The 57671-nt window shown below is 44.1% G+C and carries 51 protein-coding genes (1 of these 51 running past the window's edge); 34 read left to right on the forward strand and 17 right to left on the reverse strand.

Annotation, left to right across the window (positions count from 1 at the left end; all coding sequences use genetic code 11):
- Positions 1 to 99 precede the first annotated feature (99 nt).
- The gene (locus ACTXGJ_RS00005; RefSeq protein WP_443564711.1) at positions 100 to 1317 is read left to right on the forward strand and encodes an alanine racemase; all 1218 of its coding nucleotides are present in this window, start codon (positions 100 to 102) and stop codon (positions 1315 to 1317) included.
- On the forward strand, positions 1305 to 2648 hold the full coding sequence (locus ACTXGJ_RS00010; RefSeq protein WP_443564712.1) for a D-arabinono-1,4-lactone oxidase: 1344 nt from the start codon (positions 1305 to 1307) through the stop codon (positions 2646 to 2648). Before ACTXGJ_RS00005 ends, ACTXGJ_RS00010 begins: the two co-directional genes overlap by 13 nt.
- Positions 2649 to 2769: 121 nt before the next feature.
- Here ACTXGJ_RS00010 and ACTXGJ_RS00015 read toward each other — a convergent pair whose 3' ends face one another.
- The 5 genes from ACTXGJ_RS00015 to ACTXGJ_RS00035 form a co-directional block, all read right to left on the reverse strand.
- A complete protein-coding gene (locus tag ACTXGJ_RS00015) occupies positions 2770 to 3432 on the reverse strand; it encodes a glutathione S-transferase family protein (protein ID WP_439241355.1) in 663 nt (220 codons plus the stop codon).
- Positions 3433 to 3444: 12 nt separating this feature from the next.
- Positions 3445 to 4122: a type 1 glutamine amidotransferase domain-containing protein gene (locus tag ACTXGJ_RS00020; protein WP_443564713.1), complete on the reverse strand. Its 678-nt coding sequence runs from the start codon at positions 4120 to 4122 to the stop codon at positions 3445 to 3447.
- Between the two features lie 117 nt (positions 4123 to 4239).
- On the reverse strand, positions 4240 to 5289 hold the full coding sequence (locus ACTXGJ_RS00025; RefSeq protein WP_443564714.1) for an NADP-dependent oxidoreductase: 1050 nt from the start codon (positions 5287 to 5289) through the stop codon (positions 4240 to 4242).
- Positions 5290 to 5426: 137 nt separating this feature from the next.
- Positions 5427 to 6671 carry an iron-containing alcohol dehydrogenase gene (locus ACTXGJ_RS00030; RefSeq protein ID WP_443564715.1) on the reverse strand — a complete coding sequence of 415 codons (1245 nt, stop codon included), beginning with the start codon at positions 6669 to 6671 and terminating at the stop codon, positions 5427 to 5429.
- A gap of 265 nt (positions 6672 to 6936) precedes the next feature.
- Positions 6937 to 7578: a TetR/AcrR family transcriptional regulator gene (locus tag ACTXGJ_RS00035; protein ID WP_443564716.1), complete on the reverse strand. Its 642-nt coding sequence runs from the start codon at positions 7576 to 7578 to the stop codon at positions 6937 to 6939.
- 310 nt (positions 7579 to 7888) lie between these two features.
- Here ACTXGJ_RS00035 and ACTXGJ_RS00040 point away from each other — a divergent pair, with 310 nt between their 5' ends.
- A complete protein-coding gene (locus ACTXGJ_RS00040; protein WP_443564717.1) occupies positions 7889 to 9382 on the forward strand; it encodes an aldehyde dehydrogenase family protein in 1494 nt (497 codons plus the stop codon).
- Between the two features lie 147 nt (positions 9383 to 9529).
- On the opposite strand, the gene ACTXGJ_RS00045 is transcribed toward ACTXGJ_RS00040, so the two are convergent.
- Positions 9530 to 9760: a hypothetical protein gene (locus ACTXGJ_RS00045; RefSeq protein ID WP_439241267.1), complete on the reverse strand. Its 231-nt coding sequence runs from the start codon at positions 9758 to 9760 to the stop codon at positions 9530 to 9532.
- Between the two features lie 252 nt (positions 9761 to 10012).
- Between ACTXGJ_RS00045 and ACTXGJ_RS00050 the strand changes: the two genes are divergently transcribed.
- Positions 10013 to 11248: an NnrS family protein gene (locus ACTXGJ_RS00050; protein WP_443564718.1), complete on the forward strand. Its 1236-nt coding sequence runs from the start codon at positions 10013 to 10015 to the stop codon at positions 11246 to 11248.
- 32 nt (positions 11249 to 11280) lie between these two features.
- Positions 11281 to 11799, forward strand: a complete 519-nt coding sequence (locus ACTXGJ_RS00055; protein ID WP_443564719.1) for an Rrf2 family transcriptional regulator — start codon at positions 11281 to 11283, stop codon at positions 11797 to 11799.
- Positions 11800 to 11906: 107 nt separating this feature from the next.
- Here ACTXGJ_RS00055 and ACTXGJ_RS00060 read toward each other — a convergent pair whose 3' ends face one another.
- A complete protein-coding gene (locus tag ACTXGJ_RS00060) occupies positions 11907 to 12653 on the reverse strand; it encodes a hypothetical protein (RefSeq protein ID WP_439241260.1) in 747 nt (248 codons plus the stop codon).
- 308 nt (positions 12654 to 12961) lie between these two features.
- Here ACTXGJ_RS00060 and ACTXGJ_RS00065 point away from each other — a divergent pair, with 308 nt between their 5' ends.
- Entirely contained in the window at positions 12962 to 13405 is a 444-nt protein-coding gene (locus tag ACTXGJ_RS00065; protein WP_443564720.1) for an SRPBCC family protein, read from the forward strand.
- Between the two features lie 64 nt (positions 13406 to 13469).
- On the opposite strand, the gene ACTXGJ_RS00070 is transcribed toward ACTXGJ_RS00065, so the two are convergent.
- From ACTXGJ_RS00070 to ACTXGJ_RS00085, 4 genes are all read right to left on the reverse strand, one after another.
- Positions 13470 to 13781 carry a DUF1244 domain-containing protein gene (locus tag ACTXGJ_RS00070; protein ID WP_439241256.1) on the reverse strand — a complete coding sequence of 104 codons (312 nt, stop codon included), beginning with the start codon at positions 13779 to 13781 and terminating at the stop codon, positions 13470 to 13472.
- 55 nt (positions 13782 to 13836) lie between these two features.
- Positions 13837 to 14580 (reverse strand): hypothetical protein, encoded by a 744-nt coding sequence (locus ACTXGJ_RS00075; RefSeq protein ID WP_439241254.1) that lies wholly within the window; start codon positions 14578 to 14580, stop codon positions 13837 to 13839.
- A gap of 95 nt (positions 14581 to 14675) precedes the next feature.
- A complete protein-coding gene (locus ACTXGJ_RS00080) occupies positions 14676 to 15422 on the reverse strand; it encodes a hypothetical protein (protein WP_443564721.1) in 747 nt (248 codons plus the stop codon).
- A gap of 180 nt (positions 15423 to 15602) precedes the next feature.
- Complete coding sequence (locus ACTXGJ_RS00085) at positions 15603 to 16505, reverse strand: dienelactone hydrolase family protein (RefSeq protein ID WP_443564722.1); 903 nt, start codon at positions 16503 to 16505, stop codon at positions 15603 to 15605.
- A gap of 418 nt (positions 16506 to 16923) precedes the next feature.
- Between ACTXGJ_RS00085 and ACTXGJ_RS00090 the strand changes: the two genes are divergently transcribed.
- The 6 genes from ACTXGJ_RS00090 to mmsB all read left to right on the forward strand — a co-directional run bounded on the left by ACTXGJ_RS00090 (position 16924) and on the right by mmsB (position 25298).
- A complete protein-coding gene (locus tag ACTXGJ_RS00090) occupies positions 16924 to 18141 on the forward strand; it encodes an MFS transporter (RefSeq protein ID WP_443564723.1) in 1218 nt (405 codons plus the stop codon).
- 208 nt (positions 18142 to 18349) lie between these two features.
- The gene (locus tag ACTXGJ_RS00095) at positions 18350 to 20020 is read left to right on the forward strand and encodes a fatty acid--CoA ligase (RefSeq protein ID WP_443564724.1); all 1671 of its coding nucleotides are present in this window, start codon (positions 18350 to 18352) and stop codon (positions 20018 to 20020) included.
- A gap of 258 nt (positions 20021 to 20278) precedes the next feature.
- On the forward strand, positions 20279 to 21766 hold the full coding sequence (locus tag ACTXGJ_RS00100) for a CoA-acylating methylmalonate-semialdehyde dehydrogenase (RefSeq protein ID WP_443564725.1): 1488 nt from the start codon (positions 20279 to 20281) through the stop codon (positions 21764 to 21766).
- Positions 21767 to 21800: 34 nt separating this feature from the next.
- Entirely contained in the window at positions 21801 to 22961 is a 1161-nt protein-coding gene (locus ACTXGJ_RS00105; RefSeq protein WP_443564726.1) for an acyl-CoA dehydrogenase family protein, read from the forward strand.
- 53 nt (positions 22962 to 23014) lie between these two features.
- Entirely contained in the window at positions 23015 to 24256 is a 1242-nt protein-coding gene (locus tag ACTXGJ_RS00110) for an enoyl-CoA hydratase/isomerase family protein (protein ID WP_443564727.1), read from the forward strand.
- Between the two features lie 73 nt (positions 24257 to 24329).
- Positions 24330 to 25298, forward strand: a complete 969-nt coding sequence (gene mmsB / locus ACTXGJ_RS00115) for a 3-hydroxyisobutyrate dehydrogenase (protein ID WP_439241238.1) — start codon at positions 24330 to 24332, stop codon at positions 25296 to 25298.
- Between the two features lie 67 nt (positions 25299 to 25365).
- On the opposite strand, the gene ACTXGJ_RS00120 is transcribed toward mmsB, so the two are convergent.
- Entirely contained in the window at positions 25366 to 26127 is a 762-nt protein-coding gene (locus ACTXGJ_RS00120; RefSeq protein WP_439241236.1) for an IclR family transcriptional regulator, read from the reverse strand.
- A 668-nt stretch (positions 26128 to 26795) separates the two neighbouring features.
- On the opposite strand from ACTXGJ_RS00120, the gene ACTXGJ_RS00125 reads away from it, so the two are divergent.
- A complete protein-coding gene (locus ACTXGJ_RS00125; RefSeq protein WP_443564873.1) occupies positions 26796 to 27638 on the forward strand; it encodes a hypothetical protein in 843 nt (280 codons plus the stop codon).
- A gap of 127 nt (positions 27639 to 27765) precedes the next feature.
- Here ACTXGJ_RS00125 and ACTXGJ_RS00130 read toward each other — a convergent pair whose 3' ends face one another.
- From ACTXGJ_RS00130 to ACTXGJ_RS00140, 3 genes are all read right to left on the reverse strand, one after another.
- The gene (locus tag ACTXGJ_RS00130; protein ID WP_443564728.1) at positions 27766 to 28557 is read right to left on the reverse strand and encodes a 4'-phosphopantetheinyl transferase family protein; all 792 of its coding nucleotides are present in this window, start codon (positions 28555 to 28557) and stop codon (positions 27766 to 27768) included.
- Positions 28558 to 28731: 174 nt separating this feature from the next.
- Positions 28732 to 29268 (reverse strand): peptidoglycan-associated lipoprotein Pal, encoded by a 537-nt coding sequence (gene pal / locus ACTXGJ_RS00135; protein WP_439241230.1) that lies wholly within the window; start codon positions 29266 to 29268, stop codon positions 28732 to 28734.
- Between the two features lie 241 nt (positions 29269 to 29509).
- Entirely contained in the window at positions 29510 to 30214 is a 705-nt protein-coding gene (locus ACTXGJ_RS00140; RefSeq protein ID WP_439241228.1) for a DUF6231 family protein, read from the reverse strand.
- Positions 30215 to 30397: 183 nt separating this feature from the next.
- On the opposite strand from ACTXGJ_RS00140, the gene pepN reads away from it, so the two are divergent.
- Positions 30398 to 33049, forward strand: a complete 2652-nt coding sequence (gene pepN / locus ACTXGJ_RS00145) for an aminopeptidase N (RefSeq protein ID WP_443564729.1) — start codon at positions 30398 to 30400, stop codon at positions 33047 to 33049.
- A gap of 78 nt (positions 33050 to 33127) precedes the next feature.
- On the opposite strand, the gene ACTXGJ_RS00150 is transcribed toward pepN, so the two are convergent.
- Complete coding sequence (locus ACTXGJ_RS00150) at positions 33128 to 34210, reverse strand: 3-deoxy-7-phosphoheptulonate synthase (RefSeq protein ID WP_439241224.1); 1083 nt, start codon at positions 34208 to 34210, stop codon at positions 33128 to 33130.
- A 251-nt stretch (positions 34211 to 34461) separates the two neighbouring features.
- Here ACTXGJ_RS00150 and lpxB point away from each other — a divergent pair, with 251 nt between their 5' ends.
- From lpxB to ACTXGJ_RS00170, 4 genes are all read left to right on the forward strand, one after another.
- Positions 34462 to 35715 (forward strand): lipid-A-disaccharide synthase, encoded by a 1254-nt coding sequence (gene lpxB, locus ACTXGJ_RS00155; protein WP_443564874.1) that lies wholly within the window; start codon positions 34462 to 34464, stop codon positions 35713 to 35715.
- A 46-nt stretch (positions 35716 to 35761) separates the two neighbouring features.
- Complete coding sequence (locus ACTXGJ_RS00160) at positions 35762 to 36625, forward strand: ribonuclease HII (protein ID WP_443564730.1); 864 nt, start codon at positions 35762 to 35764, stop codon at positions 36623 to 36625.
- A gap of 142 nt (positions 36626 to 36767) precedes the next feature.
- Positions 36768 to 37961, forward strand: a complete 1194-nt coding sequence (locus ACTXGJ_RS00165; protein WP_443564731.1) for a CAP domain-containing protein — start codon at positions 36768 to 36770, stop codon at positions 37959 to 37961.
- Between the two features lie 99 nt (positions 37962 to 38060).
- Positions 38061 to 39353: a CAP domain-containing protein gene (locus ACTXGJ_RS00170; protein WP_443564732.1), complete on the forward strand. Its 1293-nt coding sequence runs from the start codon at positions 38061 to 38063 to the stop codon at positions 39351 to 39353.
- 48 nt (positions 39354 to 39401) lie between these two features.
- On the opposite strand, the gene ACTXGJ_RS00175 is transcribed toward ACTXGJ_RS00170, so the two are convergent.
- Entirely contained in the window at positions 39402 to 40067 is a 666-nt protein-coding gene (locus ACTXGJ_RS00175) for a DUF924 family protein (protein ID WP_443564733.1), read from the reverse strand.
- A gap of 199 nt (positions 40068 to 40266) precedes the next feature.
- On the opposite strand from ACTXGJ_RS00175, the gene ACTXGJ_RS00180 reads away from it, so the two are divergent.
- The 16 genes from ACTXGJ_RS00180 to radA all read left to right on the forward strand — a co-directional run.
- Positions 40267 to 41478, forward strand: coding sequence for a carboxynorspermidine decarboxylase (locus ACTXGJ_RS00180; protein WP_443564734.1), 1212 nt, complete (start codon positions 40267 to 40269; stop codon positions 41476 to 41478).
- Between the two features lie 288 nt (positions 41479 to 41766).
- Positions 41767 to 43032 carry a saccharopine dehydrogenase family protein gene (locus ACTXGJ_RS00185; protein WP_443564735.1) on the forward strand — a complete coding sequence of 422 codons (1266 nt, stop codon included), beginning with the start codon at positions 41767 to 41769 and terminating at the stop codon, positions 43030 to 43032.
- 280 nt (positions 43033 to 43312) lie between these two features.
- Positions 43313 to 45556 carry a choline BCCT transporter BetT gene (gene betT, locus ACTXGJ_RS00190; protein WP_443564736.1) on the forward strand — a complete coding sequence of 748 codons (2244 nt, stop codon included), beginning with the start codon at positions 43313 to 43315 and terminating at the stop codon, positions 45554 to 45556.
- A gap of 159 nt (positions 45557 to 45715) precedes the next feature.
- Positions 45716 to 45922, forward strand: coding sequence for a DUF2905 domain-containing protein (locus ACTXGJ_RS00195; RefSeq protein ID WP_443564737.1), 207 nt, complete (start codon positions 45716 to 45718; stop codon positions 45920 to 45922).
- Between the two features lie 131 nt (positions 45923 to 46053).
- Positions 46054 to 47730 (forward strand): GMC family oxidoreductase, encoded by a 1677-nt coding sequence (locus ACTXGJ_RS00200; protein ID WP_439241205.1) that lies wholly within the window; start codon positions 46054 to 46056, stop codon positions 47728 to 47730.
- Between the two features lie 214 nt (positions 47731 to 47944).
- Positions 47945 to 48466 carry a hypothetical protein gene (locus tag ACTXGJ_RS00205; RefSeq protein WP_439241203.1) on the forward strand — a complete coding sequence of 174 codons (522 nt, stop codon included), beginning with the start codon at positions 47945 to 47947 and terminating at the stop codon, positions 48464 to 48466.
- A gap of 166 nt (positions 48467 to 48632) precedes the next feature.
- Positions 48633 to 49145 carry a tRNA (adenosine(37)-N6)-threonylcarbamoyltransferase complex ATPase subunit type 1 TsaE gene (gene tsaE / locus ACTXGJ_RS00210; protein WP_439241201.1) on the forward strand — a complete coding sequence of 171 codons (513 nt, stop codon included), beginning with the start codon at positions 48633 to 48635 and terminating at the stop codon, positions 49143 to 49145.
- 7 nt (positions 49146 to 49152) lie between these two features.
- A complete protein-coding gene (gene mutL / locus ACTXGJ_RS00215; protein WP_443564738.1) occupies positions 49153 to 50967 on the forward strand; it encodes a DNA mismatch repair endonuclease MutL in 1815 nt (604 codons plus the stop codon).
- A gap of 42 nt (positions 50968 to 51009) precedes the next feature.
- Positions 51010 to 52185, forward strand: coding sequence for a tRNA (adenosine(37)-N6)-dimethylallyltransferase MiaA (gene miaA, locus ACTXGJ_RS00220; protein ID WP_439241197.1), 1176 nt, complete (start codon positions 51010 to 51012; stop codon positions 52183 to 52185).
- A gap of 223 nt (positions 52186 to 52408) precedes the next feature.
- Positions 52409 to 52957: an RNA chaperone Hfq gene (hfq, locus tag ACTXGJ_RS00225; protein WP_443564739.1), complete on the forward strand. Its 549-nt coding sequence runs from the start codon at positions 52409 to 52411 to the stop codon at positions 52955 to 52957.
- Between the two features lie 203 nt (positions 52958 to 53160).
- Positions 53161 to 54153, forward strand: coding sequence for a KpsF/GutQ family sugar-phosphate isomerase (locus ACTXGJ_RS00230; protein WP_443564740.1), 993 nt, complete (start codon positions 53161 to 53163; stop codon positions 54151 to 54153).
- 54 nt (positions 54154 to 54207) lie between these two features.
- Positions 54208 to 54783 carry a KdsC family phosphatase gene (locus ACTXGJ_RS00235; RefSeq protein ID WP_443564741.1) on the forward strand — a complete coding sequence of 192 codons (576 nt, stop codon included), beginning with the start codon at positions 54208 to 54210 and terminating at the stop codon, positions 54781 to 54783.
- A gap of 6 nt (positions 54784 to 54789) precedes the next feature.
- Entirely contained in the window at positions 54790 to 55386 is a 597-nt protein-coding gene (lptC, locus tag ACTXGJ_RS00240) for an LPS export ABC transporter periplasmic protein LptC (RefSeq protein WP_439241189.1), read from the forward strand.
- Between the two features lie 224 nt (positions 55387 to 55610).
- The gene (lptA, locus tag ACTXGJ_RS00245; protein ID WP_439241351.1) at positions 55611 to 56093 is read left to right on the forward strand and encodes a lipopolysaccharide transport periplasmic protein LptA; all 483 of its coding nucleotides are present in this window, start codon (positions 55611 to 55613) and stop codon (positions 56091 to 56093) included.
- A gap of 172 nt (positions 56094 to 56265) precedes the next feature.
- The gene (gene lptB / locus ACTXGJ_RS00250) at positions 56266 to 57012 is read left to right on the forward strand and encodes an LPS export ABC transporter ATP-binding protein (RefSeq protein ID WP_439241349.1); all 747 of its coding nucleotides are present in this window, start codon (positions 56266 to 56268) and stop codon (positions 57010 to 57012) included.
- A 228-nt stretch (positions 57013 to 57240) separates the two neighbouring features.
- A protein-coding gene (gene radA, locus ACTXGJ_RS00255) for a DNA repair protein RadA (RefSeq protein WP_443564742.1) crosses the window boundary here: on the forward strand, positions 57241 to 57671 show its 5' portion. It continues 1012 nt past the right edge of the window; only the first 431 of its 1443 coding nucleotides appear in the window; its start codon is at positions 57241 to 57243; its stop codon lies beyond the right edge, outside the window.

The raw sequence follows: 57671 nt of genomic DNA on the forward strand, positions 1-57671 counted from the left end.
CAAGGGTGGATGGAGAATAATTTACCTAAACTGTTTCATGATATGGGCTGTATCGATTTTATAAAGACTTAACTATAAAGCCAGTTTAAGGAAAGCAAAATGGATTTTGCCCACATTGTTCCCTCTAGTAACGCACCAAGCGCTTGGCTCGATATGGAAGCCCTCGATCATAATATCAATCTAGTCAATCAAAAAACCCAAGCCGTCAATTTACGCTTAGCGACCAAGTCTATCCGCTCTATTGATGTACTACACTATATCAAAGACAATTCTCCAAATTATGTTGGCCTCATGTCTTATGCTGCCGATGAGTCGGTTTTTTTATTAGAAAACGGCTTTGATAATATCTTATGCGCTTATCCTACTTTAGACAAAGATAGTGTCGCACAAACCTTTAGCTATACCGATAAGGGCGCGAAAATGGTTTGGATGGTTGATCGCCCTGAACATGTCGAGATACTCAATCAAGTGGCAAAAGACCATGCAGTAATCGTCGAGATTTGCCTCGATATAAATATGTCTATGCCGTTACCTAAGCTATATTTTGGCAGCAAACGCTCCGCACTTATGAGTAAAAAAGACGTTAAAGCTTTGCTCAAAATCATAAAAAAATGCCCGCAGGTTAAACTAACTAGCGTCATGGGTTACGAGGCGCAAATTGCAGGCTTGGCTGAGCACGTACCCGGTAAAACCCTGCTGACCCCTGCCATCCGTTTGCTTAAACACCGCTCCAAAAAGCAGGTCAGTCAACGCCGCAACTCGATAGTCGCTTGGCTAAAAAAACAAGACTATGCTCTAGAGTTAGTCAATGGCGGTGGTAGCGGTAGTATGGATTTTACTTCAAGCCAAGCTGAAGTTACTGAGATTACGGTCGGCTCCGCTTATTATAAGCCTGCTTATTTTGATTATATGGAGACTATGCAGGAGTTCAAACCTGCGGCAGGATTTGTGTTACCTGTCACTCGCCACCCTGAAAAAGGGGTAATCACTTGTCATGGTGGCGGCTTTATTGCCTCAGGCGCGGTTGGTGCGGATAAAATACCGGTCGTTCATTATCCAAAATACTTATCGATACTGGCTGATGAGGGTTTTGGTGAAGTGCAAACGCCTATGGCTATTGATAAAAGAGCTACTGCTATCAATATTGGCGATTTTGTATGGTGTCGACACGCCAAAGCAGGGGAGCTAAATGAACACTTTAATGAGCTCGTTTGCTATCGGCAATCTGGTTCAATCACGATAGCTCATGCCTCAAAGGATAAAAAAGGACTTAAAACTATGATGACTTACCGAGGAGCGGGACAATGTTTTCATTAACCGAGTGGCAGCGCAGTAATAAATGGCAAAATTGGGTAGGTTACGTCAGCGCTGAGCCTGAGCAAAAGCTAACGCCTTCCTCAGTTAAAGAGCTACAAGAGATCGTCAAAAAAGCTCGCGCTGATAACAAGCGCGTCAGAGTCACGGGAGCCGCGCACTCTTTTAGTGGCTGCGCTAAACCTGAAGAGATCGCTATTAGTTTGCATCATATGCGCGGGTTGATTTCAGTTGATAAAGACGCGAAACAAGCCACGCTACATGCAGGGACTTATTTATCGGAGATAGGCGAGGCGTTAAGAGAGCATGGCTTGGCACTTGAGAACATGGGCGATGTGCAAGAGCAGACTATCGCAGGTTCAGCCAGTACCGCAACCCACGGTACAGGTCTAAGCTTAGGCTCTATCGCTAATCAGGTCATCGCTTGGGAATGGGTGGATGGCAAAGGAGAGCTACACACTCATCAAAGAGGCGAGGCACGAACTGATGAGCTTGGTAATGCCTTGCATGCTAGCCTTGGCATGCTCGGAATCTTTACCAAGCTAACTATTCAAGCCGTTGACTTGTATGGTCTAGCTGAGCGTAATGAAGTGTTGGAGTTTGAAGAGGGCTTAGCGCGCTTTCATGATCTGGCGCAACAGCACCGCCATCTAGAGTGGTTCTTATTTCCCGGCACCAATAAACTGCAGCAAAAAACCTTATCAATCATTGCGCCAAAAGCGATGACAGGCTGGCAAAAATTTAAAGACCAATTCGATAGCAAAGTCACTTTAAATGGCGCTTTTTATTTATTGTCTGAGATGGCAAGAATGAATCCAAAGTGGACAAAAAAAGTCAGCCAAATCTCAGCCGACTCCATTCCTAATACTAAGCGAGAAGGCTATAGCTATGAGGTGTTTCCTACGCCGCGCGGCGTTAAATTCAACGAGTCAGAATACTTTATAAAACTCTCTGATTTTGACGCTTGTATCTCCGAGGTCAATAGTATTTTATTGCAAGGCAATAAAGGCTCGCACTTTCCTATTGAAGTACGTACTCATAAAGGAGAAACCGGTATGCTCAGTCCGACGCAAGGCGCGGACTGCGCGGTACTGTCTTTTCATGTCTATAAAGGTATGGATAGTGAGCCATTGTTTAACTGGCTATATGAGTACATGAAAAAGTGGCAAGGCCGTCCACACTGGGGCAAAGTTAATAAGTTAAGTGCTGATGAACTGCACGCTCTGTATCCTGATCTAAAACGCTTTTTAGAAATTAGAAAACAGTACGATCCTGATAATGTCTTTATGAATAGTTGGCTTGAGCAGAAGTTTTTAAATCAAACCGCTTGTTAAAGCCTGATACTCAAATCATCTGAACACTCCTAGAATGTCCATAAAAAAAGACAGCTCAAGAGGAGCTATCTTTTTTTATGGACATTCTATAGTTTATTACCAGCTATAAACACTCATCAGTCTACTTCATTATATTAGGCTGTACAGACTCATCGTAATTGTCTTCAAGCCTCATAGCACGCTGATAGCTGTCTAAGCTGGCAAGTTGTAATGCATACTGTTTAACATGCACATAGTCGTCCAGTACTTTGCTTTGCGCCATGATTATCAAATCAAAAGAGAGCATAAAATCAGCGCCACTAAGCTTATTGGCAACAATATAAGATTTGTTTTTTACTACTTTGTCTAAGTAACTTAGCAAATTATGCTTTTCCCTTTTTATATAAGGTCCTAAATATTTATCATCACTTCTAATCGCATTTTTGGTAAGGACTTCTAGTAGCGTAGGTACCATTAATGAGCTTTCAGCAAAGTGAATCCATTGTAGGTATTCGCCATACTCGTTACTATCGACCGCAGGGCGCAAACGCTCAGGAGCGAAACGCTCGATTAACAGCTCAGTAATCGCTCCCGACTCTGCTATGAGTCGCCCATCCAATTCTATTACTGGAGACTTACCTAAGGGGTGCACTGCTTTGAGACTATCTGGCGCCATAAAGGTTTTTGCATCACGTTGATGACTGAGAATCTCATAAGGAACGCCCAGCTCCTCTAATAACCAAAGAATACGCATGGAACGTGATTGGTTAAGGTGATGCAAACGAATCGTAGTATTAGGTTTAATACTTAATCTCCTTTAAGCTTGTAATTTATTAATCAAACGTTTGGCCGCTTCTTCTGAAGACGCTGGGTTTTGACCAGTGATGAGCAGCCCATCTTCAACCACATAAGCCTCCCAGTCGCCTGCTTTTTGATAGTTACCGCCATTAGCTTTGAGCGCATCTTCTACTAAGAAAGGCACGACATCGGTAAGGCCAACAGCGTCTTCTTCTGAGTTGGTGAATCCGGTGACAGTTTTACCTTTTACTAAATATTCACCATCGACTTTAACGTTCTTAAGCGCTGCAGGAGAATGACAAACAAAAGCAACCGGCTTGTCTTGCTGTACAAAAGTTTCAATCAAATTGATTGAGTCTTTATCGACTGCTAAATCCCATAGTGGACCATGACCACCGGGGTAGAATACGCTATCGAAATCTTCTGCTTTCATATCCGCCAGTTTTTTGGTATTGGCAAGGTGCTTTTGCGCATCGCTATCTTCTTTGAAGCGCGTTGTATCTTTGGTTTGAGCGTCCTCAGTATCGCTACTAGGATCAAGCGGTGGCTGACCACCAGCAGGAGAGGCGAGGGTGACATCAACCCCAGCATCAATAAAAGCATAATAAGGCGCGGCAAATTCTTCTAGCCAAAAGCCTGTTTGCTTACCGGTATCGCCTAATTGGTCGTGTGAGGTTAGTACCATTAAAATTTTCATAATTATCCTTATTGTAGTTTTATTAAAATTTTTAGATTAACTGGTCTATGACTTGATAGGTATCAAAACACTTTGTTAAGTTAATCAATCGAGTCACAGTACAGTATCAGCTGTTGATTAGACGACATCCGCGACTTTGACGACGGTTTTACCAAAGTTATCGCCATTGAGCATTCCTACAAAAGCGTCAGGAGCTTGGTCTAAGCCATCAGCGACATGCTCTTTGGTTTTGACTTTGCCCGAGGCTACCATCTCGCTCATGGTTTTTAGGAATTGAGGGAAGTGATCGCCGTACTCTTCAAAGATAATAAAGCCTTTGACCGTCATACGCTGTCTTAGTACTAGACCCATCAATACACTTAAACGGTCTTTACCATCTGGTAGTTCAGTAGCATTATATTGTGACACTAAGCCGCAAACTGGAATACGCGCATGGGCATTGAGTAGCGGCATGACCGCATCAAACACTTTACCGCCGACGTTTTCATAATAGATATCGATACCATTAGGGCAAGCGGCTTTTAGCTGCTCAGCGAAGTCATCTGCATAATGGTCAATACACGCATCAAACCCGAGCTCATTGACAGCAAAATCACACTTCTCCTTGCCGCCTGCCACACCGACAGTGCGCGTACCGTAGGTATTACCAACTTGTCCGACCGTAGCGCCAACTGGGCCTGTAGCCGCAGCAACCACTAAAGTCTCACCTTCTTGCGGTTTACCGATATCGGTCAGTCCCATATATCCAGTGAAGCCTGGCATACCTAAGACGCCTAAGCCATAAGAAGGATTTGCCATATTTTTATCAAGTTTTAGCACGCCTTCGCCATCACTGACGCTATAATCCTGCCAGCCTGAGTTTGATACCACTAAATCGCCCTCAGCAAATTTATCGATATTGGACTCGACTACTTGTGCCACAGTCGCGCCCATGATGACATCACCGATTTCTAGTGGATCAGCGTAGCTCTTAGCATCGCTCATACGTCCCCGCATATAAGGGTCTAATGAGAGATAGACAGTACGCAGCAGCATCTCATTGCTACCTGCTTTAGGTATATCGTTAGTCGCCATCTCAAAGGTATCGGCTTTTGGCTCACCTGTAGGACGACTGGCTAATTTTATTTGGCGGTTTTGTTGTTTATTTTGTTGTTTATCAAAACTCATAAATGATTTCCTATTCTATTTATTGTCTATTAGCTCTGTATCAACAACAATAGAGCTCATTGTTGTGTACAAAAACTGCTAAATGCTTTGCTTGTTAAGTAGCAAAAAATCTTTTCTTAACTACCCATACTAGCAACCTATAGAGTCTCACTACTATGGGCTATTAGGGTTAAAGCGTTACTAGTTGTTGCCCGCTCTAGAATACGGCGAGAAACTTCTAAATCATTTTTGCCATGCTCACCCAATTTGACCATTCTATGCGTCTCTAACTGCTTGATGATAGGTTCGATAGCGGAGTCATCAAGATTGGCATCAGCTAAACTTACTGGTAAACCAAGATCACGGAAAAACTCTTCAGTGCGAACGATAGCAGCTTCTATGACCTCGTCATCGCTTTGCTGATTATCAGCTTCAAGATTCCAGACATTACGAGCGTACTGTAGTAGCTTGTCTTTTTTACTGTCTTTTAACTCGCGCATTACTGACGGCAATATAATCGTCAACGTACGGGCATGATCGATAGCGTGTAGTGATGTCAGCTCATGACCTATCATGTGCGTGGTCCAATCTTGCGGCACGCCAGTACCAATCAAGCCGTTAAGGGCCATAGTCGCCGTCCACATGATGTTTTTGCGCGTTTCCATATTGTCGGGATCGGCTTTGACTGCATGACCTTCTTCGATAAGAATTTTGAGCAGACTCTCAGCGAAGGCGTCTTGTACTTTGGCATTGACAGGATAAGTCAGGTACTGCTCCATAACATGTACAAAAGCATCTGCGACACCATTCATGACTTGGCTATCGGGTAGGGTAAGGGTTTTAGCAGGATCTAAGATAGAGAACTTAGGAAAGGCAAGCGGATTACCAAAAGGCAGTTTGGCTTGACGTTCGCTATAGTTGACTACGCCGCCTGAATTCATCTCAGAACCCGTTGCTGGAATGGTCAATACCGCACCAAGGTCCACAGCTGAGTCTAATTTTTTGGTATAACCAATCAACGCATCCCAGGCTTTCTCACGTGAGACCGTACCATCTTCTTCTTTTAAGGAAGACACTAAGGCGACAAATTTACTGCCATCAATGACTGAACCGCCACCAACCGCTAAGATAAAATCGATGTCATGCTCATTCACTTGATCAGCCGCTTTTAGCAAAGTAACAAATTCTGGATTGGCCTCGATACCACCAAATTCAAAAACTTCGCGATTACCGTTCGCTGATAAGGCCGTTCTAACCTCATCCAAAGTACCAGTGCGCTCAGCTGAGCCGCCACCATAAGTGATAAGGACACGAGCATCAATCGGTACGAGTTCTGAGAGTTGTTTGATTTGACCTTCACCAAAGACGATACGTACTGGATTGTAGTATTGAAAATTATTCATAAAAATCCCAAATGATTATTGTGGTGTTTTTCAGTGTGAATTGAATAGTTATAAGAGGTACTTTTCTAAAAGCTTCGACTAACCGCTATTCAATGAGTAGCGATAAGTAGCTATAAACTATCTTTTGATGAATAGCATTGTACAGCAATTAGACCAGTCGTCTAGTAAATGAGGTGAGAAAATACTATACAGTTACAAAACCCTACAAGAAGCGATGGCTCCTATGATATTACACGGATATTAAACGCGTACTGATAAAGTTCTCTTAGCGACCTAGTTGAATAGTTGTCATCTGCCATACTTCGGCTAATGGTGTATTCGTTTTACTAATTTTGGCTATTAAGCTAGCGCCTAACCACGCGAAGTACCAACGCTTAGCTATGCTCTCAGCAGAGACGTTATCCAGCTTAGGGATTGACTGATCGTTCCAACCGGCTGTGATTTGTTCTGTTAACCAACGAATCGTTTGTTGATAGCCATTATGCAAAGCTTCTCGCATAGGTTCTGAGATATCAGCCACTTCAGCGCTTAATTTGACTACCAGACACTTTTCATGATCACAGCCGTTTTGCTGGGTGTCATACCAATTCTGAAAATAGTCATAGAGTTTTTGTTGAGCATTACCATCTTCATCAGCGATAAGGTCTAAGCGTCTTTTATAACGAGTGAAGTAGTGGGTAATGATTGCTTCACCAAAGGCTTCTTTGGAAGTGAAGTAATGATAAAAAGAGCCTTTAGGCACCCCTGCAGTGTCAAGGATCTGCTTGATACCTACCGCTGTAAAGCCTTTATAGGCGATAAGCTGGTAACCCGTATCTAGCAGATGGGTCTTAGTGTTGGATAAAGCGGTAGCAGAGACCTTATTATCCAAAGAGGGTAGTGAGTCAGGATTATCAGGGGTAGACATGAAAGCTATGTTCTCCTTATTTTTATAATTTTGCTTATATCAACGTTATATTTTTAGTCGGTTTGATTGTATTGAGTTTTCGCAAAATGCACTGATAGCAAAAAATCGGTTATAAGAATAGTTTGTAAAAGTTACGTTCAATCAACAAACTTTAATGTGAAGTTATCTTAGTTTTATAAAAGCTATGTTAACATTAGACCAGTCGTCTAGCAAGTTAGCTTTTGTATTGCCCAATTAATCGATATTACAAATCTCTTGTTAGCGTCACCAATCAAAAATAAAAATCTAAAATCAATAAAAAGGATACACCATGTCAAATGACACTAATGAAGGTGCTAATACAAGCGCGTATAGCAATTTTGACTTGCAGTATATTGCAGGTGAATGGCAAAAAGGTCAGGGTGAGAGCGTTAATACCAATATTAATCCCTTCAACGGCAAGACTTTAGTCAAGATTAAGCAAGCCACAGAAAAACAATTAGACGAAGCTTACAAGGCTGCAAAACAAGCGCAATTAGAGTGGGCTAAGACTATGCCCGCTGAACGTGCAGGCTTGCTTTATAAAGTCGTTGACATCTTAGATAAGCGTCAGGAAGAAATCGTTGATTGGTTAGTCAAAGAGTCGGGCAGTACCCGTATCAAAGCGATGGTCGAGTTTGGCAGTGCGCGCGCTATTACTGTTGAAGCGGCAACTTTTCCCAATCGTATGCATGGTGAGATTCGCCCCTCTAACATCGCAGGTAAAGAAAACTTCGTTTATCGCGAGCCTATTGGCGTAATTGCTGTGATTAGCCCATGGAACTTTCCGCTGCATTTGACTCAGCGCTCTATCGCTCCTGCTATAGCTTTAGGTAATGCGGTGGTACTGAAACCTGCTAGCGATACGCCTATCACTGGTGGTTTATTATTAGCGAAGATATTTGAAGAGGCTGGTCTACCTAAAGGTTTACTCAACGTAGTAGTGGGTGCTGGTAGCGAAATTGGTGATGCTATCGTCACCCATGATATTCCAAGCTTTGTCTCCTTTACCGGTTCAACCGCAGTTGGTAAACACATCGGCGAGCTTGCCAATGGCGGCGATACTATCAAACCGGTGGCGCTAGAGCTTGGTGGTAATAACCCGTTTGTGGTGCTAAAAGATGCGGATCTAGATAATGCGGTAAAAGCGGCAGTCTTCGGTAAGTTCCTGCATCAAGGTCAAATTTGTATCGCTATCAACCGTATCATCGTTGAAGATGCTATTTATGATGAATTCGTTAAGCGCTTCGTTGAACACGTAAAAACGATCAAGGTTGGCGATCCTAACGATGAGGACACCGCTGTTGGTCCTATTATCAATAAAGATCAGCTCGATTCTTTAAAAGATAAAATCGCTAAAGCTAATGATGAAGGAGCTAAGACATTACTGAGTGGCGAGATTAAAGGTCAAATAGTGCCACCGCATATCTTTACCGACGTTACTGCTGATATGGACTTATTCCGTAATGAAATCTTTGGACCATTAGTGGGTATCGTCCGCGCCAAAGATGAGGACGAAGCACTTAAACTGGCTAACGATACTGAATATGGCTTATCAAGTTCGGTATTTACGACGGATATGGAAAAAGGCTTACGTTTCGCGCGTGGCATCAGAGCAGGTATGACCCATGTTAACGATATCACCGTCAATGATGAAAGCAATGCGCCCTTTGGTGGTGAGAAGAACTCAGGTATTGGCCGCTTTAATGGTGAATGGGTCTTAGAAGAGATGACGCGTCTGCATTGGGTGTCTTATCAACATCAGCCGCGTAGCTACATGTTTTAAGATATTTTGAGCTTTTTGGTAATTATTTTAAGCTTTCTAATGAAGAGTTTAACTAACAAAAAGACTGCCCTAGAGCAGTCTTTTTTCTTACCAATATATATTTTATGAGTTCACAGCCTACAATTATTTATCTTAATGATGAACCTGCTACTTTAAGTTAAAGCCCAAAATGGACTGTATCTCTTCTACGCTGATATTCCTAACCAAAGCTTGCTCTTCTACGCTTAAGCGATTGGTGTGCTCTTTAATCAAAGTATAAATACTGCGGGAAATCTCAGCGGTAGAGGCATAATACATTTGCGGCTCTTCGCGGGTCAACTGAGTCAAAAATCTATTGATGATTTTACGTTTTTCAGTGGCGGCATTGTCTTCGCTCATAATGTTTTCCTAATTATAATTATTGCTCTTCGATCATTTAATCAGTCTGCTCATATAGAGTCAATGTCCATCAGTGGTATAACGCTGATGATTTGTTAAACATGCTTTGATAGCCTTAAGTTAAAAGAGCTAGCAGGAGTTACCATTTTGATGGTAACAGATAATTTGATATTGAATAAATTATAACATTCATTTAAAATGAATCTTTATTAATTATCCTTTAAGTCAAACACTAATAATAAGCTGAACGCTATGCAATCAATTAAGTTACCAACGCAGCCACCAAGCTCACCGCATCCTATCCTTAATCTCAGCTTTCGCATTTTCTTTAGCGGCGCGGCAGTTTTTGCAGTAGTAGTAATGACTTTATGGGCATTGGTTTTTACTGGACATACCGATATCGACGCACAGACTTTGAATCCGTTATATTGGCATGGTCATGAGATGATTTATGGTTATTCTTTGGCGGTGGTCGCAGGGTTTTTATTGACCGCCGTGCAGAATTGGACTGGGGTTAAGATGCCTTATGGCTACAAGCTGCTAGCTATTTTTAGCTGTTGGTTGATCGCACGCTTAAGCTGGCTTGCTTTTGGTTTAGGGTTTGATTTTGGTGTTGGCTCAAGCTTATTATACCTAGCGGCTATATTTGATATGCTATTTGTTGGGCTGATGGCCATTGTGGTTTTTCGAGCGGTCTTGCAAGTTAAGCAGTATAAGCAGATGGGGATTCTGGCAAAGCTTGCGCTACTAACGTTAGGTAATGGGCTATGCTATTGGGGCATCTTTACTAGTGATATGACTATCACTAAGATAGGCGTCTATCTAGGGCTTTATCTGGTTATAGGGCTCGTATTGACCATAGGCCGGCGAGTGGTGCCGTTTTTTATCGAGCGTGGACTGGCCCATGACGGTATTGATATCAAAGTACGCAATAGCAAATGGCAAGATATTCTAAGCTTAGCTTTTTTCTTAGCCTTTTTTATAGTCGATCTATTTTATCCGAATAAATATCTGCTCACTATCGCCGCTCTAGGGGTTGCCCTAATTAATATCTTACGCTTAGCCGGTTGGTATCACCCAAGGATTTGGCAAAAGCCGCTATTATGGTCGCTATATCTTGCGTTTTTGGGCATGTGTCTAAGCTTTCTATTGTATGCACTACAGCCTTGGCTTGGCTTTAGCCATAGCATTGCCGTACACGCCTTATCTATCGCTGGTGTTGGTATGATGACGCTGGCGATGATGGCACGAGTATCGCTTGGGCATACGGGGCGCAATATTCATCAGCCCCCAAAGAGTGTGAATGCGATGTTTGCGCTAATGGTGTTAGTATTTGTCAGCCGCATCTTTTTACCTATCATCGCTACCGAGCATTACTTATTATGGGTTATGATTGCGCAAGGCGCTTGGATCGGCTGCTTTATACTATTTTGCATCAGCTACTTACCGATGCTATCCAAGCCTAGACCAGATGGTTTGTTTGGCTAAATTTTGATTACTACCCAAAGGAGCGCTTGCCCATGAAATTGACCAATTATAGTGATTACGCGCTGCGCTCCTTAATTTATCTAGCAGTAAAGCCCGAACCGCAAGCTTTGGCCAATATCAGTGATATCGCTAATAGCTATCAGATATCCAAAAGTCATTTGACAAAGATTATTCATCAGTTGGGCCAGCTTGGCTATATAGAGACGATTCGCGGTAAAAATGGCGGTATCAGGTTAGCTAAATCGCCTGAGAGTATTAATTTAGGCATACTAATCAAGCAAATAGAGCCTGATTTTGCGTTGGTAGAATGCTTTGCGGCAACCGTACCTAAGGTTGATAACACCGAGCAACAAGGGTTACCGATAACCTTGATTGATGAGACGGCTAACAAGTCCTCATCACTTACAAAACAAGGCTGCGTCATCAGTCCTGCTTGCCGATTGAAAGGCGTTTTTTTTGAGGCACTGACTGCCTTTGTTAGCGTTTTAGAGGGCTATACTTTAGCCGATATTATTAATAACAAGGTGGAGTTAGCGGCTTTGTTATCTTAGGTTGTGACAGATTTTACGAGCTTATTAAGCCACACAAAAAAGGCTGCCAACAGGCAACCTAAAATGTAATTCTATTTTCAAGTGCTTTAAGGTTTTAGCGCTCTAAGCTACTGCGCTTTTTCAAGCTTAGGACGGGCACTATCAATCGTTTTTAATAATGTCTCTTTAAATTGACCTTGCTCAAATTTGACTAAATGCGTATGTGCGGCGCAGAAGTTTCGCACATCCCAATCTTGAGCCAATTGCGTGGCCCAATCACAATACTGTTTAGCCGCATCAGGCTCATCTTTAAGCGCTTTTTTGGTATCGGGTTGTAATAACACTTCGGGTAGTACCGCATCTAGGAGCTTGATTGGCGGGGTCATAAAAGTGTCATCAACGTGCAAGCTTTTGCTCGCTGGATGGTAGACCAATAGCGAACCGGCGTGTACTGAATCATCAGGCGCAATGTAATAGATGCCTTTTGGCATAGAAAATTCCAACTCAGGATAGCGCTTAGCGACCGCTTCGCTCTCAACCAAATCGTCTGACCAATCTACATTTGGCGCTTGCTCAGGATGACGGCGACTGCCATAGAAGGTTGCTTGCGGGAAGTCCTTTGCCATCTGTTCGCAGTGTACGGTATGAAAAGGATGCACGTTTAATACTGCTTCGACGTCTTGACCGTCATTCGTTAGCTTCATCACTGTATCTCGAACGTCATCTTTTAGCTCATAGCTGTCCAAAAAGATGAATTTGCCCGATGCTAGCTTGATTAACGAGCACTGCGCACCGACATCGAGAACGCCGCCAACTTTAAAAGAGCCGCGTATATTCCAAAATCCTGCGCCTAAATCTTTGATTTCATCTGCCATTGTCATCATCCTTATTTATTAATAATTGTGAATTATTTCAAATTTTATAGCACTGCAAGTAAGGGTAGGGGATGACAAGTTTAATTAATAGTTAGGCTTTGTTATCCCTTGTGGGCTTAATATTATTTAGTCTCTCTATCTAATATCAGAGATATCGAGCTTAAATGTTATACAAAAAACGATACTTTATACAAATAGCGATATAGTGTATGAGGGGACTGCTTTATCTTAAACATTATGGTATAAAAGTGAATGACTAACCTAAATAACTTAAATAGTCTTAAACTTAACTCCAACGAGATAGCCTCATGTTTAAAATAAAAGTAGAACGCATTGTAAAAAAACCGATTAATGAGGTTTTTGAAGCGATAAGTGATCATGCCAGTTATGGGTCGTTTAAGGCGGTAGGTACGGCGAAACTAGTAACTGAAGGCGATGACGAGCGTAATGGCATTGGTGCTTTACGAACCATTCAAACGGGACCAGTCAAATTTTGGGAGCGCATTACTGCGTTTGAGCGTCCCACTCATATGCAGTACAAAATTGAAAAAGCTAAGCCAGTTAAAATGAAACACGACAGAGGGAGCATTGATCTAAAAGATTTAGGAGATGGCACTACGCAGGTGACTTGGATATCTGAAGGTCGATTAGTGATACCACTGCCGTTGATTGGCCGCTTGCTTGATCGCAAAATGCAAAAACAAGGTACAGTAGGGTTTAACAGTATACTTAAAGCAATTGAAAGCCGCTAAACAATACTCGCTAAAATAACGGCCTTCAGATTAATCCTAAGTTAATACTGACTTCATTGTAAGCTTAATCCTCTTTATTTTTAGCCGCTTCAAGCTCATTAAAGCGCGCTAATTGCTCGGGGGTAGCCTTTTGCTGATACTTCTGTTTCCACTCAGCATAGGGCATCCCATACACAAGCTCACGAGCGTCTTCATAGTCGATATCGATACCACGCTCCTCGCCAGCCGCTTTATACCATTTGGACAAACAGTTGCGACAAAAGTCAGCTAGGTTCATCAGCTCAATATTTTGTACATCCTTACGCTCGTCTAAATGGGCTAATAACCGACGAAATGCCGCGGCTTCTAATTCGATGTTGGATTCTAATTTTGCCATAAAGTTTTTCCTAATCCTTGGTGCGTATTTATAAAGGGAGAAGCTTTAACTTAACCTAAGTATTCTCAAGCTTAGGACGAGCTTTATTCACTGCCTTGAGTAAAGCTTTTTCAAATTCACCTTCTCTGAATCGAATTAAGTAAGAGTGCGCTGCACAGAAGTTGCGAACGTCCCAGTCATGAGCGATCTTAGTTGCCCAATCACAATATTTTTTGCCTGCATTTGGCTCGTCTTTAAGGGCTTTTTTGGTAGTAGGGTGTAGCATTATCTCTGGCAACACTTTACCTAGTAGTTTAGTTGGCGGACTCATAAAAGTATCATCGACGTGCAGACTTTTACTAGCAGGATGATAAGCCAATAAGGAGCCGGCGTGAATCATCTCATTAGCATGAATATAATCGATGCCTTGTGACATAGAAAATTCAAGCTCAGCATAACGCTCAGCGACCGCTTGGCTTTCAACCAAATCCTCGCTCCACTCAACCTCAGGGACTTTTTTGGCGTGGCGAGCACTGCCATAAAAGGTCGCCTGTGGAAAGTCTCGAGCCATCTGCGCGCAGTGAATAGTATGAAACGGATGCACATTAAGTACCGCTTCTACATCTTGACCGTTATTAGTCAATGCCATCACTTTATCGCGCACTTCACCGGTAAGCTTATAGCTGTCTAAAAAGATAAACTTGCCTGATTCTAATTTGACTAGCGAGCACTGCGTACCAATATTGATGACACCGCCAAGACGAAATTCACCGCGTATATTCCAAAACCCTGAGCCTAAATCATGAATATTTTCTGACATTTATTTCTCCTAATTAGTAATTGTTTAAGTTAATAATACGGTGGTATATCGCTTAATACTGTTAAATTAATACTCTTAAATAAGCAGTTTGCAAATTAATCTGCTTCTAAAGTCGAGCGAGCTTTACTAATAGTTGCTGTTAGTTTTTCTGCAAACTCGCCAGTTTCAAACACTACCAATCCTGAATGTGCTCCGCAAAAATAGCGCACATCGTGCCACTCATGGGCAAGCTTGATGCCCCAATCACAATAGTCTTGACCAGCATTTGGCTCGTCTTTTAGCGCTTTTAAGGTAGTGGCATGCAAGTTAATATCGGCTTGTACCTCGTTAAATAATTTAGATGGCGCAATCTCGAAGGTGTCATCGACATAGAGACTTTGGCTGGCAGGGTGATAAACCAATAGCGAGCCTGAGTGTACCGAATCGTCAGGGGATATGTAGTCAATACCTTTTGGTAATGAGAACTCAAGCTCAGGGTAGCGCTTGGCTACCGCGTCGCTCTCTACATAATCCTCACTCCAATCGACCTCTGGTACTTGCTTATGATGGCGGGCGCTGCCATAAAAGGTAGCGTGCGGGAAGTCTTGGGCGACGCGGGCACAGTGTACAGTATGAAAGGGATGGACATTGAGCACCGCTTCGATATCTTCGCCATCGTTAGTCAGAGCCATGACTTGTTCTCTAACTTTATCGGTCAGCGTATAGCTGTCTAGTAGGATAAATTTACCAGAAGCTAATCGTACTAGTGCCGATTGATTGCCAATATCGATCATCTCGTCTCTGACAAAGGAGCCGCGAATATTCCAAAAGCCGTGACCTAAGTCGTGTAGTTGATCTTTCATTTATTATAATCCTCAGCCCAAAAACAATAGTTGTAAAAACAGCAGTTGTAGAAACAGTGGCTGTAGAATACTGCTTATACAACTAGGTTCTAAAGCTCGTTTTTATTAGTCATAAAGTGAGGTTAATCATACTGAAACCGATGAGCCATTGCAGTATTTTTCACCATTACTATACAAGGCTTACAGACAGTTAGCATGGTCATAGCTTGAGATGCGTGAGCTATCGCTATAATTTTCATTGTCACATAAAAATTTATCAAAGCGTTTGTCTTCGTTAATATAGCGCTGCATCCAAGCGATAATTGGTTTGCTTAGCAGGATCTCATTAAAGCGGTAGCTTGGACAAAAGTGGCTAGCATTGTTGACCTCGACCTTCATTTTCGGGCCTATAGCTTTATCATAAAAAACACTGCCATATTTTTTATTACGGGCGATACGATCAAATTCGCAAGCGATGACTAAGGTTGGCGTACTCACCTCGCCGTAGTCTTGGTCATGATAAGGCGCTAAGGGCACGATAGCGCGAACCTCTTTGCGGACAGTAGCTAGTTTCAGTGCACCGCCGCCGCCCATAGACCAGCCAATAGCGCCTAATCGATTGGGATCTACTATCGGGCCTACGCTGTTATCGCTGATGATGGTATCTAAAGCTGCGCTGAGTTGTTCGGCGCGGCTATCAGGATTGTCATAGATAGAGTTGGTATTGATGGTCATGACGACAAAGCCCCAAGAGGCCAATCTTGGCCCTAGCCATTTGATTGACGATTCATAAGAGACGAAGCCTGGCACTACTGCGATGGCGGCAAGCAAGCCGCAGCCGCTGGCATTAATCGGATAGTGAATAGTACCGCCACCAAAACCTGTAGCGGATTGGCGTGGTATGTTTTTGCTACTGATGGTGAAGGGGCCATTGCTCTGCGCCTGCGATAAATTATCAGCGGTAATATCACTGTCAGCAATACAGTTGGTAGCGGTCGCCAAAGGCAAGGTTAGAGAAGAAGGGATACTTGGTTTCTTTATTGATTTTGCTGATACCTTAACACTCTCATTGGCTCGCACGACTTGTTCTTCAGTGATAGTCATGTCAGCCATCGTCGTTACAGAAACTAATGATGCTATGAGAGCGACAACTATGTTTAATCTTATCGTTTTTGCGAATTTGACGCTTATGGAGTTAGCGTTTATAGGCTCAATGGTCATAATGAAGAATTCTTGTTAAAAGAAGAGTTTGGGACGTATAAATTTTTCTGGCGTACTGTGCCTGCGCAGACAGCGGCTACGTAACTGATATTTAAAAGCAAGCATCCCAGTCCCGCTATATTATTTTTATACTGAACTTGCTATAGCTTAAAAAAACGATAACACATAAACGCTTAGCTTCGCCTAGGAGCGTGATACCATAATATCTGTTTGCTAGGCTAAATACTTAGTCAGAACTAGTCAAAATAGATCTACTTTTCTAACCACGCTTGTGAAGAGCGTCATAACAAATCAGAATTTTGTGAATAAAAATAATACTCTAAGCTTACCCTCCGAAACTGATTCGTTCTACAAACCTTCTTTAGTGCTCAAACTGACTATCGGTTTGATTGGGATGTTTGCTTTTTTGCAAGTGTATTCTATCCAAGCGATTCTACCGGTATTAGTGACAGATTTTTCTGCCACTGAGGTGCAAGCGGGCATGGTCGTTGGCGCCACTATCTTAGCCATCGCTATTATGTCGCCATTTTTAGGTATGCTGTCGGACGCAGTAGGGCGCAAGTCGTTTGTTGTCGGTGCCTTGCTATTTTTGACCCTGCCTACTGCGCTGATTGCTCAGAGCACGACTATCGAATGGATAGGGCTATGGCGTTTTATCCAAGGCTTGTCAGTTCCAGGTATTACCGTGGTCATTATTGCTTATATCGGTGAGGAGTTTGAAGGGCAAAGCGTGACCGGGCTGATGTCTTTTTATGTCTCAGGCTGCGTGCTCGGCGGCTTTATGGGCCGGTTTTTACTGGGTCATTTGCATGAGTTTTTTGGTTGGCGTCAGGCTTACTATGTACTAGCGGCGTTGACGTTGATTAGTGCACTGTGGGTGGCAAAAACGCTGCCTAGCTCGAAGCATTTCGAGGCCAACCCTAATTTTCGCTCCGCTATAAAAACGCTTGGCTCGCATCTGGTCAATCGCTATGTGGTCACCGCCTGCTTGCTTGGCGCTTGTGTGCTGTTTTCACTGGTAGGCTGCTTTACCTTTATCAATCTATATTTAGCCGAGACCCCTTATAGTCTAGGCACTGGCGCTCTAGCTAATATTTTTGCCGTCTATTTGATAGGGGTGGTTATTACGCCATTATCGACTATTCTACTGCGCCGCTTTGGCTCAGCGCGTACGATTATCGTTGCAGTCATTATCTCGATGCTTGGGGTGTTGTTGACGCTAGCGACACCGTTATGGCTGATTGTTATAGGCCTTGGGGTTATGTCTTCAGGGGTGTTTGTCACGCAGTCGGCGACCATCAGCTATATCGCGGTCAATGTCAAACAAGGCCGCTCGCTCGCCTCAGGGCTGTATTATATGTTCTATTATGCAGGTGGCACGCTAGGGGCTTGGCTTTGTGGCTTGGCCTATGCTTATGGTGAATGGCAATTTACCGTATGGATATTACTGTTAGTGCAAGTTTTAGCGTTACTTATCGCAAGTTTCGGCATGATAAAAACCAAATCACAATCTGCTTAATTCATTATAGAGTCAGTCTTATCACTAGTAAGCAGCATCAGCAGTAGGCAGTTAAGTTTTTGAATGAGGTTATCCTTAAATTACGCAAGCCTACTTTACATAACAAATTATTTTTTCTACCATCGAAGAGGTCATTTCAGAGTTTGAAAAGAGCCTAGTAGTCTACCTATAACTCATCAAATACTATAAATAACAAGGAAGCTCATTTATGTCAAATGCTTATCATAGCGCTCCATCTGCTTACGATTATCCGCTGATTATCAAGCAGCTATTGAACCGTGCTAAGACGATATCGCAGGATCAAGAGATCATTTATGCCGATAAAAAGCGCTTTACTTACAGCGAGTTTTTTACCCGTGTCAATCGCTTAGCCAATGTCTTAGACGGTCTTAATTTAGACGCAGGTGATGTCATCGCTGTTATGGATTGGGATAGTCATCGCTATCTTGAGTCCTATTTTGCCATTCCGATGTCTGAGTATGTGCTGCAAACGGTCAATATTCGTCTGTCTCCTGAAAAGGTGCTGTATACCGTCAATCATGCCAAACCAAAAGTACTCATGCTCAATTCAGAATTTGCGCCTCTAGTTAAAGACTATCAGTTCGAAAACTCCAGTATCGAGCATATTATTTGGCTTGACGATAACGGTACAACAGTTGAAGGCGTATTTGGTGATAACCAAAGCCGTGTCACAGGCGAGTATGAGGCACTATTAGCAGACGCAAGCGATGAGTTTGATTTTCCAGACTTTGATGAAAATACCATTGCTACCACCTTTTATACTTCAGGAACTACAGGCGACCCTAAAGGCGTATTCTTTAGCCATCGTCAACTGGTGCTGCATAGCATGGCGGAGGCGGCAACCTTAGGTATGCTTCCAGACAAGCAAGGCGTAAGCTATGGCGATGTCTATATGCCGATGACGCCGATGTTCCATGTGCACGCGTGGGGCTTTCCTTACACCGCGACGATGACAGGCCTCAAGCAAGTTTATCCGGGCCGCTATGCACCTGATACTTTGCTCGATCTCATTATCAATGAAAAGGTCAGTATCACCCACTGCGTACCAACGATACTCCAAATGGTGCTTAAAGAAGCCCAAGATCGCGGTAAAAGCTTTAATGGTCTAAAAATGATCATCGGCGGATCACGATTGACCGAAGGCTTAGCCAAAGCGGCTCTCGAGCAAGATATCGAAGTTTATACCGGCTATGGAATGTCAGAGACCGCGCCGCTCATTGGCTTAACTGAATTCACTATCAATGAGCCTGAAATGAGTCTTGATGAAGATATTAATCGCCGCTGTATGTCAGGCAAACCTGTGATGATGGTCGATGCGCAAGTGTGGAATACCGATAATCAGTCGGTCGGCACAGGTAAAGAAAACACTGGTGAGCTAGTGCTACGCGCGCCTTGGCTGACGCAGAGCTACTTTAAAAACGACGATGCCGGTACTGAGCTGTGGGAAAATGGCTATATGCATACCCAAGATATCGCTTATATGACTAAAGAGGGCTATTTCAAAATTACCGATCGTCTCAAAGACGTCATTAAGTCGGGCGGCGAGTGGATATCATCACTAGAGATTGAAACTATTTTATCATTGCATCCAGCGGTAGCAGATGTCTCGGTCATTGGCGTTCCTGATAAAAAATGGGGCGAGCGCCCTGTGGCACTTATCGTGCTCAAACCTAGTCATCAAGATACGACAGCTGAGGACATCATGGCTGTCGCTGAACAAGCAGTTACCAAAGGCATCATTCCTAAATACGGCATTCCTAGTGAATTCCAATTCGTGGATGATCTACCTAAGACCTCAGTCGGTAAACATGATAAAAAAGTCATGCGTGACGAGTATAGCGAGCAGAATAACAGCTAATCATCTTGCAAGAGGTTAGTACTAACCCTTTGCAAAGTTCTTTATTAGTGTCAAAAAGCTCATGAGTATTCATGGGCTTTTAAATTTAACAAGTAATGTATATTTACAAATAGTGAGTCGCTGTAAAGCGCTTGACCCTAAATTGACATTATTGCTATAGTCGATGACCATCGAATTCTCAATCTGCTACTCACTAAAACCTCAATAGCTATTTTTGTCACCTATTTTCTGATGACTCAAACAAGATAAGGATATCTTATGCATCACGTTAAACAGCTCATCAATGGTCAATTTACCCAATCCAAAACTGACGAGTGGATAGATATCACGGATCCTGCGACCCAAGAGGTAATCGCTAGAGTACCGCAAACTACTAATGATGAGATTAACGAAGCTGTCGCCACCGCAAAAGCCGCTTTTAAGACTTGGCGCAAGACGCCTATCACTACTCGTGCACGTATTTTCTTGAGATACCAAGCGCTCATTCGCGAGCATATGGACGAGTTGGCTCAAATCCTAACCGCTGAGCAAGGTAAAACTATTGCCGATGCGCGCGGCGATGTCTTTCGCGGTTTAGAAGTCGTCGAACATGCCGCTGGTATTGCCAATTTACAAATGGGAGACTTTGTCGAAAACGTCGCCTCAGATGTCGATACTTATAGTATTTGGCAGCCTCTTGGGGTTTGTGCGGGTATCACGCCATTTAACTTTCCTGCGATGATTCCACTTTGGATGTTTCCGATGGCTATCGCCACGGGTAATACCTTTATCTTAAAACCCTCCGAGCAAGACCCTATGGTCACTATGCGCTTAGTCGAGCTAGCCGTTGAGGCGGGCGTACCAGAAGGGGTGCTAAACGTCGTCCATGGTGGCAAACCAACCGTCGATGCCATCTGTGATCATCCTGATATCAAGGCCGTGTCTTTTGTCGGCTCCACCGCAGTTGGCAAACATGTCTATGAGCGTGCTAGCCAGTCAGGTAAACGTGCTCAATGTATGATGGGAGCTAAGAACCATGGCGTTATCTTGCCAGATGCCAATAAAGAGCAGACGCTGAACCAGTTAGCAGGGGCTGCCTTTGGCGCGGCAGGACAGCGCTGCATGGCGCTATCGGTGGTGGTATTAGTCGGCGCGGCAGGCGAGTGGATTGATGAGATCAAAGCCAAAGCCGAAACCTTAGTAGTCTCTGCTGGCAAGAACGATAAAGATCTAGGCCCGCTCATCTCGCCCGCGGCAAAAGCTCGCGTTGAGCAATTAATCGATACGGGCGTTGAAGAAGGCGCTAGCTTGATATTGGATGGTCGCAGTATTAAGGTCGAAGGATTTGAAAAAGGTAACTTCGTTGGACCGACGATTTTTGATCATGTCACCAGCGACATGCAAATCTATCAGCAAGAAATCTTCGGCCCTGTGCTCTGTATTATGCGAGTCGATAGCTTGGATGAAGCGATAGAACTACTGAATGCCAACCCAAATGGCAATGGCACCGCTATCTTTACCCAGTCAGGAGCCGCCGCGCATAAATTCCAGCAAGACGTGATGGTCGGTCAAATTGGGATTAACTTGCCGATTCCTGTACCGCTACCTATGTTCTCTTTCTCAGGCTCACGGGCGAGCAAACTTGGTGATTTAGGCCCTTATGGCAAGCAAGCCGTGCAGTTCTATACCCAAACCAAAACCGTCACGGCGCGCTGGTTCGATGATGAAGCGAGCCGTGGTAAAGTGAATACCACTATCTCAATGTAAGCTGCATTTTGCCTCACTATTTAAGGATAACGGCATGGATTTTTCACTAACCGATGATCAAACGGCTTTCGAGCACAGCGCTCGTCAGTTTGCATTAAAAGAGCTAAAACCCAACGCCGCTGAATGGGATCGCAGCTCGCACTTTCCTATTGAGGTGATAAAAAAATCAGGCGACCTTGGCTTTTTAGGACTCTATACTAATCCCAACTATGAAGGTCTAGGGCTGCCGCGATTAGATTCGGCCATGGTTTTTGAAGCGCTAGCTTGGGGCGACACCGCTGTGGCTTCTTATATGAGCATTCATAATATGGTGTCATGGATGATCGGTGAGTATGGCCATGAGGCGCTTTGTCAAAAATATCTGCCGAAGATGGTCAATGGCGACTGGTTAGGCAGCTATTGTTTGACGGAGCCTAATGCGGGCTCTGACGCCGCATCGCTGCGTACCAAAGCGGACAAACAAGGCGATTATTATATCCTTAATGGCGAAAAAACCTTTATCTCAGGAGCGGGGTCTACCGATGTGTTGGTCGTCATGGCGCGCACAGGTGCTACAGGTGCTAAGGGCGTTTCTGCCTTTGTAGTCGACGCGCAAAGCGACGGCATTGAGTATGGCAAAAACGAGCATAAAATGGGCTGGAAAGCGCAGCCTACCCGTACCATTAGCTTTAAGGATGTCAAAGTTCCTGCATCCAACCTATTAGGTGCTGAAGGTCAAGGCTTTAGCATTGCCATGAAAGGCCTCAACGGCGGCCGTATTAATATTGGCATCTGTGCGGTAGGGACAGCGCAGGCCGCGCTTGAAACAGCAACTAGGTATGTCAAAGATCGCAATCAGTTTGGCAAGCCGATAGCAGGGTTTCAATCAGTGCAATTTAAGCTTGCCGATATGCTCACGCAAACCATTACCGCAAGACAGATGATCTATCTGGCTGCCAGCAAAGTCGATAATGACGACCCGCAGGCGGCAACTTATTGCGCCATGGCAAAACGCTTAGCTACTGATTTGAGTTTTGAAGTCGCTAATGAGGCGCTACAGCTGCATGGCGGCTATGGTTATCTCAATGAGTATCCGCTTGAGCGTCATGTACGAGATCTGCGCGTGCATCAGATACTAGAAGGTACTAATGAGATTATGCGCGTCATCGTATCCCGGCAGATGTTGCAAGATGACGCTCTTAGCTCTTTGCGTTAGCAGCCGTTTTTCCAGCCAGTTTTTAAATTCTATAAAGTTTCGTAGGTAGTTTTATGAGCACAAATGATAATGTTAGTAGCCCAACAATTCCCTTTTTAAAACAAGAAGCGGCAGTACTTTTCGAGATTGAAGAGACGCATTGCGGTCATCAGCTTGGTATTATGACTTTAAATAGCCCAAAGTCGCTCAATGCTCTAAGCGTTGAGATGTGTCAACTGTTATCACAGCAGCTCGAAGCTTGGCAAACGGACAGCCAAATAGTCGCCATTATTGTTCAGGGCGCTGGCGATAAAGCTTTCTGTGCCGGAGGAGATATCCGTAAGCTTTATGACAGTATGTCAGAGTCCGCACCATTACCGAACCCTTATGCAACAGAGTTTTTTGGTCATGAGTATCGCCTGTATCGGCAAATGCACTTTTATCCTAAGCCACTAATTTTATGGGGTGATGGTATTATCATGGGCGGCGGTATGGGGCTTATGGCGGCTTGTAGCCATCGTATCGTCACGGAGCGTACCCGCTTTGCGATGCCTGAGATTACCATAGGTCTGTTTCCTGATGCTTCAGGGAGCTGGTTCTTGCAGCGTATGCCCGCCAAAACAGGTCTGTTTTTGGGTCTGACCGGCGCTATGTGTAATGCTGGAGACGCTATTATTGGTAACCTTGCTGAGTACCATGTTGAAAGTAGCGACTATGACGCTATCATTGAGCGCTTAAAAGCTACTAATTGGCGAGCGGAGATAGAGCAGGGATCTAGTAGGCTGCCGAGTATTACCAGCCGCGCTTTAGCAGCGCAGCCATCGACTCGTTTGTCTGAGAGTAATTTGGCTAAATACTGGCAAACCATTAATAAGCTTATGAATAGTGGCGGACTGGCTGAAATTGATCATCTGCTACAAAATGACGAAGCTTTGCATAACATAGATGCTGACTTTGCCGCCGATAAATGGACACAAAAAGCGCTAGCAACTTATCGTCAGGGTTGTCCAGTAACTGCCGCTTTGACTTACGAGCTTTATTATAAAGTCAGCGCCTTATCACTAGAGCAAGTGCTCTATTTAGAAGCCAATGTCGCCGTACACTGCGCGGCCAATCCTGACTTTAGAGAAGGGGTGCGAGCACTGCTCATTGACAAAGATAAAAATCCGCAGTGGTCACGCACATTAGCTGACTGCCTAAGCGCCGAGGGGCAGGCGTATATCGAGTCACATTTTGAGAATCCTTATGCGCCTTATCAGCATCCTTTGCAAGATTGGCTTACCGCCGATGCTTTAGGCTCGCAGCACGTCCGCTAGCGTGGCACTATATTTATCTTATAGTGGATTGACTATAAGTCATTACTAAATAATTACATCAAGGAATGATGGAATGAACAACACAGATAGCGCAAGCGACTCCGTTAAAGATATAAAGCCTAGTATCGCCTTTATTGGTCTCGGTAATATGGGCGCGCCTATGGCAGAGAATCTACTCAAAGCAGGCTACGCTCTAAGCGTTTATGATCTATCATCGGCAGCGACTGAGCGTCTACAGCAAGCAGGTGCTAGCGTGGCTGACAGCCCAAAGCAAGCGGCTGCCAATGCGCAAGTGGTGATTAGTATGCTCCCCGCTGGCGAACATGTGCTATCGGTGTATTTAGGAAGTAGCCAAAATGATGCAGAGGGAGCAAACGGTGAACAAGGACTGTTATCCCATCTTTCTAAAGACACGTTAGTCATCGACAGTAGTACTATTGCCGCTGCAGACGCGCGGCAAGTAGCAGAGGCGGCAAGCACGCTTGGCATAGACTTTTTGGATGCGCCAGTCTCAGGTGGCACCGGTGGGGCGACAGCAGGTAGCTTAACTTTTATCGTAGGAGGTGAGGCTGATGCTTTCGCTAAAGCAGAGCCTATCCTTGCCGCAATGGGTAAGAACATCTTTCATGCAGGCGCTAATGGCGCCGGACAAGTCGCCAAAATCTGTAATAATATGCTGCTTGGTATCTTAATGACAGGCACGGCAGAGGCGATAAATCTCGGCGTCAAGAATGGCTTAGACGCCAAAGTACTATCGGATATTATGCTGCAAAGCTCAGGGCGTAATTGGACATTAGAGGTCTACAACCCTTATCCGCAAGTGATGGACAATGTCCCCTCTAGCAATCGCTATCAAGGCGGCTTTATGAGTAAGCTTATGCAAAAAGATCTGAATCTTGCGCTGCAAACTGCAAAAGAGACTCAGGTCGACACGCCAATGGCACAACGAGCAGCGCAGCTTTATAGCGCTCATACTAGCGAGCATGGTGATAAGGATTTTTCGAGCATTATGGCCATCCATGACAAATCAGTACTGCCTTAATAGCTTGTAAAGGGAACCAAAAACATCTGTCTTAGTAAAGTTATAGATTTAGAGCCAAATCCGCTGGTTATTTCATTTCAAACTCATAACACAGTGTTTGGATATCCTGCGCGGCGACTCTAAGTCTCGGTACATGAGTCTGTAACTTCTCTAAAGAGACGCGGATAGTAGGCGCATTCACGAAGAGGGAGGCAAGATAGCGTGATTCTTTATCAAGGATAGGCACGGCTACTGATAAGGTCTCAGAGATGAACTCTTCATTATCTATGCCCACGCCTGACTCAGCGATAGCGTCTAATTCAGCATTTAAAGCATCAGCATCGGTAAAGGTATTTTCAGTAAATCTATTGAGTGAGAGCTGGCGCAGCATCTTAGTGCGGGTTTGCGCGGGCAAAAGACTGAGATATAGCTTACCCGTTGCGGTACACCACATCGGCGATTGAGAGCCGGCTGGTAAGTAGATCTGGATAGGCAGATCAGTCTGTACGCGATTGGTATATAGCATGCTCATCTCATGCGGCACGGCGATACCGCAGCTTTCCTTTATATCATCAACCAATCCTTGCAGTATCAATTGTCGCTCATGAAAGAATTGCTTTTGTTGCCACAGCTCTATACTCAAATTACGTACTCGCTTTCCTGGTATTATTCCGCCTCCTATATCCACTCCTACAAATCCTTCTTCTACCAAAGTCTGTATCAACCGATGGATAGTTGGTTTTGGAATGTCTAGATCCTTTGACAGCTCAAGGGGTGAGAGTGGCCTTTGGGCATAAGACACTGCTTCTATAATCTCTAATACACGAGTAATAGACGATACTTTAGGCATAATATTGGCTCGATAGTTAAGGGTTGATCATTCATGCGTTTGCTAATCAGGAAACTCGCTAACATATCCATTCTAGAGAAGTAGGGCTTACTATTTTCATCATTCAGGCAGGATATCAGCAATAAGCTGTACTACTCTTTTTGTATGTAAGGTTCGCTAAGATACATCATTTCACATAACACAACAAACAGTAGTAATTAGTTATATAAGCTACACTGTTTAAAATCTCATAATAAGCCAAAATAGCATTCAGTTACTTAGATATGTGCTTAATAGTTTTAAGCTTGTCGATGGCTTATTTATTGGTTATTTGTGGTTGTCGAATGTTGCACTAATTTATAGTATTACTTACTTTAAAGTGCTACTTAATACAGCTAATGTTAAATGTTAAAGGTCAACGGCATTAGCCATTATTTATTAAAGCTATTGATACACTAATAATTCTCTTGAACACATCTTGTAACACTAATGCGCTTTATGACAGAGTGTAACGGTAATAATTACAATACCTACGTAATCTTTACATAATGGCAAACAAAAAGCGCTTCTTAGGGGATGACTTTTAGAGTCAAAATTGTTTTAATCTGCTCAACAAAATGATGGTTTGTAAAAATGCTAAGTCGTCATTCACTGTGGGCAAGCTATTTCATATTTTTAGGAGATTAATGATGAAACTTATTAAACTTACAGCGGTATCTGCCGCTATTTTAGCCTCAACTGCTGCTATGGCTGCTGACCCAATTGTTGTCGTAGATGACAATGATGCAGTGGTATATGAAGCAGCAACTCCTGCTTATCAGTATAACCAAGATGCGGGTATCATTCGTAACACGACAGGCGCTCTAGTCGGTACTACCAAAACTTTATTTAACACTGCTATCAATCCAGCAGCGGTTAGTGCTGAAGTCGGTACTTTAGGTTATGGTGCTAACGTTGCATGGGGTATCAACGATAAAGTTGAGCTACAAGCTGGTTGGGCAGGTGGTGATCCAGCTGATCTATTCGGTGGTGATTTTGACGCTAACGATGTTGAGTATGATGTCGATGCTGACTTTAGTAACCCTTACTTAGGTGTTCAGGTGCGTCCAGCAGCGAACTGGTTCACTATGGGCGCTGGTGTTATCGTACCGGACAACAGTCTTGATGTAAAAGCCAACCCTGAAGGTGGCTACTATAAAATTGACGGCGTAAAATATGACGCTAATGATGTCGGTTCGTTAGAAGGTAGCATCGACCATCGTAACAAGCTAGCGCCTTACGCGACTATCGGCTTCCGTCCAAACATCACTAATAACTTTGGTGTCTTTGGTGAGATTGGTGCCGCTTATCTTGGTACGACCTCTGCAAAAGTTCGCAGTAATAATACTAATTTAAACGTACAGAATGATTCTGGTAATTTAACAGGCCAAAGTGCCGATGATGTAGCTTTAAAAGCTGCTCAAGAGCTTGAAGATGAAGATTACTTAGAGTGGTTACCAATCGTTAAACTAGGTGCAACTTACCGCTTCTAGTTCGATAGTTGAGCTATTTTAATAGTATAAAAAAGCGGCCTTTGGGTCGCTTTTTTTGTGTTTTGAATTTCCTTAAATGCTATATGAATATTGAATAGTCGAATAGTAAAGCGAATGCTGTCTTATATCAGAATACCACTATAATCTGATGGTTTGAAATATAAGCTATTTTGTGCACAGCGTCTCGGTGCAGCTCAATAAACATCTCGTTAGTAGAGGAGGTATTATTCTGAATATTATTATCTGCGCTATTATGTTCAATAAGTGTTTGGATCAGTGGCACATAAGCGCTACCTAAACCTACTGTTAGCTCCGTTTGATTGATTTTTATTAAGCTTTCTTTGACTTGCCAAAGTAACCTAACCAAATAATCACGTTTAGCGACAGGAAGTTGCTCTAGCAGAGCAATTTCATCAGGATGATAGAAGCGTTTGGCGACTTGCCAAGCTACGCTATTGACCTCAATATCTATGCCGATAGCGCTATCATAGCTCAGAGCGACGGCTACTCTATCTGCCGAATGACTAAAACACACATAATGGCGATGATTTTTGAGTCGATAGGGAAATGCTGACTCGTCTAACGTATCAACTATACCGAGCTCAACTAACAACTTATTTAAAAGTAAGCGCACGCCAGTACGTTGGCTTTGGCGCTTAACTTTTTTGTTTGCTAGGGTTTGTTGTGCAGAATCTAGTGAAGAGGAGTCATTGGCAAGTGGGTTATGAGAGTGTTGGACTAAATAAAATGTCTGTAAAGACAGCGCTTTATTCTCGAGGCTGCTAGCGGATAAAGCTAAAGGAGTGAGGGCAGTCGAATAATTTATCCATAATTGAGCGGCAGTAGCTCCTAAGCGACCAATAGCACAATAGTGGGTCGCAGTGAGCTGCGTATAGTGGATATCATTAAGTAAGATCATAAGGTGAAGTAACAATATCAATAATCATAAGAATACTAGTATGGCAGGTGTCAACGGGTAAGCGCAAAGCTCGTTAGCTAAGCTTTTTTAAACTATAAAAAAACCCAGTAATACTTATATTACTGGGCCAAACTCAAAACAGAGAACGAATCACAAATACGCTAGCAAGGGCTATTAATACGACAGCTCAGCACGGCGGTTTAATGCGTAAGCCTCTTCAGTGTTGCCAGCTGCCGCAGGGCGTTCTTCACCGTAGCTAATCACACGGATATTATTGGCGGCGACCCCTTGTGCTGCTAAGTAGTTACGCGCAGCTTGTGCACGGCGCTCACCCAAAGCGATGTTATACTCACGGCTACCGCGCTCATCAGTATGACCAGCGATTAGCACTTGCGTACCTGGATTTGCATTTAGTAAGCTGACATGTTGATTGAGTACGCTAGCAGACTGTGCGGTGATTTCGCTACTATCAAACGCAAAATATACCACAGCTTGCATGTTCTCTGCAGCATTGACTACGCCTACTTGGTTATCAACGATAACTGCGCCTGTATAAGCCCCTTGACCACCAGGGATGCCTAAGGGTGCCACTACCACTTCAGAAGTGGCGCGCTTGGTAGCACAACCTGTGGTCAAGGCCACAGCACTAGATAAGACTACCAAAGCACTAATCTTGGCAAAACGGTTATTAAAAATAGAATGTTGTGACATTTGAAGCTCCTAAATATAATTAATTTGTTGTTTTAAATATTTTACAAGAAACTTAAGCAATTGACGTTTATCATAAAATCAATGTTACGTTGTGTAAGTAGCATTACTGTAAATAATATCAAGGTTCGGTAAATATTACAGTATGTGTCTGATAATTTATTTTCAAAAAATATATATTCTAACTTTTATCAAGTTTGGTTGTAATAAGCCGCAATTTTATTTAAGCAATTGCTACCTGTGATTACCAACGATGCTTATCCCAATTTTCAGGATTAGCCCAGTATTTATTATTTAACCAATTCGGCAAGCGTTTGTAATCATAAAGGTTAAATTGCCAAAGGGATAGGGAGGGTTGTGCGACCAGTGAATCACTAGACGCATCAGAAGCTGATGTTTTTATAGCCGTATCTAAGGGTTGGTCATTTAAAATATTAAATGGTGTAAAACCGTAGGCTCGTAGATCTGAGCTGTTATCAATAGCGAGTAGTAGATGGGCGGCATATAAGTCTCGGTAGCGCATTATGATAGGGGTAAATTGCGGTAGCTGCTCTTTTGAGAGAGTAGGTAGCCAAAAGCAGGCAAGCTCATAACGCTGCGGGTTATATTGGTTATTAAGCTCAGCTAAAGTACTTATTTTAATATCAGTGTCTCTACTATCTGCAACCCTATTCGCCTCACTTGGCTCCTTATCAGTATCACTATCAGTGTTAACTGGAGTCTTTTGCTTATTTTGTAGCTGTCGGCTTAGACTTTCTGCTTCCTGGCTGTTTTCTACTACCCATAGCATCTTAATCGGCTGATTGCTTTTGTTTTTCACCTCAGTATTGGTATCAGTATCAGCAGTCGCTTGATACAGTGATGGCAGAAGGGCTTGAGTATAAGAGATTAGTAAAGGCAGGGTGAGGGGAGAAGGGTTAACAGCAGCAAGATTGGGAGTAGTGTTCATAAAGGGCGCCAAAGTGATGAAACTGTGAGGTTGCTCTTGAAATTTACGTATTCAAGCCAATGTAGCGTTAAAGCGTAGCAGAATCAAACTTAATTTAAAGAGTGTGCTAAAAGCTAAAGCAAGCGGTACAAAAATAGCTTATCACTAGTCTTTGTTTTCTTTATAAAAATAGTAGGATGATCAATGTCAACGACCCAAACCGATGCCAACATTATCAATGCAGACATGCCTGATGTCCCTGCGCACATTCCCAGTAAAATCCACCTAAAAGACTATAAGCCACCCAGCTTCGATGTTGAAACGGTCGATTTAGATATTCAGCTGTTTGATGATAATGCCATCGTCGATAGCACTTTGGTGATGCAGCGGCAAAGCGATGGCGACTTAGTCCTCGATGGCGAGGATCTTGAGCTGATAGCTATTAAACTCAACGGTCAAACACTTGCTGATGAGCGCTACCAGCAAGCTGACGGCAAGCTTATCATTACCGATGCTCCAGATAAGCTGACTTTGCAGCTGCAAGTGCGTATTTATCCGCACACTAATACCGCGCTTGAAGGTCTGTATATAGCGGGTAGTGGTAGCGATACCATGTTTGTGACTCAGTGTGAGCCTGAGGGCTTTCGCAAGATTACTTTTTATCCTGATCGCCCTGATGTGCTAGCAGTATTCACCACGCGCATTGAGGCGGATAAGCGCTTTCCAACTTTACTTGCCAACGGTAATTTAATCGAAGCTGGTGAAGTCGCCGAAGATAGCAATCGTCATTATGCGATTTGGCACGACCCAACCAATAAGCCCAGCTATCTATTCGCCAGCGTCATTGCTGATTTAGAAGTGTTAAGTGATAGCTATACTACTAGTGAGGGACGCGAGGTCTTGCTTGAGCTCTACGCTAAAAGCGATGACATTGAGAAATGTCATGTGGGTATGCAAGCCCTAAAAGACTCGATGCGCTGGGATGAGGTCAATTACGGCCGTGCTTATGATTTGGACCGCTATATGATAGTGGCGGTCAGTCAGTTCAATATGGGCGCGATGGAGAACAAAGGCCTCAATATCTTTAACACTGCTTGTGTGCTCTCAAGCCCTGAGACGACTACGGACGCGCGTAGCTTCAGTGTCAAAGCGATCATCGCTCACGAGTATTTTCATAACTGGACCGGTAACCGTATCACCTGCCGCGATTGGTTTCAGCTGTGTTTAAAAGAGGGGCTTACGGTCTACCGCGATCAGTCCTTTTCAGCCGATCAGCAGTCAAGCGCCGTGCAGCGTATTGATGACGTCGCCACCTTACGCGCGCATCAGTTTAGTGAGGATGCAGGGCCACTTGCACATCCGGTACGCCCTGAGAGCTTTGTGGAGATTAATAACTTTTATACCACGACGGTGTATGAAAAAGGCGCTGAAATCGTACGGATGCTTGCTAATACTTTGGGCGCAGAGAACTTTCGCACAGGTACTGATGAATACTTCCGCCGTTACGATGGGCAAGCGGTGACGGTTGAAGACTTTTTATCAGCGCTAAGTGTTACTGATAGTAGGATTGAGGACTTTATCGACTGGTATCGCCAGCCCGGTACGCCCGTAGTATCTGGTCATCAAGACTATGATAGTGACACCCAGACTTTGACGATTCATCTACAGCAACAGACGCGCCATGTACCAGGATTTGCGGCGCCAAAGCCACTACCGATACCAGTAGCGACTGCGTTATTTGACAAAGATTCAGGCGCTATCATCAGCGAGCGTATGCTGATGCTTGATCAGGCAGAGCAGACCTTTAGCTTTGATAATGTTGCACAAGAGCCAGTGGTTTCCTTGCTGCGTGATTTTAGTGCGCCGGTGCAGCTCAACTACGACTATCAAGATGAAGATTTAGCGTTTTTACTTGAGCATGAGACCAACGGCTTTAATCAATGGCAAGTGACGCAAATGCTAGTCAATCGTATCTTGCTCAATATTCAAGGTAATAAAAAAAGCAGCCCTGATATCTATTTGCAGGCTTTAGCGAAGACTTTACCTAAGCTGGCAGCGAGTGATGCCATGCTAGCGGCGCGTCTGCTCGATATTCCATCGGCGCAGGAGCTGGCTTCAGCCATACACCAAGACTACGATCCTAAAGTGGTCAAACAGCAGCGTGATGGTTTATATAGTCAAGTGGCGCAGGCGCTCAAAGATCAGTGGACGGCCTTGTATGAGCAGCTACCAATGCAGCCTTACTCAGATACGCCAGAAGCGCTTGCTCAGCGTGCCCTACGTAATGTAGTGTTAGATATGGCATTAACCGCTAACGTAACTGGCGCAGGGGAGTGGGCACAGCAGCAATATGATAATGCCAGCTGTATGACAGAACGCTTCGGTGCACTAAAAGCGATGGTCAATCATCAAGCTGCAAATGCGAATGAATATTTAGCAGACTTTTATCAGCGTTTTAAAGACAATGATTTGGTCATTGATTTATGGTTTAGCGTGCAAGCCTCGAGCACTCATGTCACCGCACAAGGTATTAAAGCTTTATTGGTGCATGATGATTTTGACTGGAACACGCCTAACCGGATACGCTCGGTGATTAGCGCATTTACCTCGCAGCCGACAGTATTTTGGACCGCTGAGGGCTTGTCTATCTTTACAGGGGTTATCAAGTCGTTAGATAGCACCAACCCGGTGTTGGCGTCTCGCTTGTTACAAGTGCTAGCGCGCTGGTATACGCTAGTAGAGCCAACTCGGCAACTGGCAGAAGATGAGCTTGTGGCTTTGCAGCAGCAAGTATCTTCGAAGAATGTATTAGAGACATTAGATAGTGTGCTCAGTGCGGCAGATGTTTCTGCTTGATGGCAAGCCTAGCAGAAAATAAAAAGCTCATCTAATAAGATGAGCTTTTTTTGGGTTGAGTGTCAGTAATATTAGTAACTATCGGTTAGGTAGTATGTCTTTTACCGCATCACGAAGCTCATGAAGAGCGGTCACAGTACTATCCCAGTCTAAGCAGCCATCAGTGATAGACTTGCCGTACTCAAGCTGACTGAGATCAGCGGTGAGCTTTTGATTGCCACCCTTTAGATGACTCTCAATCATCATACCGATGATAGACTTGTTGCCATTTTGAATTTGCTCAGCGACGTTATTAATGACCATCGGCTGCAAATACGGATCTTTACCTGAATTAGCATGGCTTGAGTCAATCATAATCTTCGTGCTAGTTTTGCCTTTCTCAAGCTGGCTTTCAGCTTCTGCCACTGCAGTTTCATCATAGTTCGGCTTACCATTGCCGCCGCGTAATACGACATGGGCATAAGGGTTGCCTTTAGATTTAATAATAGACACTTTACCATCAGCAGATAGGCCTAAAAAGCTATGACCTGCTTTGACCGCTTGCATAGCGTTGACAGCGACTGTCATACCGCCATCGGTGCCGTTTTTGAAGCCGACAGGGCAGGATAAGCCTGAGCTCATCTCGCGATGCGTCTGACTTTCAGTAGTACGCGCGCCAATCGCTGACCAGCTGATGAGATCTTGCATGTACTGCGGCGTATTCGGATCGAGCGCTTCGGTAGCACAAGGCAAGCCTTTCTCATTGAGATCGATCAACAGCTTACGAGCGCTCCGCAGACCCTTTTCGATATCGAAACTGTCATTCATATCAGGATCGTTGATCATGCCTTTCCAGCCCACAGTGGTACGCGGCTTTTCAAAATAGACTCTCATCACTACAAATATACTATCTTCGACCTCTTTGGCCAATATAGCTAAGCGATCGGCGTATTCGTGAGCGGCTTTTATATCGTGAATAGAGCAAGGACCAATAACCACAAACAAGCGCTTGTCTTTACCATCCAAGATGTCTTGAATCGTATGACGGCCTTTTAGTACGGTTCTATAGGCGGCATCGGTAAGGGGTAGCTCAGTTTTTAGCTCAGCGGGGGTGACTAAAGGGATGAATTGTTCAATATTCACGTCATCAATATCTGCGTTGTGGGTAGCTGTTGTTGTCATGGGTATCTATCATCTAGCTGATTTGTAGGAATATTCATTATGAGGTCAAAAGTGTTCGTTGACAAGGGTAGCCTTGCAGTTAATTGACTGATAACTGGAATGTGAAAACCAAAATTTTGTTATACTTGTTTTTTTATGATTATGTTTCTCTTTATTTTTATCAACATTAAAGGTTTGTCATGACTCATTTTGCTAAGCCTACTGAAGCTTCTGAACAGATTGTTCCCTTAGATGATCAGGCATTATCATCAGTGCCATCATTAGCGCCATTGGTCATAGGGATAGTTGCTGGCGAGGTGTCGGGGGATAGCTTAGGGGCAGACTTTATGCAGCAGATGAATAACTTGCGTGGTGATATCGTCTGGGTCGGGGTTGGCGGACCAAAAATGCAAGCGCAGGGGTTACAAAGTCTGTTTCCCTTATCGCGGCTAGCTGTAATGGGTTTGGTCGAAGTTGTCGCACAATTATCTGACTTATTTAAAGCGCGTCGTGAGCTTTTGACCGCCTTTGTTGATGCTAAGATTGATTGGTTTATTGGTATCGATGCACCTGACTTTAATCTACGTGTTGCTAAGAAGCTCAAGCCGAAAGGGGTATTTTGTGTACAATACGTCAGTCCCTCTATTTGGGCGTGGCGCGAGTCGCGTATCCATGGTATCAAGGAGGCGACTCACTTGGTGCTTTGCTTATTTCCATTCGAGTTGCCCGTCTATGAGCGCTACAACCATCCGGCGATATGCGTGGGCCATCCGCTACTCAGAACGCTCGATGCTGCGCTGATAGAGACGCCGACCAATCAGCTGCGTAGTGAGCTAGTTTGGCAAAATGACGGGCTACAGCAGTTCTTTATCGAGCGCTTCGATGCAGTCAGTCAGCTAATTTGTGTGATGCCAGGGTCGCGTCGCGGTGAGATTACCGCTATTTTGCCGTTGATGCTCGATGGGATGCAAAAACTGTTATTAGTCGATCCTAAGCTGTGTTTTATTATTCCGACTGTCGATCAAAACCATCAATATATCGTACAAGAGGTGATAGATAAACGCTCTGAACCACTGCGCGCCGCTATCGCCGTTGTCTATGATGAAAGTCAGCCGACTTTCAGTCAGCAAGCGATGGCTGCCTCTGATATTGTGTTATTAGCTTCAGGTACCGCTACTTTTGAGGCGATGCTCCTAGAGCGTCCTATGGTGGTCATTTATCAGCTTAATCAGCTGACTTATCAGATTGCTAAGCGCTTGGTCAAAGTTCCTTATGTGGCGCTACCTAATATCTTAGCCAGAGAGATGATAGTCACTGAGCTCATTCAAGAGCAAGCGACAGGCGAGAATATTTGCCGTACGCTGACTAAGCTTTTACAGCCGCGGGCTTATGACGAACAGCTACACAATTTACTAGCGACCAAGCGGGATTTGCAGCAGCAAAGCAACCACGATCCTGCCAATAGTGTAGTCGAGCAGTGGTTTGCACAAACGAGAGCGCATACCGCTCGCAATGAAATAGTCTAATAGCGCCTTAAGTCCTAGTAATATAAATTAATTTCAGTGATATAAAATGAGTATTGATTTTCAAGTTCTGCCTATCGACACTGGTATTGAGCACATCAATATTAAAGGTCAATATACGTCTTTAGCCGCCCCTATAAAGTTAACCGGACAGCTGCATCTGCTACAACTCGCGGCTGAATATCCAGCGCTAGCGGCGCAAAGTGAAATCTTGCCAACGCTACAAATTGGCATTGATGAGGCGGGGCGTGGGCCTTTATTAGGGAGTGTCCATGTTGCGGCGGCTATTCTACCGAATATCTGGTCAGATCTTATCGAAAACCAACCGCTAAGAGACACGCCTTTATCTATCCTGACCGACTCCAAAAAGCTCAGTGAAAAAAAGCGCGATACGCTTTATCCTTTAGTGCAGAAGTACGCGCTTGGCTATATCATTGCTGATATTCCAGCGGCAGTCATAGATCAGCTGAATGTTTTACAAGCAACGATGCTCGGTATGCGCTTATGTACCGAAGGCCTGCTAGAAGCAGTGGCTACCAATGTTGCTAATGTCCAAACAAGGCAAGTTGAGGTGTTATTCGATGGCAATCGCTACCCTGAATTGGATTATGCTAGGTTAGCTGAATTTGGACTATCCTCATCTGTTATTGATTGCCAAGCTTGGGTCAAAGGGGACGCGCGGCTCACCAGTATAGCGGCGGCTAGTGTCTTAGCCAAAGTCAGCCGTGATCAGACGATGTATGCCTTAGATAGTAAGCATCCTAAGTATGGTATTGCCAAGCATAAAGGCTATCCGACCAAAGCGCACCTGCAAGCTATCGAGACACATGGCGTGCTAGCTGAGCACCGCCGCAGTTTTGGACCTATTTGCAAAGCACTGGTAAATAGTGCGCTTAGCTGTGCTACTAAATAACCTAAGTAGAATTGTTATAACTTAATACGTTTTAAATAATAGTCGATAAAACAATAGTTTGTGATTGAAACTAGCTTAGTTTGCATTTATAGTTTGTTAGAAGGGCTTCATTATGATGCTCAAACTCTTTATAGGATAGCTGATGTCGCAAATATCGTTAACTAGAAATCTAGGCGTTATTATTTTTTTCAGTGTGTTTTTGAGCGCTTGCGGCGGCGGAGGTGGCGGTTCAGAGGCTAGCTCTAATCCGCCAGCTAACCCAGCACCACCAATTCCGCCTACAACAGACAATAAAGATCAGATTATTCCTCCACCCGTCACTGCTACTCCACCAGTAGATAATAATTCTCAAGCAGTTCTGATCGCAAACAATGAGTTCAGTATTGCTCGTACCAGCTGTGGCCTTGGCGGACTACAAATGGATCAACAACTAGCTAATATTGCAAGTCAGCATAGTCGTTATATCAAGCATGTGTTTGCTAATAGTACCCCAACGGTTTTTAACCCTCATTACGAAAATAAGATCAGTGATATCGCTGAGGTCACTGCCCAAAACAATCCTTTTTTTGGCGGGGTTAGTTTTACCGATCGACTGGCTAATGCTCAATACGCGAATCTAAAATACGGCGCGACTGAAAATATCGCTCAGACTATTTATTACAGCTCTGTAGGAGCACTTATCAGTGCTGATGATGCTGCCAGCTCAATGGCAAAATCTTTACTAGCGGCGCCTTATCATCTGCGTTCACTGATGCGAGCAAGCTCAAGCGTAGTAGGAACTGAGGTGGTCGGCTACAAGCCTTTTAATAGAGATAACAAAAACAACCAAGGTTATGTATTAGTCACTCATGCTGCCGCGACCGCGGCGAGTGCAAATGATACGGCGCAAGGGATTTTTACCTATCCTTGTCAAGAGGTTCAGGGTACGGTCACTGGGCTTTATAACGAAAGCCCAAATCCGGTACAGGGCACCGGTCGCGATTTACGCGTCGATCCTATTGGGCAACCTATTTATATTCATGTACCTGCCGCACAAAGCATCAAAGTCAGCAATATAGAATTTTATGATGTCAAGCGTCAAATCACTGTGCCTGTTAGCTTGCTAGATTATGATAATGATCCGCACAGAGCGACTGCTAACAGACTGCCTGATAATGAAGCTTTTATTTTACCGTTGACAGACAATCTGCAAAGCTGTGAAGCTGGTAGAAAAAAAGGCGGCAACTGTGGTCTGTATGGCAACAGCGAATACCGCGTCAGCTTCGATGTGCTAGTCGATAATAAAGGTTTTCAAAGCAAATCATTTAGCTTTACAACGGGCGCTGTCAATTATTAGGCGCTGTCTAAATAAGCAATGTTTAAATTCATTTGCTTTGCACCGCCAAAATTGACAGCCAAAACGAACCACCAAAATTGACGACAAAAAGGGTAGTCAGTGACCGCTAGATCTTCTTCTACAATGCCAGTGATGTTACTGGTTTTTCTATTGCTGATGCCTGCCTATGATGGGGTGAAAAGAGCGTACCTACCGGAACTTTATCTCCAAGATATAAAAGCGGTGATAGCACACTTGCAGTTAGAGGAGGCGTTTGAAACCTTAGGTATAGCAGGAGAGGAGCAAGCTGATACGAGTGTTTTAGCTCATGAGGATAATGATCTAGGCTTAAGTGAAAACGCTCAAGATAATAATAGTAATGAGAATATTAACGTCAATAACAATGATAATGCCGCCGCTGTAGCGAATAAAGAGTTTAATTTAGCCAGAAGCCGCTGTGGTCTTGGCACTTTATCGCCAGATGCTGAGCTTAAAAAGGTCGCTTTAGGCCATGCGAACTATATCAAATATGTTTTTACTCATTCGCAGCCAACACTATTTTATCCGCACTATCAAAACGAAATTAAAGGTATTCAAGCGGTTACTAGTAGTAACAACCCACATTATAGCGGCCTAGATATCAAAAACCGCTTATTCAATGCCAGCTACGCCAATCTAAAGTATGGCTTTACAGAAAATATTGCGCAGAGTATGTATTATCACTCTGCAGGTGAGCTACTCTCCGCAGAGGCGGTAACCACTTCGATGGCTAGATCCTTGCTTGCAGCGCCTTATCATCTGCGCTCTTTAATGCAGCCAAGCTCGAAAGTGGTGGGAACGGCGGTCGTCGCCTACAAACCTTATGATAAAGAGGTGCGCAACAATCAAGGCTATGTGTTAGTGAGTAACGCCGCAGCAACAGCCGACACGGTGGGTGCTAGCTATAATGGTATCTTGACTTATCCTTGCCAAGGGGTAACTGGCACTGTAACCGCCCTTTATAATGAAACCCCAGATCCGGTACAGCATACCGGCCGCAACTTAAGTACTGATCCTATAGGTCAGCCTGTCTATATCAAGGTGGCAAAAGCCAACACTATTCAAATTATTAATATCCGCTTTTATGATGCGCAGCGCGGGACAACGATACCGACGCAAGTGCTCGATTATCAGTCAGACCCCTATCTGAATACAGAATATGAGCTTCCCAAAAATGAGGCTTTTATCTTGCCTATCACAGACTCAGTGGCTAGCTGTGAGACGAGCATAAAGCAGGCGATGATAAAAAAAGCAAAAAACTGCGGCCTGCATGGCAACAGTGACTATAAAGTAAGCTTCGATGTCATCATAAACGACCAGCGCATGATCCATCAGTCGTTTAGTTTTATGACAGGCGAGGTGAATTACTCATAAGGGCATTTGCTTAAAACCTAGTCGTCAGCTTAGCCCTTTGAGCTGGGCCTAAAATGAAGAGCCGGGCTGTTGTAAAAATTCTTTTTCTTTATCAGTAGACTCTCGGCCTAAAGTCTCATTACGATGCGGATAGCGACCAAACTGCTCAATAATATCTTTATGACGATGCTCAAATCCTAAAGTGCTTTCATCACCTAATCGCTCAAATAATGACAAATACTGCTGATGAATCGCTAAGGATTCAGAATGCATAAACGGCATAATAGTAAAGCGTCGCCATTCCATCGGTAAGCTAGCAAAATGCGGCTGCTTGATCGCTTCTTGTGCGAGCACCACTGCCATGCCATCTTGTGAAAAAGAACAAGGCTCACCGCGGCATAAGTTACGCGAGAATTGATCTAAGACAATAATCTCAGCCAAACGTCCTGCTAGATTGGTAATGGAGCTGTTGGCGTCGACTTTATTGTCACCGCGGCGCCAATGAGCGCATTCACCCTGTTTGGCCGCTTGCCAAATTTTGCCAAACTTTGACTCAATACGCTGATCAAAATCCTCATTTTTTTCAAACCAGTAAGGCTCGTTGTCTTTAGCAAACCAAAATTCTAACACGGCACGCGCATCAGCATCTATATGTTGTAGATTGATATCTGCAGCATTTATTTTATTATTACTCGCTTGACTAGCGCTTGTAGAATAATCGGTTGAGAGTGACATAAGCTATTCTCCTAGTAATGAATTTAGCTTACTATAACCCAAATAGTAGCTGTGGTCATGATGTTAAAATGTAGCGACCCTTGTGCTTGCAAAAGCGAATATATGCCTTATTATTAGTCGCAATAAATGATCATCAACTTTAATTTTTTGGCGCTATGCTATTTCACCTGTTTTGCTTATCTGCTTTAGGTTACCTTATATGAACTCAGTAAATCCAAACTTAGCTACTCCCAAATCGTCGTCTCAATTACCGGCAACTCCTTACTATCTGCTCGATGAGGCCGCAATCGTCAGCAACATGCAAATTATTGCAAAGCTTTGTAAGCTATCAGGAGCTAAGGCGTTGCTAGCGCTCAAGTGCTTTGCAACTTGGGGCGTGTTTGATGCTATGCAGCCTTACTTGCACGGCACTACCTCATCGTCACTCAATGAAGTGCGCTTAGGCTTTGAGACGTTTGGCAGCTCACAAGATAAGGAAACTCATGCCTATAGCGTCGCTTATAGTAGTGATGAGATAGATGAAGTATTGAGCTATGCTGATAAGATTATTTTTAATTCCATCTCGCAGCTCACGGCTTTTAAAGAGCAAGCTTATGCACAAAACATTCCTGTAGGCTTGCGTCTGAATCCTAAGACTAGCAATTCGTCTTTTATTATCGCTGATCCGGCGCGCCCCTTTAGCCGTTTGGGCGAGCATGACAAAGATAAAATTAAAGCGGTGCTCGCCGACATTAGCGGAGTAATGATTCATAACAACTGTGAAAATGATAGCTTCGAAGCGTTTAGCGATAGTTTGGCAGATATCGAAACTAAGTTTGGTGATGTTTTAGCAAAGCTAGAGTGGGTCAGTCTAGGCGGTGGTATTCATTTTATTGCACCTAACTATCCATTAGAAAAATTGGCCGATAGGTTAAAAGGCTTTAGCGAAAAATACGGCGTGCAAGTGTATTTAGAGCCAGGCGAGGCGAGTATCCATAGCGCGGGCACGCTAGTAACGACGGTGCTCGATACGTTGCAAAATGAAAAAAGCATCGCGGTGGTCGATGCTTCTATCGAAGCGCATATGCTCGATTTATTAATTTATCAAGAGTCGGCGGCTATAGCGGCTATCAATGATGAGACCATCGATATCCTGCCAGTAGCGGAAAATTTTGAGCAGCAGGCGGTAGACAATACTATTGTTTGCGGCCGTTCCTGCCTAGCAGGAGATATTTTTGGCGAGTATCCGCTAGCAGATCAGCTAAAAATAGGCGATCAAATCAGCTTCGCTAATGCCGCAGGCTATACTATGGTCAAGAAAAACTGGTTCAATGGCGTCAACATGCCAGCCATTGTGATTCGCCGCTTAGATGGCAGCATCGATATCCAGCGTGAGTTTGATTATCAGGATTATAAGGCAAGCTTGTCTTAGCTCTGTTATTTGAGTCGCGTTAATTTGTGCTACTGGTTAGGAGGCTATAAAGCTACGAAGCTATAAATCTAGTATTGACGACTAACAGTCACTAATTATGACTAAAAGATACGATAAAAATTGTTATAATTGCGCTGGGTAAAATTATTGAAAGAATCATAGTTTTTGCCTTACGGGTGTATGGGTTTTCCTCGGTCTTCCTTTTTAATTCATGCACATCATTCATCTGTTGCTGTTTTGCATAGCCACCTCTGTGGCATCGGCAGGAACACAAAGGAGGATTGTTCATTGAACACCAATCAAACTAAGCTCAATAAAAAAGATGTCCTTATCGTTGGCGCAGGCGGCGTGGCGCAAGTGGTCGCACATAAGTGTGCCATGCATAATGACGTACTCGGCGAGATTCATATTGCCTCGCGTACTAAGGCCAAATGCGATGAGATAGCGCAAAGCGTCCATGACAAAGGTAGCTTTAAACTTCCGGCGACTTTGCATACCCATCAAGTCGATGCCATGGACAGCGAAGCGCTGATCAAACTTATCAACGATACAGGCATTCAGATCCTTATCAATGTCGGCTCGGCCTTTATTAATATGAGTGTATTAGAAGCTTGTATTGAGACGGGAGCGGCTTATATTGATACCGCTATTCACGAAGATCCGCGAAAGATTTGCGAAACCCCGCCTTGGTATAACAATTACGAATGGCAACGCAAACAGCGCTGTACTGATAATAATGTCACTGCTATCTTAGGCGCAGGGTTCGATCCTGGTATGGTCAACGCTTATGCGCGTATCGGCTACGATATGATGGATAAAGGCTCAGTGACTGATATCGACATCATTGATATTAATGCGGGTAGTCATGGCAAATACTTCGCGACTAACTTCGATCCTGAGATTAACTTTCGTGAGTTCACCGGCACCGTTTACTCTTGGCAAGATAGCCAATGGCAGTCTAATGATATGTTCGAGGTCAAGCGCACTGATGATCTGCCTGTTGTTGGCTTACAAAACAGCTATCTTAGCGGGCATGACGAAATTCACTCATTATCGGCGAACTTAGACGTGCCGAACATTCGCTTTTGGATGGGTTTCGGTGAGCACTATATCAATGTGTTTACTGTCTTGCAGAATTTAGGCTTGTTATCTGAGCAGCCGGTGATGACGGCTGAAGGTCAAGAAGTGATCCCGCTAAAAGTGGTCAAAGCGGTACTGCCTGATCCAAGCTCACTGGCGCCCAATTATACCGGCAAGACTTGCATCGGCGACAAGGTAAAAGGCCAGATAGACGGCGTTGATAGCGAAGTCTTTATCTATAACGTCTCCGACCACAAAGACGCCTATAATGAAGTGGGCAGCCAAGGTATCTCCTACACCGCAGGCGTACCGCCCGTTGCTGCTGCTATGCTTGTCGCGACTGGGGAGTGGGACACGGGCACAATGGTCAATGTCGAAGAGCTGGATGCTAAGCCCTTTATTAATCTACTCAATAAGATAGGCTTACCGACTCGCATTCAAGATGTTAATGGTGATAGAGCGCTCGAATTTTAGGCGAAAAATTAATTTTATAAAGAAGCTTATCTCTTAGAGATAGGCTTTTTTTGGCTTAGGTTTTAGAATCTAGGTATTTCAATCAAAACAGTCGTCTCTGATTTTATAACGTTACACTTTTTATCTAAATACAGCTGCTAATACTGGTCACTAACACTATGAAATTATCCAGTATATGACATAATCCTATCATTGAGCTAAAGGACTACTACAAGTGCTGCCAAAAGACACTGACAAACGCCTTCTTTTAGCAAACCTAAAATAAATACAGGAAGTACAAATGGCCAATGGACCCGATAACGATGAGTTAAATTCAGCGCAAGAGCCTCAGGCTGCAACTACTGGGTCAGAGGAGTCTTCACGTACCCCGTTTGAGCGTAGTCAGTTTGGCGGTACCGAGCGTCAATCCAAACCTTTTGATGAAGACGTACCCATATCCCGTAATGATCTACAAAAAGGCGCGCAGGAGCTATCCGAAAATAGCGTGGCTCATATTAATTGGAGCGTGCTTATTATCTCATCGGTAGTAATCGTGGCATTTTCAATATGGGCTATCTTTTTGCCGGCTAGTGCTAGTACTACCATGAAGATGGTTGTGGACTGGATTGCCAGTAATCTAGGCTGGTATTACGTCATTACGATGGTGTTGGTGATTGGCTTTGTACTTTGGGTAGCCTTATCTAAGGCAGGTAGTATCCGTCTTGGGCCTGATGACTCGCGCCCGCAATACAAGCTGGGAACGTGGGCGGCGATGTTGTTTGCCGCTGGGGTCGGCATCGACATGTTGTTTTTCTCAGTGACCGGCCCGGTCGTACAGTACCTAACACCGCCTGCTGGTGAAGGTTCAAGCGCTGCTGCCATGCAAGACGCTGTGGTCTGGACGATGTTCCATTACGGTATTGCAGGCTGGTCAATATATGCGCTGCTCGGCATGGCGATGGGCTATTTTGCTTATCGCTGGGGTATGCCGTTATCGATTCGAGCGGCGCTTTATCCGCTGCTAGGTAAGCGTGTTCTAGGTCCTATCGGTCACGGTATCAGTACGATAGCGCTAGTTGGGACCGTGTTTGGCGTCGCTACCACTATGGGTATTGGGGTAGTGCTGCTAAACGTCGGCTTCTCAAGATTATTTGGTTTTGAAGAAGGCTTGACCCTACAGATAGCGCTAGTGGTTGGTGCGGTTATTTTGACTATTTTAGCGACTACCTCAGGCGTTGACCGGGGTATTCGCTGGATATCGGAGCTGAATCTTTGGAGCGCAGTGGCGATGATGGCGTTTATCCTTATCGCTGGCGAGACCGCTTTTTTGTTAAATGCTTTGGTCGAGAACTTAGGTCAATTCTTTGTCACCTTGCCTGCACGGATGTTCAAAACCTTTGCTTATGTGCCGGGTAGTAGCGTCTGGATGGGCAGTTGGACACTGTTCTTCTGGGCATTTTGGCTAGCTTGGGGACCTTTTGTCGGGGTGTTTTTAGCGCGTATTTCTCGCGGCCGCACCTTGCGTGAGTTCGTCATCGCCGCGATTACCGTACCGGTATTATGCGATTTTATTATCGTTTCTTTCTTCGGCAATTCCGCGCTTTATGAGGTGCTACAAGGCAATACTGCCTTTGCTGAGTTAGCTATACAAAGCCCTGAGCGCGGCTGGTATGCTCTACTGGAGCTATTCCCCGGTGCTACTATCATGGTCGCTCTTGCAACGCTGTCTGGGTTTTTGTTTTATATCACCAGTGCCAACTCAGGGGCGATGGTGATGTCGAACTTCTCGACTTCTATTCCCGATCCAAGCGAGGACGGCCCTAAATGGCTACGCATCTTTTGGGCGGTATTGACGGCGATGTTGACTATCTCTATGTTAATCGCTGGCGGCGTTATTACTATGGAATACGCGACGCTTATTTTCGCGCTTCCTGTGACCGTGATTGTTTATTTAGTGATGTTCTCCTTTTCCAAAGCACTGAAAATTGAGCGAGCTGAAAACGAAGGTAAAGTGCTACGCCGTCCTTCGATTACCCCAAGTGGCGGTCAGAGGCCCGAGCGTTCGTGGAAGCAGCGCCTGGGACAGATGCTAGCGTATCCCTCGAAACGTGAGGCGATACAATTTCTTGAGCGTGTTGTTCGCCCAGCGCTTAACGAGGTTGCGCATGAGTTTGAACGTCAAGGTTACAATATCGAGCGTGATAATGTTCCGCATATAGATAACGATATCGATATCGGCGGCCCTTTATTAAAAGTCGCTTCAGATGCACAAAACAACTTTTATTATCAGGTGTCAATGGTTGAGACACCGTCGCCTACCTTTAGTGGTAAAATGGCGCCCAATACCGATGTTTATTATCGGTTAGAAGTGGCGACGCAAACGGGTTCTGGCGGCTATGACTTGATGGGGCTGACCAAACAGCAAGTCATCAATGATGTACTAGAGCAATACGAGGCGTACTTGACGTTTATCAGTGCATCGGTAAACACTGATGCTGATATAAATAAAGGCGAAACGCTAGTTGGGGCAACAAAGAGTTATTGATAGAGGAACGCTGATAATCCTTTAATTCAGACAAAAAAGCTGATTATTACAGTAATTATTAGCGGGACAAGCAGTGTTATAAAGAAGCTTATCTGGTATAGATAGGCTTTTTTTATAGACAGGTTATAAACGATTTAATACGATAAAAAGAGGCAGCAAATGGCAAAAATTCTAATCACTCTTGGTATTATTTTGGTGATAATAGGGGTTATTTGGCTGATATTTCCAAGCCTATTTTCGTGGATAGGCAATCTACCAGGTGACATCAAACACAGCTCTGGCAATACCAAAATTTACTTTCCAGTAATGACAATGATTGTGATAAGCGTCGTGGCGAGCATTCTCCTGAATTTATTTAATCGCTAAAAGATCATCTAGGTTTTCACCCAAAGTTTTTGTTAAATTTTCTTAAGTAGTACTACCTAATTCTGCTATAGTAAAATGACCGTATCGTGTTATATGACCGGTACTACCTATTAGCAAGGAGTGCTTTTCTCATGGAATTTGACTATGTCATTATTGGCGGCGGCTCAGCAGGGTGCGTTATGGCTAGCCGCTTATCGGAAGATCCAAATATCTCAGTTTGTTTATTAGAGTTTGGCGGCGACGGCAAAGATTTAGCTGTACGTGTGCCTGCAGGCGTTATCATGATGATGCGTGATAAGCCGGTTAAGATCAACAACTGGGCATTCAATACTGTGCCACAAACCCATCTAAATAATCGCATAGGATATCAGCCGCGCGGACAGTGTCTAGGTGGCTCCTCCGCTATCAATGCGATGGTGTATACTCGCGGTAGTGCCAAAGACTATAATCGCTGGGCAGACAACGGCTGCGAGGGTTGGGGCTACGACGATATGTTGCCTTTTTTCAAAAAAGCAGAAAACAATATTCACGGTAGCGACGAGCATCACGGCGACTCTGGGCCACTGCATGTGTCAGAATTATTGAGCCCGCGTCCTATTTCCAAAGCCTTTGTCGATGCTTGTGTGGCTAATGGACTCGATGCCAATGATGATTTTAATGGGACTAAGCAAGACGGCGCGGGTCTCTATCAAGTTACCCACTTTCATGGCGATAAGCAGGGCCAGCGCTGTTCAGCCGCCGCCGCTTACTTACATCCTGTTGACGACCGTCCGAACCTCACGATTATCACTGGCGCTATGGTGTCCAAAGTTATCATAGAAGATAAGCGGGCAACCGGTGTCGCTTACGTCAAGCATGGCGAAGAGTATATTGTCAGCGCTCTAGAAGAAGTGTTGCTATGTGCCGGCGCGTTCGGTTCACCAAAGACTTTGATGCTATCAGGTGTTGGCCCAAAAGAGCACTTAGAGCAGCACGGTATTGAGGTGATTCAAGAGTCGCCGGATGTTGGCGGTAACTTGCAAGATCACTTGGATGTGGTATTTGACTATAAGGTCAATACTAAGGATATCATCGGTATCGGCTTAGGCACGGTTGCGCAGATGATGTCCGCTTTAGGACAGTGGCGCAAGGATGGTACTGGCATACTATCGACTAATTATGCCGAAGGCGGCGCTTTTTATAGCGCTACCGATAAGACGCCCAAAGACTGGCCCGATACTCAGCTGCATTTTGTCATCTCGCGCGTGATTAATCATGGACGTGAACTGAAATGGGGCTATGGCGTCTCAGTACATAGCTGTTATTTGCGCCCTGAGAGCCGCGGAACAGTGAGGCTGGCGTCAACTGATCCTAGCGAGCCGCCGCTGATCGATCCCAATTACTTATCCAACGACAAAGATGTGGAATTCATGGTCGCGGGTGCCGAGCGTGCGCGAGCTATTATGACAGAAGCGCCGCTTGCCAAGTTTATCACTGAAGACTACGCAGCGCCTTATATCAAAAAAGATGGCTTGCTTGGGTATATTCGTAATAAGTCCGACACCATTTATCATCCTGTCGGTACTTGTCGTATGGGCGCAGATGAGCTATCGGTCGTCGATACTGATCTTAAGGTACGCGGTATTAAAGGCTTACGTGTGATTGATGCCTCGATTATGCCGACCTTGATTAGCGCTAATACCAACGCGCCCACCATCGCTATCGCCGAAAAAATAGCCGAGCAGATGAAAGCTGAGCGTCATAGCAGTGAAAGCGTACCGACCCAGATTAATAACTATGCCAAAGCTGAGCATGTAACAGCAGGGTAATTAATCTCTTTGGTCTAAGCTATTATTAGAGTTTAAATAAAGCCTTCTAGTGTTTTAAATACTAGAAGGCTTTTTAGATAATCAAAAATTTAAGGAATGATCAGTACGACAGTTTAGGATTGTTCACTGAGGAGAGGGAATAAATTGACTTTTACAAATGATATTTTAGACCTTACAAGCATCATTGAGTTTATGAGCTATCAATTGGGCTTTTATGAAAACAAATAATAGCAAAAAATATAATTCTTCAAATGTAGCTCAGAGCAATGTGGACTGTTATGCGCCAGAGTATACAAAAAAAGAAAAATTAGTATTATTAGCTAAGTATCTTACTATTGCAGCCGGTTCGATAGCTTTGATTGAGTGGTATTTACTACCAAGTTTTAGCTCATATATTGATAATATCAGTTGCTATGACTATAAATGGCTCACAGGTTTTGAAGTGGTATTTTATGGATTGTTTGCAGGGTTTCCTTTAGGACTTGCAATAATGTTATTTTGTTTTGAAGGATTTAGAAATCTTAAAGTATTACAACTAAATCAGAACCCCTTGCCTAATGAGAAGGTTTGGAAACCAACTAAATATAGCTATGGTTTTAGAGCAAAAATAAAGCCGATTGGATTTTTTGCTATGCTTATTTTACTGGTTTTGTTAAGCATTATTGGAGCCTATAAAGCTCATAGTTTGCTTGATAATAGTAGCTTTAAAAAAGATGCAACCTGTCTCAATAATTAAAAAATATAAATATCATCGTTTATCCCTTTGATGACTCTATCATTAATAAGCCCTTAGTTACGTACAAGGTAAGATTTGCTATAATGCTCCGTGATTAACCATAAATAGTTAGCCCCATGATGCACATACAGTCAGAGCAGATATAGTCAAAAATAGGGACAGTTAGATGTCTAATGAATCATCGAGTAATACGTCAAGTGTACAAACCTTAAAGTTGCACTCAGAAACTGATACCCAAGCCTTAGCGCAGCAATTGGCTGCTCTATCCATAGAGGGCAGTGTTTGGTTATCTGGTGACTTAGGCGCGGGCAAGACGACTTTGACTCGCTATTGGCTGCAAGCCTTAGGTCATAAAGGCGCGGTCAAAAGTCCGACTTATACCTTAGTTGAGCCTTATCAGATTGAACAAGAGGATGGCTCAGTAAAGGCGATTTATCACGCTGATTTATACCGCTTGCAAGATCCAGAAGAACTATCCTTTATTGGTTTCGATGAATATCTCGATGAGCCGAATGCGCTAGCCATTATAGAGTGGGCCAGTCGCGCCGATAGCTATTTGCCGCCACCCGCTTTATTTATCGATATGACAGAAGCCGATGACGGCGCTCGGCAAATTGAGCTTCGTCTCTCAAAAATAGGTCGAGCTCAAGGCTTAGACTTATCCATTTTGCACTTATGATTCTTTCATGTTAGAGAACACCGCCATTAGTCGTATAAAAAAACTCTCGCCGCTATTGATCAATCAATTGGCTGCCGGTGAAGTTGTGACGCGTCCAGCCGCCGTAGTCAAAGAGCTGCTTGAGAACGCTATCGATGCCAAAGCCACACATATTGAGGTGCACATCACTCAAGGCGGTATGGGCATGATACAGGTAGCGGACAATGGCCTGGGTATCCATCCAGATGATATGGTGATGGCCATTACTCGCCATGCTACTAGCAAAGTCGCTGATGTGGCTAACCTTCAAGGTATCCGTACTTTAGGGTTTCGCGGTGAGGCCTTAGCCGCTACCGCTGCCGTATCACGTCTGACTTTGATCAGTAGCCCTGATAACAGCGGCATAGGTCGGCAGCTGCAAGTCTCTGGAGTACTCGCTGATGACCCACCATTAACGCCTGTGGTACACAACCGCGGCACCACAGTAACGATCAAAGATTTGTATTTCAATGTGCCTGCCAGGCGCGGCAATCTAAAGTCTATCGCTACTGAATTTACTCATATTGAAACGATTGTCCGCGAAGTTGCTTTAGCCCGTGCCGATGTGACGCTGGTTCTTTTCCATGATAATAAAAAACGTATCACCCTATCGGTAAATCAAGATGATAACACTATTAGCAACGGCTCTACTAGCAGCGCCTCGATAGCTAATATCAGCCGCTATCTCCCTATTGCTCGATTGGAGCAAGCGCTAGGTTTAGAGCTTCAGGATAATGCTGTAGAGGTTGCTGTGGATTTATCCAGTTTACAGCAGCAGTACGTTGACACGAGTAATGTCAGTCCAACAACAACGACGCAAGCGCAAATTAGCGGTTGGTTATGGCCAACTGCACAGCCGCAGCCTAGTCTTCCCAAGCTGCTTTATGTCAATGGACGCCTAGTCAAAGAAGCTATCATTAGCAATCAGCTAAGGCAATTAGCAGTGAGTGCTGAGATTGCGGCGATGGGGTATGCTTTATATTTTGAGCTGCCATTATCTTGGTTGAACGTTAATGTGCATCCTAGCAAACAGCGCATCAAAATCAGCTCGCTTAATAACATTATGGCGCATCTGAGTTACGCCATTAGCAACAAACTCAAAAGCGTAGTGATAGACTGTCCTTCGTTAGCATCCTTGAGTCCCAAATCGTTAGAGGACGAGATAAGCGATGATCAGCCTGATGACAGTGAGCATGGCTTTCCTGCCTTTAAACCGCAAGTACAGTCTATTAAGCACTCTTATCAGTGTTCAGAAGAGCCAGTGGCAGCTACGGTCGCCAGTGAGGTTAATAAGGTTAGTGACAGCATTGCGATAACGAGAGCAAGCGATAAGCAAGCTGATACAACCTCACTGATACCTGCTATAAATCATGAGCGCTCAAAGCCTTTACCTTACTGTTTGGAGGTGATTACTGAGCTATCAGAGTATGCGCATGGAGATTCAGGTGATTTTGTGAGCGCGGTAAACTATGATGAACCTAGCGTTTTGTCACCTTGGTTATTATTTTATCGCTCAGTCCAAAATCAAGGTCAATTAATCGTGATAAAAGAAGCGGACTGGCATAAGCAGTTCGCTAGGTTATTTGCTGCCAGCGATTATCCACAGCTTAATAGGTCTGCTAGCCACTTGGCTATAAACCAAGAGATTAATGAGCAGATAAGCCATTACGCTGCGCAAATGTCGACGCCAGATTTGCAAGCTTTTATCACAGATATCATAGAGATACTCACGACCAAAGCCATTGTACAGACAGACAGCAATCATTTAATCGGGTTATTATTATCATCCGCTTTAGCCCAATAATCTCTAGCTCAGCGCTATCAAACTCTTTTTATAGGCAACTTTATGTCAGACGCTCCTCATCCTATGCCAGATAATAGCGTCATCTGCTTGATGGCGCCAACGGCTAGTGGCAAGACCGCTTTAGCTTATGAGCTTTATGATAGTGGGCGTTATGAGCTTATCTCAGTCGATTCAGCACTCATTTATCGTGAGATGAATATTGGCACGGCTAAACCGAGCGCTGCAGAATTGCAGCGCTATCCGCATCACTTAGTTGATATTATCGACCCGACGCAGAGCTATAGCGTCGCTGAGTTCGTCAGCGATGTCGAGCGGCTCATAAATGAATGTCATGCGAAAGGTAAAATTCCGCTATTAGTTGGCGGTACGATGATGTACTACATGGCGCTGATAGAAGGCCTGTCGCCCGTTCCGGATAGCGATGAGCAGGTACGCAGGCAAGTCGAACAGTGGCGACAAACAGCAGGGATTAGCGCTTTATATGATTATCTAGCTGACATCGATCCTCAAAGCCATCAACGTTTAGCGCCCGCTGATACTCAGCGAATTACGCGAGCCGTCGAGGTATATAAACAAACTAATATTCCAATAAGCGACTGGCAGCGTCAACCTAAACAAGCATTGGCCCATAATCCTAACCAGCAGTGGCATGTCTTGTCCGTACTACCGGAGCGTTCATGGTTGCATGAGCGTATTAGTCAGCGTTTAGATATGATGTGGCAAGAAGGCTTAGTTGCTGAGGTTATTGGCTTACTTGAGCGCTATCCTTTGACCCCAAACATGCCCGCCATGCGCTGCGTGGGCTATCGGCAAGTACTCGAGTATTTAGTGCATATCAACCACCCAATATTTGAGCAAGCACATTTAGATAAGTCGCTATTTTATGAGGCCTTTGCTGTCAGTACAGATGACAAAACAAAAGGCGCAACAGATGGTGATCAAGCGGTACCTCTTAATTCTACAAAACCAATGACCCAACTACAATCTCAGCGACAGCATCTCGCTTGTGAAGCGAAGCGAAATAAGGCATTATATGCTACCAGACAGTTAGCCAAGCGCCAGTACACTTGGCTGCGTAAATTATCGAGAGGCTTAGCTGCAGCAAATCAGTCGATTGTAGCGTCTGCACAAAGTGATACAAGCCTTACGGATACGCAACATAATATAGTCATAAGCTCATTTACTTCTATCAACCAAGTGAGAGATTATTTACAGTAACCGCTATAATAAGTTTGTTGAGCAACCATTTTTTGTATCAACATCTTTTAGAGTAAAAATAGTATACTCTCATCTGCTTTGTGGCACTGCGTAAGAAATGATTATATTAAATAACGATAAACGACAATAGATCAGGGTGTTAACTGTTATAATTTAGACTGATTTGTCTTGGTATGAAATCACAACACATTAAAATAAAATAATAACTATTAGGAGAATTTTTATGTCAAAAGGACAGACTCTACAAGATCCGTTTTTGAACTCATTGCGTAAAGATCGTATTCCGGTGTCCATTTTTTTAGTGAATGGTATTAAATTACAAGGCCAGATCGAATCTTTTGATCAATATGTGGTGTTATTGAAAAACACCGTCAGCCAAATGGTCTATAAGCATGCCATATCGACAGTAGTTCCAGCGCGAAACCCTCGTAGCAGTACAACGTCAGCTTCTAGCAGCGGCGTACAATCCTCAGGCGCGGCCGGTAGCTACCAAGGCGGTGGCTTTGAGCGTAGTAATCCAGCAGGCGGTATGAATAGCGGTTACGAAGAGCGCGGCTTTCCCTCAAACCGTAGTGGCTTTAACCGTAGCGGTTTTGGTCAAGATCGTGGTTTTGAGCGTGGCGGCTTTGGCCAAGACTCAGGGCGCAGCGGCTTTGGACAGAGCTCTGATCGTAGCGGTTTTGGTCAGGATCGTGGTTTTGAAAACCCAGGTGAGAATACCGGCTTAAATGATACGCCAAAAGAGGATTTTAACGATAGCGACAACCACTAATCGCCATTATTTATCCAATTTTCTATCGTCAGCTTATATGGCTGATGGTTTTATTAAGATGTTTTATCAAATGAAGACCTACTAATGCAGTGGGTCTTTTTTGTATCAGGCCAAAATCTAATTTATCCCATTTAGAGTGCGGTTACTAAAGTTGATGATAATATAGTAAAATAAGCTATCAAATAATAGATAATGAGTTATATATGAACAGCGGTAAAAGTCATCTCACTCATGAGCAGTTCATAGCGACTGCTATTGAAGCCATCAATACAGAAAAGTCAGCCTTAGCTCTATTAACAGAGCAAATAGACGATCGTTTTGCTCAGGCTTGCGACATTATTTTGGCCTGCCAAGGTCGCTTAGTGGTCACTGGTATGGGTAAGTCAGGGCTGATCGGTCGCAAAATAGCCGCGACCTTTGCTTCTACGGGCACGCCGGCATTTTTTATGCATCCAGGGGAAGCCGGACATGGTGATTTAGGGATGCTAGTGCGTGGTGATGTTTTATTGGCCATCTCCAATTCAGGTGAGTCTGATGAAATCAAAACGCTGCTACCTGTCGTCAAGCGCCTTGGCATACCGCTTATCAGCATCAGTCGCGACAAGCGGGGAATGTTGCCCCGAGCCGCTGATATCGTATTGACTTTGGGTAAGTCGCAAGAGGCTTGCCCGCTCAATTTAGCGCCAACGTCGAGTACTACCGCAACGCTAGCTTTGGGTGATGCATTAGCAGTCGCTTTGGTTCATGCGCGCAACTTCACTTCAGAGGATTTTGCTTTGTCTCATCCTGCAGGTGCACTTGGGCGTCAGCTATTGACGCGAGTTGAAGATTTGATGCACACCGGTAGTGAAAACCTGCCTTTAGTCAATCAAAAGGCTTCTCTCAATGAAGCGCTGTTTACTATGACCAATGGTCGTTTAGGTATGACGGTAGTCGTCGATGATGAAGATAAAGTAGTAGGAGTATTCACCGATGGCGACTTGCGCCGAGGACTTGAAAAAGGTATCGATTTAGCCACGCCGATGCGTGAGATTATGACGATAAAGCCCCGTCATGTCAGTAAAATCATGCGCGCCTCTGATGCCTTAAGTGTGATGAATGAAAATGCAATTAGCCAGTTGTTAGTAATGGATGAGCAAGGTCACTTAGATGCTATTATTACCGTTCATGACTTATTGCAAGCAGGGGTAAAATAACAGCTTATCAGCCAGCGTATATCATAAATAAAAACCAATAATAAGAGGTAGCCTATGCAAGATTTAATCAAAAAAGCAGGTAAAGTTAAAATGCTAGTGTTAGATGTCGATGGTATTTTATCGAATGGGCAGATTATTTATGATGCAAACGGGGTTGAAACCAAAGCTTTTTCGGTACAAGATGGCGTAGGTATCAAGGCCTTAGCGCGTTATGGTATTTTGACGGCGATTATTACTGGTCGTCGTAGCCCTATGGTAGATAAGCGCGCCAAAGAGATAGGTATCGATTACGTGGTACAAGGCCGTGATGATAAAGTTGTGGCTCTAAAGGAACTGATGACCATGGTGGATAAAGTGGCTGATATTACCACAGCAGACTGCGCGTACATGGGGGATGACTTGCCTGATATAAAAGCGATGCAAACAGTCGGATTTGCGGTCACAGTACCTAATGCACACTCTGAAGTCATCAATCGCAGTGATATGGTCACCACACGCGCTGGTGGCTATGGCGCAGTGCGTGAGATATGTGACCTTATTTTAAAGGGTCACGGACATTATGAAGAATACATTGCAGGCTATACCTTAGAGGGTAGTGCTCCCCAAAAAACAGAGTCATCAGTAGGATAAATTATAGTGAATACTCGTGTCTTAATCGTTTTGGCCTTAATCATTGCTGGTATCGCGGGTTGGTTTTTTCAGCAGCAAGCAGAGGTGACGCCGCCAGTTAGTATGGGTCCCTCAGAAGTGGACTACGAAGCTACTGATATCCAAGCGGTACAGACCAATGAACAAGGCGAAACAGAATATGAGCTTAACGCTGAATCGCTAAGACATGATCCCAATACTAATCAAGATATAATGTCCGGTATTACTATGAATTGGGAACCATCAGCTGAGCAGCTGTACCGTATCGAGTCTGGAACGGCAACGGTCAACCAAGAAACTGGCGAGCTGCATCTCTACGGCGGCTTTAGCTTAGCTAGCGAAGATCAGCAAAAAACGACTGAGACTGGCGACAAAATAGCGCCTATCACCGTGACAGGTGAAGCGCTAAAGGGCAATACAAAATCAAAGCTAGTCTATAGCGAGCAACCAGTACAAGTCTTGCAAGGCGCCAATCGTTTTGAGGCTGCCACGATGACAGCCAATCTAGAGACTGGCGAGTATGAGTTTGAGCAAGTGGCAGTTATGTTTACTCCTGCTGAGCGTCAGGATAAAGCGCTTTTTTAATTAAGTATTGTTTTTAACAATAAAACGTTTTTAACTATAAAATGCTTTTAATTATGAAAATTTTCAAAATATAAAACCGTTATTGAATAACCCCTAAATACTGCTGCTTTTAATACCTATCATATGAAGAGTATCCAAACATGAAATCAAGTTTTTTGCCTATAGTTCGTGCGCTAGCGCCTCAGCTATCAGCAGCATCTTATATACGCTCATTACCAGTGGTCATGCTGCTAGCTCTACCTATATATAGCCATGCACTACCTTCTGATGCCAATCAGCCTATCAAGCTGCTTGCCGATCGCGCCACTTATAGCGAGAGTACCGGCGTGACTAGCTATTCAGGTACAGTGGTTATCACCCAAGGAACGCTCAAATTGACTGCGGATAATATTACCGTCAACCTCTCAGAGCAGCGTAACATTCAATCAGCCGTTGCAACTGGTCGACCGGCGACTATGCAGCAAGTAGTGACTCAAGAAAAAGGCTTAGCAAAAGGTCGCGCTAATAAGATCGACTACAATGCGGCTACTGGTATCATGACTTTGACAGGTAATGCAAAATTAACGCAAAACGGCGCAAGCTTTGCAGGTAATGTGATTCGCTATAGTCTCAAAGCAGGGGATGTTGAGGCAACAGCGGGTGGCAATCAGCGTGTAGAGTTAATCTTCCCGCCTAATAATAATACCAATCAGACTGGCATACGTTAGTTTATAGCCACTACTAAAGACAAGTGATATGTGATGTTGTCTTAGTAGTTCAGTCATAAGCGCGAACGTATTGTCAAATTGACACGACTAGATAAACGCCTAAGTTTATGAGCCTTGAATAGAGCATGAGTAAGTTATGATAGACAATAATGAGATCAAAACCTCATCAGCGATGAGCCCTGTAGCGCCAGTACCACTGCGCTTATCGATGCAAAACTTAGGCAAACGCTACGGTAAACGCTGGGTTGTCAAAGATGTATCATTCTCTGTCGAACAAGGGCAAGTGGTTGGCTTATTAGGCCCAAATGGCGCGGGTAAGACCACTAGCTTTTATATGGTAGTTGGCTTAGTCAATATGGATAAAGGCCGCGTTACTTTAGGAAAAATGGATCTGTCTAAATACGCTATGCATGAGCGGGCGCGGGCAGGTATAGGCTATCTGCCGCAAGAGGCTTCTATCTTTCGTAAGCTCTCTATCGAAGATAACATTTTGGCTATTCTACAAACGCGCAGCGAACTCTCTGCAACTGAGCAGCGCCAAGAGCTTGAAAAATTGATCGCTGAGTTCCATCTAGAGCATGTCCGTAGCTCTTTAGGTATGAGTGTCTCAGGGGGCGAGCGTCGCCGCTGTGAGATTGCTCGAGCCTTAGCGGCAGATCCAAAGTTTGTACTATTGGATGAACCTTTCGCTGGCGTTGATCCTATCTCCGTTGGTGATATCAAAGAGGTGATACTAACCTTAAAGAATCGCGGTATTGGTGTACTGATCACTGATCATAACGTTCGTGAGACGCTAGCAATCTGTGAAAAGGCTTATATTGTCTCAGAAGGAGCCATTATCGCTGAGGGTACTTCTTGTGAAGTGTTAGAGAATGAGTTAGTCAAGTCCGTCTATCTTGGCAAAGACTTTCAGGTCTAAGGTTGTCTTACTGATAACGAGCTAGTGTTTTTCTGTCGTGTCTTATCTTCTATGATGGCTTCTTTGTTCGATTATCAAATGGCTTATTTTAGTCAAGGCCATTCTGTTGGCTACCATCTCCTATCCTTACTATTTTTCTTATTCAACAAATTATACCTTCATCTTTTATTCCTAGACTCTTGAGCTTATATTCATTTGAGCTTAAGTTTCATTTAAGGTGCATATATCATGGCAAAAAACAAAAGCAGCTACGTCTGCCAAAATTGTGGTGCTCATTTTGGTAAGTGGGCGGGGCAGTGCGGTGACTGCGGCGAATGGAATACTTTAGTGGAAGCGCCAAATGTCAGTATGCCGCATCATAACAAAAGCTCAGCCAAATCAGCACCCAATCGAGCTGCGCCGCGTGCTACCAGCGCACCTGCAGGGAATTATTCAGGAACGCATAGTGCAGTGATGCCATTGAATGCGGTGAGCGTCACTTTAGATACGCGCCTGCCAACTGGCATCAGTGAGTTCGACCGTGTATTAGGCGGCGGCTTAGTGGCAGGCTCAGTTGTGCTTATCGGCGGCGATCCTGGTATCGGTAAATCCACTATCTTGCTACAGACCGCGACCAATATGGCAAGGGCGGACTCGTTGGCTGGTAGCGCGCTATATGT

The sequence above is a fragment of the Psychrobacter sp. 1Y11 genome (genome assembly GCF_052259045.1).
In the GTDB taxonomy this organism is placed as follows: Bacteria; Pseudomonadota; Gammaproteobacteria; order Pseudomonadales; family Moraxellaceae; genus Psychrobacter.

What these genes read in the sequence shown, in the direction of transcription:
- ACTXGJ_RS00120 (WP_439241236.1), bottom strand. Translation starts at nt 26,127, where the DNA reads ATGCCTAAAGTATCGTCTATTACTCGTGTATTAGAGATTATAGAAGCA.
- ACTXGJ_RS00180 (WP_443564734.1), top strand. Translation starts at nt 40,267, where the DNA reads ATGAACTCAGTAAATCCAAACTTAGCTACTCCCAAATCGTCGTCTCAA.
- ACTXGJ_RS00085 (WP_443564722.1), bottom strand. Translation starts at nt 16,505, where the DNA reads ATGACTATCACTGAAGAACAAGTCGTGCGAGCCAATGAGAGTGTTAAG.
- ACTXGJ_RS00020 (WP_443564713.1), bottom strand. Translation starts at nt 4,122, where the DNA reads ATGAAAATTTTAATGGTACTAACCTCACACGACCAATTAGGCGATACC.
- ACTXGJ_RS00055 (WP_443564719.1), top strand. Translation starts at nt 11,281, where the DNA reads ATGAAATTGACCAATTATAGTGATTACGCGCTGCGCTCCTTAATTTAT.
- mutL (WP_443564738.1), top strand. Translation starts at nt 49,153, where the DNA reads ATGTTAGAGAACACCGCCATTAGTCGTATAAAAAAACTCTCGCCGCTA.
- miaA (WP_439241197.1), top strand. Translation starts at nt 51,010, where the DNA reads ATGTCAGACGCTCCTCATCCTATGCCAGATAATAGCGTCATCTGCTTG.
- ACTXGJ_RS00165 (WP_443564731.1), top strand. Translation starts at nt 36,768, where the DNA reads ATGTCGCAAATATCGTTAACTAGAAATCTAGGCGTTATTATTTTTTTC.
- ACTXGJ_RS00005 (WP_443564711.1), top strand. Translation starts at nt 100, where the DNA reads ATGGATTTTGCCCACATTGTTCCCTCTAGTAACGCACCAAGCGCTTGG.
- ACTXGJ_RS00070 (WP_439241256.1), bottom strand. Translation starts at nt 13,781, where the DNA reads ATGGCAAAATTAGAATCCAACATCGAATTAGAAGCCGCGGCATTTCGT.
- ACTXGJ_RS00040 (WP_443564717.1), top strand. Translation starts at nt 7,889, where the DNA reads ATGTCAAATGACACTAATGAAGGTGCTAATACAAGCGCGTATAGCAAT.
- ACTXGJ_RS00175 (WP_443564733.1), bottom strand. Translation starts at nt 40,067, where the DNA reads ATGTCACTCTCAACCGATTATTCTACAAGCGCTAGTCAAGCGAGTAAT.
- tsaE (WP_439241201.1), top strand. Translation starts at nt 48,633, where the DNA reads ATGTCTAATGAATCATCGAGTAATACGTCAAGTGTACAAACCTTAAAG.
- betT (WP_443564736.1), top strand. Translation starts at nt 43,313, where the DNA reads ATGGCCAATGGACCCGATAACGATGAGTTAAATTCAGCGCAAGAGCCT.
- lptB (WP_439241349.1), top strand. Translation starts at nt 56,266, where the DNA reads ATGAGCCCTGTAGCGCCAGTACCACTGCGCTTATCGATGCAAAACTTA.
- pepN (WP_443564729.1), top strand. Translation starts at nt 30,398, where the DNA reads ATGTCAACGACCCAAACCGATGCCAACATTATCAATGCAGACATGCCT.
- pal (WP_439241230.1), bottom strand. Translation starts at nt 29,268, where the DNA reads ATGTCACAACATTCTATTTTTAATAACCGTTTTGCCAAGATTAGTGCT.
- ACTXGJ_RS00095 (WP_443564724.1), top strand. Translation starts at nt 18,350, where the DNA reads ATGTCAAATGCTTATCATAGCGCTCCATCTGCTTACGATTATCCGCTG.
- ACTXGJ_RS00010 (WP_443564712.1), top strand. Translation starts at nt 1,305, where the DNA reads ATGTTTTCATTAACCGAGTGGCAGCGCAGTAATAAATGGCAAAATTGG.
- mmsB (WP_439241238.1), top strand. Translation starts at nt 24,330, where the DNA reads ATGAACAACACAGATAGCGCAAGCGACTCCGTTAAAGATATAAAGCCT.
- ACTXGJ_RS00110 (WP_443564727.1), top strand. Translation starts at nt 23,015, where the DNA reads ATGAGCACAAATGATAATGTTAGTAGCCCAACAATTCCCTTTTTAAAA.
- ACTXGJ_RS00200 (WP_439241205.1), top strand. Translation starts at nt 46,054, where the DNA reads ATGGAATTTGACTATGTCATTATTGGCGGCGGCTCAGCAGGGTGCGTT.
- ACTXGJ_RS00100 (WP_443564725.1), top strand. Translation starts at nt 20,279, where the DNA reads ATGCATCACGTTAAACAGCTCATCAATGGTCAATTTACCCAATCCAAA.
- ACTXGJ_RS00075 (WP_439241254.1), bottom strand. Translation starts at nt 14,580, where the DNA reads ATGTCAGAAAATATTCATGATTTAGGCTCAGGGTTTTGGAATATACGC.
- ACTXGJ_RS00230 (WP_443564740.1), top strand. Translation starts at nt 53,161, where the DNA reads ATGAACAGCGGTAAAAGTCATCTCACTCATGAGCAGTTCATAGCGACT.
- lptA (WP_439241351.1), top strand. Translation starts at nt 55,611, where the DNA reads ATGCTGCTAGCTCTACCTATATATAGCCATGCACTACCTTCTGATGCC.
- ACTXGJ_RS00060 (WP_439241260.1), bottom strand. Translation starts at nt 12,653, where the DNA reads ATGGCAGATGAAATCAAAGATTTAGGCGCAGGATTTTGGAATATACGC.
- ACTXGJ_RS00080 (WP_443564721.1), bottom strand. Translation starts at nt 15,422, where the DNA reads ATGAAAGATCAACTACACGACTTAGGTCACGGCTTTTGGAATATTCGC.
- ACTXGJ_RS00030 (WP_443564715.1), bottom strand. Translation starts at nt 6,671, where the DNA reads ATGAATAATTTTCAATACTACAATCCAGTACGTATCGTCTTTGGTGAA.
- ACTXGJ_RS00235 (WP_443564741.1), top strand. Translation starts at nt 54,208, where the DNA reads ATGCAAGATTTAATCAAAAAAGCAGGTAAAGTTAAAATGCTAGTGTTA.
- ACTXGJ_RS00025 (WP_443564714.1), bottom strand. Translation starts at nt 5,289, where the DNA reads ATGAGTTTTGATAAACAACAAAATAAACAACAAAACCGCCAAATAAAA.
- ACTXGJ_RS00105 (WP_443564726.1), top strand. Translation starts at nt 21,801, where the DNA reads ATGGATTTTTCACTAACCGATGATCAAACGGCTTTCGAGCACAGCGCT.
- ACTXGJ_RS00205 (WP_439241203.1), top strand. Translation starts at nt 47,945, where the DNA reads ATGAAAACAAATAATAGCAAAAAATATAATTCTTCAAATGTAGCTCAG.
- ACTXGJ_RS00130 (WP_443564728.1), bottom strand. Translation starts at nt 28,557, where the DNA reads ATGATCTTACTTAATGATATCCACTATACGCAGCTCACTGCGACCCAC.
- ACTXGJ_RS00125 (WP_443564873.1), top strand. Translation starts at nt 26,796, where the DNA reads ATGAAACTTATTAAACTTACAGCGGTATCTGCCGCTATTTTAGCCTCA.
- ACTXGJ_RS00195 (WP_443564737.1), top strand. Translation starts at nt 45,716, where the DNA reads ATGGCAAAAATTCTAATCACTCTTGGTATTATTTTGGTGATAATAGGG.
- ACTXGJ_RS00045 (WP_439241267.1), bottom strand. Translation starts at nt 9,760, where the DNA reads ATGAGCGAAGACAATGCCGCCACTGAAAAACGTAAAATCATCAATAGA.
- hfq (WP_443564739.1), top strand. Translation starts at nt 52,409, where the DNA reads ATGTCAAAAGGACAGACTCTACAAGATCCGTTTTTGAACTCATTGCGT.
- ACTXGJ_RS00050 (WP_443564718.1), top strand. Translation starts at nt 10,013, where the DNA reads ATGCAATCAATTAAGTTACCAACGCAGCCACCAAGCTCACCGCATCCT.
- ACTXGJ_RS00065 (WP_443564720.1), top strand. Translation starts at nt 12,962, where the DNA reads ATGTTTAAAATAAAAGTAGAACGCATTGTAAAAAAACCGATTAATGAG.
- ACTXGJ_RS00150 (WP_439241224.1), bottom strand. Translation starts at nt 34,210, where the DNA reads ATGACAACAACAGCTACCCACAACGCAGATATTGATGACGTGAATATT.
- ACTXGJ_RS00160 (WP_443564730.1), top strand. Translation starts at nt 35,762, where the DNA reads ATGAGTATTGATTTTCAAGTTCTGCCTATCGACACTGGTATTGAGCAC.
- ACTXGJ_RS00140 (WP_439241228.1), bottom strand. Translation starts at nt 30,214, where the DNA reads ATGAACACTACTCCCAATCTTGCTGCTGTTAACCCTTCTCCCCTCACC.
- ACTXGJ_RS00035 (WP_443564716.1), bottom strand. Translation starts at nt 7,578, where the DNA reads ATGTCTACCCCTGATAATCCTGACTCACTACCCTCTTTGGATAATAAG.